The sequence below is a fragment of the Alteromonas sp. K632G genome (genome assembly GCF_017653625.1).
In the GTDB taxonomy this organism is placed as follows: Bacteria; Pseudomonadota; Gammaproteobacteria; order Enterobacterales; family Alteromonadaceae; genus Alteromonas; species Alteromonas naphthalenivorans.
This window is the reverse complement of sequence record NZ_JAGGDM010000001.1, coordinates 369202-425274: the sequence shown is the minus strand read 5'-3', so window position 1 is coordinate 425274 and position 56073 is coordinate 369202. Positions and strand designations below refer to the sequence as shown.

The window sequence follows — 56073 nt, the reverse complement described above, 5'->3', positions numbered from 1 at the left end:
CGCCCAGTACCTTCTCCAGCTGATAGCCGTAGGTAAGAAAACCACCATTAAAATATCCTCTCTGAGCATTCGCTATCATCGAGCGTGTGGTGTCTTGTGATACCTGGCGGGAATAATACTCGTCGAATAGCTCTAGCATACCCTCGTAAATAAAGCCTGAATCGCCTGTGTCGATGTTTTGCGATACGTAACCCACCTTGGTATTACTTGTTGCTAAACGGCGCTTGTTTAACTTTGCTTCGAGCGCATTTCGGGCAAAACGGGAAGTACTCCAGCAAATAAAGTAGTCAACGTCGAAATTTTCGCAGTACGAAATAGCCTGTTGGAACGCGGGGCGATTATCAGAGGCGCCAGAAATACCTTCGTCGGTAAATATTTTTTTTACCTCAGCACCTAAGCTTTCAGCGTGAATTCTGCATTTCTCTATTTGGCTTTGTACGGGCAGTTCTTTTTCCGCCTGTTTCGCTGTTGAAACACGCGCATAAATTACACAAGTGGTCATTTTGTTAGTTCCTAAATCACTATCGCAGGGGAACGTCCCCTAGGTCGTACTTTTTCGCAATTCGTCTGATTGTATCAGTTGAGCGGGATATGCCGTGCTTTTCTAGTTCTTTGGATATGTCACAGCACGACATTTTTTGTTCTATGAAGCGTTTTATTATTTGTACGCACTGGTATTCCTGGTATTTCTTTATGGAAGGTACATATATTTTATCTTGCTTCCACTGGTTTTCTGGACTGCTGGCAACGTGCCAAATTTTCACGAACATTTCGGGACCCGCGATATTTGCAATTTCTCGCCAAAATTTAGGCAAATTTAGTTTGTCCAGTTCATCCATCTTTAACGCTTGGATTTCTGTTAAGTTTTCACTCATTGGTTTTTGCCCTATAACAGAATTTAAAAGTAGTGCAGATATGCTGGTACCCACCCTACCCGTATCAAAAAGGCCTTTATGCTTGCCGAGCCCCCACCCCCTCTAATAGTAATCAATTAAAGGGTTGTCTTGCAGATTATTCGTACAGTTAAAAGGTTTTAAACTGTATTTCTATTTTTTATTGCGCTTTTTGTTAAATGAGTATCGCTGCAGGTACTGGTTTATCGTGTCTGCCTATTTGTGTATTGCGTATTTTGTATATTAAGCGCAGTAACTATTTCCGTGAACCTAAATGCTATTGTCCGTTATTAGAGTGAGTTTCAAGGGTTGCTGCGCACACCCTCACACATTGCTTATCAGTTAATTGTAGGTTCCTATAATGTCTTTTCCACGCACCAATAACAAACCAAATGGACGTTTCTCTGGGTTGAACTTAAGTTGAATGCGGTCTGATATATAGGGAAAGACAGTCTCTGAAATGAGAGATGGTGTTACTGCTATGGGCAGAGCCCATAGCAGTAGGTTATTTGTTAAGGGCGTTGATAAGGGGGGTTACTGCAGTGGCTATTTTGCTGAGGGGGTTACCTTTGTCTACTTGCTTAGTCAGTTTGCGTAACGCTAACTGTGTGTATATCTCAGTGGTTTTAGGGTCGCTATGGCCTAGTAGCGTTTGCCTAGTAATGATATCTAAGTCTTCTTCCGCATACTCAGTGCCAGTTAGGTGGCGAAGCGCATGGGGATGGCTCTGATTTGCAGGAACGCCGGCTGATAAGCCCCTTTTCTTAATCATTTTCTGAATAGTACGCCTTGAAATGCGGCGATTCTCGCCATAATAATCCCAGGGCGGGCATAGACGATTCTGAGTGCTAACGAATAAAACCTGGTCACCATTGGGTAGCGTACGGTTGATATGGCGTAATTCTGGATGTCCGATATAAACGCGTAAGAATAATTGCGCCTCGAGCGGCAATGGCACCTGTCGTTCTTTACTACCCTTCTCTACTACTCTAACGGCTAAGCGCTCCGAATCATCATGCTCATAACTCACAATATGAGATAAGTTCATATTGACGACACCAGCCAACCTGAAGCCGCAGCCCCCCATTAATGCGATGATAGCCGCGTCTCGAACCCCAGTGAAAGTTTCAAGGTCGCAGCTTTGGAGCAGCTTTTCAAAATACTTCAAACCCATGGCGACGGGAATTTTCTGCGCCGTGGCCGGATACGATAACGTAAGAGTAGGGTCTGTAGCTATATGGCCATTGTCCGACAAATAAGCATAAAACCCTTTTAATGCGGCAACAGCAGTACGACGGCTTTGTGGCACCAGTTTCTTTTGATGTAAGTAAAGGCCAGTAAACTGCTCTAAATTACCTGGTTTAAGTTCAAATGGATTAACCAAATGCTCTTCACAGTAGCTGTGGTAAAGACCAAGGTAATAAGCGTACTTCTTTATTGTTTCAGGTGATCGCCCTTCGTTCAGCTGTTTAAACTGCAACCACTCTTTAACCAAACTTTTCATTTTAAAAGGTTCCCAGGGGCATATTCTTACGGACAACCGGACATTTCCCCCTTTTTATCGCTACAAGCCACGCAGAACAAGGGCAAAGCACTGTCCGAAACTGTCCGAAAAAACCGATCACCCCATTTTTTTTCGGACAGTTCCGACCAGTACCTTATTTGAAAACGGACATTTGGACTTTTCTCTATATCTATCTATCTAATTATTATTTAAAGAAAAAATAAAATAATAAGGTGAAGTTGAAACGCGGCAGAAATGTGAAAACTGACAGGAATGGAACGAAAACTGACAGTTTAAGCATAAAAACTGACAGCAATAAAAAGCGCAATAAAAAATTAGTTATATATATTATAAGCTTAGGGTGATTAAACGATGGTTTTAGTTAAAATGTCCAATGTCCAATGGTTGCGCCCCCCAGTAAAATGTGAAAAATACCCCCAAAATGCTCGAACGCCTCGCTTTAGGTGTTCGGACTTAGCTAAAACGTAGAGGTACTGATGAAACGCCTGCCACCATCTTTTGATGGTATGCAATTGCGAGTTCTACGCAGGGAGGCTGGATTAACACAACAACAAATAGCAGATGCGCTGGGAATAAGCAGGGAAACAGTGGTTGCTATAGAGAACAATAAGCCTTCGGCTATTGAGGGATTAAAGCTTAAAACTATTCAAATGTGGTGCGGGGTATGTAGGCAACACCACGTTAGATTTAATACGTTAGATAGATTTTCTAAGTACACACTGTCTTTAATTTTTTGCCAAAAAGAATAAAAATTGACTTGGTTATTACAAACCGATTAGTAATGTGGATTTGAATTAACAGATCGTACAACTACAGACTGATAGTATAAATACGCGCCATTGCAGTAAAAGGAATTAAACATGCAGCACGACACATTTATTCTATCAAGCCTACTCGCCTCTATTAAAACAATACTTATTAGTATGGAAGAAACCGGTACCGACCACACAGCTGCTTTGCACTGCCTGATTGAGCAGTGCGAACGTGTAATTAAACAGTAAATTTATCTAACCTTGGGAGAACGAATCTTTCAAAGTAGGCTCTGTAATTTAGTAGGTGGTTGCTAGAAAGGCGTCTCTCTATATATCCTTCACTTCCATATAATCGCAACGATACTGATTTTGCGGAAACTATTTTTTTAAGCACTTCTGGTCTTATTTGATAAAGAGCCTCTTCTCTAATACTTTTTGCACTTAATACTTTTCTCGAGTTTCTAGATCCACTAATTGTCATCAGTTCAACAGGCTGATTATCAACGAGCAAAATTAAGGACTTACCAGGAGAGATAAACTGCCACTGCTCACCTTCTAAAATAGCAGCAATCCAAAGCGTGTGTTTTTGGTCTATAACATCTGTAAACAGGTCAAGTGTTAGAAACTGCAGACTTAAAAACTGCTGCCCTTCTAGGTGGCCTGCATTTAAAGCGCTATATCGTTCGAAATTTTGGTATGGGTCTATTTTTACTTTGTAGCCTTGCTGTAGCTCTTGCTGAGTAGCGCCACAACCGAGAAGTGTTAGAGAAAGAAGTATTAAAACGAATAATTTCACTGTGAATTCCTTATCAATTAAAAAATTTACAGTAATGAGAACTAACAAAAAGCGCAATAAAAAAGCCCACATTAATTTGTGGGCTTTCGTTTTATCGCTCTGCTCTTACCAGTATTTCTATTTTCTCGGTGGCTGGTTTAAGCAGCTGCACCATCTGAAACGCTTGTAGGTGTTCTACTGGCCCATCGTCCATATTTTCGAATAAGCTTTGTAGCCCTTTCAGATATTCACTTATCTCGTAGGCGGTTTGATATCGGCTTTGACTTCTCATGCTACACCCCTAATTCTAGCTGCTGGCCTAGTAGCTCGGTGTTTGGCATGGGTTCGCCTAGCTGATTGCAGATGTTGCGCAACGTAGTGATATACGCACTTTTGGCAAATTGGTCGCGGCAACTCACTAATTCCTGAATGAGTTTGATTTTTTGATTGCGCAGCGCGATAAGTTCTTTGGCAGGCAATGTACCGAAATACCCCTGTTTTTTAATAGCAGGTAATACATCTTCACATACCCATTGGGTAAATTTAACCGCTTCTGATTTACTTGATCTAAATGCAAGCATAAACAGAGCCGGCTCACTTATAAAAATTGTCTCATGAGTACCGGAAGGTGTTGCAGAAAGTGCAATAGCTCGCCATGTTTGGGGTATATTTTTAAGAGATAAGTTACCTCTCCATGTCATTTCAAGCGCCAAAACCACGTCTTTAGCACCAAAAAACACATGACCGTTTTCATCAATGGCTGTTCGAATTTCGCTGTTAGAAAAGGAAAATGGGTTATGCGTAGCCTGTGAAGGCATAAGGATAGTATTAGTCATAATATGACACCTATTGATTTTAAGTTAGTAATGCCACCATGGGTGGCGGGTCTCAACTAGAGCATCAATAGAAGCTCCGGGCCTATTTCCCCTAAGGGTGTTTTATTACGCCTCTCAACCCGCCATAGGAATTATGGCGTGCAACTGCTTTACAGGCACAAAAAAACCGCAAAGGCTAACGGGTGCGGATTACCGCTATTGAATTTCTAGTGCCTGTAAAACTACACCTGAATTATTCGGGTGTCAAACTTTGGTTCTCCTTTCAATTTCAACAAGAATCATAGCGCCTATGAAGCAGTGAATGGATATAGCACCAAATTCTGTGGGTAAGCCATAGATGAGGTCGGCTAGCAATGTAAGCCAACCAGCTATTGTTAGTTGGATGCTAATTTTCACGACTCACCCCCTTTGCGTAGTTGTTCTGCATAAATATCCGCAAGCAAACTTGCTTGACCATCATTCATGCCCGATTCAATACAAGAGGCGTAATACCCAATTCGCTTCTTCTCTATGGCGAAATTTCCTGAAAACTCAGGTTCAAACATTACTGATTCATCAGCGGTACGAGAAAGCCTGGCAAGTACTCTGGCTAGTTCATCTGGCTTATGATTCGCTAATGACCTGTTTAATTCACGGTTTATAGCGTTTCTAAAATAAGAAACATCAAGCCCATAGCGGTTTTTACCGTTCTCTATCGGCAGTAGATTTTGCTCCAACTCTTTCACCCGCTCACGTAGTTGTTTTATTTCCGCGTAAGGGTCAGAGAATTTACCCTCGCTTAATTTCACAATCATATTCCATGCTGCGTCATAGCAAGGCCAATCGTGTTCAACAACTAGGCATTCTTTAACGTTACCATCAGGACAAAGCTCGCTTTCAACGCTATGCAACACCTTGCCTTGGGCGTGACTTAAGTTTTTTCGCTTAAAAACTACGTATCTGTTTTCTCGTTTGAACATACTCACGACTCACCCCCTTTGCGTAGTTGTTCAACGTAGATTTTATTCATGCGTAGCCAAATATCTTTGCACAAATCCCACGGAACTGTAGCCGTTAAATCAGATAGGCCGCTTTCATCGCTTTCACCATTGCACATGTGACAGCTATCATCTTTATCTTGCCAACATTCAGGGCAGACTCGACCATCCTCTATGACAAAGTTAAACTCGCCAATACAACCGGCTTTCGCATGTCGCGGTATTTGGGCATTCTCAAACGCCTCAACCTTCTGCTCTAGGGCGAATTTGTTTAGGGCTTTTTGTCTTGGGTGTTCTGCATTTTTTGACGCGGCTTGTTTTAGATACTCCGTTTCTGCCGCTTCTGACATAGCTAAAATATTATCGGGAGATATATCCGTTATACATCCAATATTCATATTTTCTTGGTATTCCTGGGCGCTTTTGAAACCCTCATACCAAACATCTCCATAGCGACCTAACAGAACGCATACTTCGCTTTCAAGCTTTTGTACATTCTGCTCCAATTCCTTCAGCCGCTCACGCAATTTCGCGTTCTCTGCACGCGCATCTATTAGTTTACTTCTGTCGCTTGGTTCGCAATTGAAAAACATTATTGCTCTCCCGCATTTTCTTTTAAGCCGGCTGCCTTAATGGCCGCATAAACTTGAATTTCAGGAATATCCAGAGCAGTTGCAATGTTTACCACTGGGCAATTTAGTGAGATAAGCGAATCTAACCGTTTCTGATTTTCTTTATTCAGTTTGGGCAAGTTAACTCTATCTAATAACTCACTGCTTTCTGGGTTTGTAGGATTCATCAACCGAATGAACTCAAGCTTAAGGGTATGCGCTTTTTTACGCGTTATACCCATTGCGTTAGCTATCTCCATGTTGCCCGAGTTGCGCGCTAGTAGCTTTTGAAGGTGTTGCTGCTTTTCATTAGATAATGTGATCATGCGCCCAACCTCCCATAAGAAACGATTAGCGCACTACCTATCAAAATAACCACAGTAGCGGTGAAAACATTGCCCATTGTTTGCATGACTTTTAGGAACCATTCAGGCTCTTTTTTACAGCTAAAGCCAAACAAGCGCGCAGATACCATCATTCCAACCAGCAGGCCGCCAGCACAAGCGCTGCTTAAAATGGCGCATACGGCCATTAGTAGATAAGCTTTCATAGCACTAGCTCCGTACGCGAAATGCCCAAGGCAAATATAAGGTGGAAGTCGTCAATTTTACGTCGATTATTGCACTGCAGCTGGCGCTTAGATTTGTTGCGCTTCGGCATGGGTATTTTAATACGTTTAGGCTTCAACTCTTCCAAGCCTGGTAATTGTTGTTGTTCCATTGTTAGTTCCTATTGGTTTGTTGCCCGTCTGGTCCACGGGGTTAGCTAGCTTTGCCTTTCCACGTAGTATCTAGAATGTTGTATTTACATTCGTCGATATCTTCTAGGTAAGTGACTTCGGCTTTAATGGTGTAAACACCTTCTTCTGGCTTAACATGCTTCGGTAAGCGGTCGTGCCAGTCGTCGGTGCCCCAGTTCTCAATGTCGCCGGTGATTGTGTCTGGCGCGTTTGCTGTGACGCCTAGAACGCACACGCCAATAAGGCCTGTGCATACAACGATTTCTGCAAGGTCGGTATCATTCTGCATCCGCGACTTTCCTTGATTTATCGAATATTTTTACTTGTAGTTTTGAGAGGTTGAGTAACGTCGGCTTTAGTTCATCCGGTTGTAAGCCGTACTTATTGCGGTTCAGCTGTAGCAATAACTTTCTATCAACAAGCGACAGGTTTTCCATATTGATATTTGTCTTGTCTCCATCGACAAATATAACCACCTTACCTTTGGGCACAGGGCCATTTTCTTTTTCCCAAATAACTATGTGCTTGAATCTGTAGCGGGTTGAGGCGCCAGTATGTGGGTTTTCCTCTGCTACTTTAATGAGTACATACCCATCCTTGTTACAGATTCGCTCATGGCCAATAGGTTTCAGATTAGAGGGCTTCTTGCCTTTTTTGAATTGAGTGGCTCTACTGTTTTCATGAACTTGTATGCCCTTTTTACCATTGTTCCAAGGCATATCACCTTTAACGAAATGCCCAGTTCTACCTGACTTAATCCCGTGATTTTTCAAACACGCTCGCAGTTGTGATTTCGTTTTATTAGTAGAAAACGCGTCGTTGAATAAAGTGGTGAGTTTATCTATGGAATATAAAGGGTACTCAGCCCTTAAAAATTTAAGCTGTTCCTCTGAATACTTGAATGTTGAACCCATTATTTTGATTCTCCAATCTGCAAAGGCGCCTTTATAAGTCCATACTCTAATTGCAGCTCCTTGGCTTTAAGCACCGTGCTAGCATTATTGACAATATCTTTAGCTATACTAGATACCGCTTTAGCTCTAGCCACTTCCTCCTCTAATTCCTTACCAGTTCTATCTTCCTCTGAAAGCCTTTCCAATTGTGCAAATAAATGGTCGTTCAAATCGCTTAGTTTATTTTTCATCATTAGTTCCTTACTTGGTTGAATAAGCCCGTCTGGTCCACGGGCGTGTTGTTATACGCTTTGCGCTTCTTTTCTGCCGAGCAGCTGCACATCGCCGCTCTGGTCTACAATAATTTCGCAAATGCTTTTGTCGTTGCCGTTGCTGTCCTGGTATGTGCGCGTTTTCTTTTTACCTTTAACATAAAGCTGATCACCCTTCGCTCTGAACTGATGAACAAGCTCTGCTCGCTTACCCCAAATGATTACCCGGTGCCATTCGGTGTCTTCCACTGGGTTTCCATTTCGGTCCTTATAAATTTCACTGGTTGCCAGATTAACCACGCACTTGGCTACGTTGTTAGGCGTATAAGCTAGCTCGGGTTCATTGCCCAAATTACCGATTATTTGAACGTTATTTAGTCCTTTGGTTGCCATTTAAACGCCTCCATAATTTACTGGTTGCCTCATGCCGAGAACGACGTTCAACAATAACCATGATGAAAATAATAAGAATTAAACACGCTTGTAGTGCGTCACTTTTAAAATAAACCGACGCCACTGTGATAAGGCCTAAAATGGCCAGTAGTGCATTAATTAAGTTCATTGTGCTGCCTTACTAAGTACCCGACGTTGGCGGTGTGGTAAACGGTGCTCACTATGTAGCTGTTCACCTGGTTGCATTTCCCGCCAGCCTTCAACGCCATCGGGACTGGTATCATCCCAATTAAAGTCTTTCGCGGGGCCTTCATAAAAACGCTCGTTATTTAAAATAACGCTCACGTTCTGGTTCTCGCTTACGGGCATGCTCCCGAAGTTTGGTAAAAAAGCCATCATGGTTGTTACCTCGTTATGTTGTTAGTTCACTTTTAAATGGGACACGCAGACACCCCCACGGCGGCCGGTCACTTTTACTAATGCATGGCGATTACTTGGGGTGCTCCATGCGGGAGAAGTGGTTCGTACAATCTCGAAATCGTAGTTACCTTTCACTGGGTAATATTTGAATTGGGTACCTTCGGGGTACGTTTTGTTGAAATAGGCTGCGTTCACAGAAGTTGCTCCTTTGGAGGTCTAAGATTTTCTGGTGCAGTTACGCTAATGCCGTACTGCTCCATTTTTTTCACATCTAACCGCTGCATGTGACCTAGCCGTGTGCCGTTTATACTGCGTACCACGCCATCGTTATTCATCACGCCTGCTTGCTCGATTTGATGTTTTAAAACACGGGCGGTTTTCACTGGCATGTTGTTGTACTTTTCACGCAGGGCCACGCTGGTAGATAAGTGCGACATCATGTGTTTTACCCGCACACATAGGTACCGAGGTTCGCTGGGCGCCATGGGTTCACATTCAAATACATAGGGGTACACGTATCGGCCAGCTGCAATTTCATCCATGATGATTTCAACAATCCAAATCCATGGTTCGCGATCGTTATTGGTGTCTGAAATATGGCTATTCATTTCAGCAATAAGGTCACGTTCGAAGGCATCAGTTTCTTCTTCTATGCCTGCAAATGAGCAGACTAAACGCCATGCGGTCATTAAGGCTGCGTAGTTATTCACCATACGCTCTGCGCCTCGGTCGTCTTCTCTGGCACGGTTGAAGTGCTGACATTTAGCTAGCGCTATCTTGTAGCTATCAAGAACGGGCTTTTTGCCAAGCTTCGCCAGCCATTCAATCCATTCATACATGGGAAATTTAGGTAGGCTCTCGTCTAGCATGGGGCCTTTACGGTTTGATAAATCGGTACGAACCGTTTTACCGGTTAAACTTTCTACCGGCACATCTTCCCCAGCCAGTAGCACCGGCGCTGAAATAAGGAATGGGGTTTGTGCACTGCCACGGCTGGTTTCAGTGTAGTTATAACTTTCTTGGAGTAACGACACGGCACGGGCGATAATTTCAGACTTACGAGCACTGAGTTCTTCCCAGCCAATAGGATGGCTAGTACCGGATACCGAGGTCATTAAGCGGTATTCGGTGCCCATGCTTTGGCCTGAAAACATTTTCATGCCGGTTGTGCGCTCAAGGCGTTTTATTAACGTTGATTTACCACTGGCCTTGCCTGCCTGCACGATTAAATGCGGCCAAAAGCCTAAGAATAATTTCAACTGAGCCCCTAATATCCACACTAATGCTCTGGCTGCAGCATTGTCTTTGAAGGTTTCTTGGTAGGCGGCAACCACTTGACTAGCATGACCACGCATACCGCGGGGAAATGCAAAATTATGGTAGGGACATTGCTGTGCCGGCTCAGTGAAAAAACAATCTTTTCCCTCGTTTACCCTGGGCTTACCACCTAAGTAGCAAAGACCTACAAAGTTCGCCGCTTCTACACTGCCAATGCCAATAGTGCGTTCAAATATGTTTAGCATTCTAGAAAATGCGCGAGGGTTATAAATTGGTCCGCTTTTGCGCCAGTGGTCGAGGTTATGCAGCTGCTCGTCGTCCATCACTCGGCGCTGCAATTTTTCGCCGTGCCTTGTGGTTTGGTATATGGCCACAAATTGAATTCGAGGGCTGTTATCTTCCTCCCCACTCATGGTGGCACTGGCGCTGGCAATTTCAACGCGGCTAAGGCCGGCTACCCGAAACCCTGCCACATCGATGTTTTCAATTTTTTCGTCACCTTCGTTGTCGGTGCTAATTTTAATTGAACTGGTGAAGTCGGCTTTTACCCGATACTTCCAGTACTGCTGGTAATCGTGATGGGGTAACCATACTCGTGGTTTCGCACTTATGCTGTCGTCGTTATCTTTTCCTGCTAACCCTGGTATCAGCCATGGCTCTAATTCACGAAACGGGCTCTTGCTCTTAATGTTTTTCCACACGTCGTTGGCATCTTGGCCATATTCCCATTTTGAACGGTCGACAAAAAAACAGGGAACGCCAGCGGCTAAACAACCTTCGTGAATTCGCCATTCCGCTTCAGCGGAATAGCAACGAAACGCCCCATTTGGATTACGTTTGTCTGGTTTGGGTTCGTCGTGGTCGTAACAACAAATAACAGTTTTACCAATAAACAGCTGCCAGTTAACTTGAACTTGGGTACCACGCAGCGCAATGGCGCATGTGGTTTTGTCATTCCAGAATGCCGCTTCAATACTGAGTGCATCTAGTGGCCCTTCGACTACATATACTGTTTTCGCCGTACGCAGTGCTCTTGGGTCTAGCATCCAAAACACGCCATTCTTTTGGCCTAGGGATTTGGTTTTCATCCCGCCGTTTAATTCTGGTACGTAATAACGATAATCAACTGCAGCGAGCATTTTTGTGTTCGGTTGATAGGTAAGGAAGCTCACCGCTTCACCGCCCCAATGTTGCTCGCCTTGTTTTAATTTGGGGCTGGTGTAATTAGTCCAACCCAGTGTTTTATTGGTGATACCTGCACTAATGACGTGATCGGGAATGCCCCGTTCATTTTTTAAGTAAACACGGCAGCCTTCTTGATTCTCTGAACTCTTACTTGCAATGTACGCTAGCTTTTGCAGGTCTTGCTGTTCTTCGTCTGCATCATCGATGGTAGGCAGGAAGTGCAGAAAATAGAGTTCATGCAGTTTTTTATTCGCGGCAGGGTAATCGATATCGAAATACCACATTGCCAAATCGATAATATTACCGCCACCTTGGTTATGCGCATTACGCCATACCTGGTGTTCAACATTGATAATGACCTCTGGCGCCTCACTTTGAGGTCTGCTCAAGGTTTGCAGCACCCCATTATCACTGCTCATTTTCATGCCCATACGCATGGCAGCGTCGGTTAATGGGATGCGTGCTCGTAACTGATCTAACGTCAGCATGTGTAAACCTCGTTATTAATCTATTGGGGCTGTAAACGGCGAAATATATTGACTATCGCTTTAATGACTACCAGCTCGGCTAGGCGCTCAATTAACAACGGGTTGTCTTGCATAAAGCTATTGATTTGCTCATCAAAAGGGGGCTGCACTTCGCTGCCCTTTGCTTTTTTTACAAGCCGAGCAATATCGTGCTCGAGCATGACCAATTCGCTTTCAAGCATCTGCAGGTTTTCGCGGGTAACTGGAGACGTTTCAGACATTGTGAATAGTTCCTTCTCGATGCTGCCCAAAACCAGATTCACGATCTTCTTTTTTACGGCGCGCAGCATCGGCCAATAAGCGCTCATGCTGGCGCTTTATTTCTTCACGCAATGGTTTAAAGGTTTGACGAATAGCACTCATAGCGCAGCCTCCTGCATTGTTTTTCGTAGGTCGTCGCGGCTAGGCTGTGTATAAACCTGAGTCGTAGTGATGTGTTCATGGCCTAAAACAGCTTGAACCTGCCTTAACCCTTCACCGGTTGTGGAATTTTGTAGTCTGCGTACTGCCCATGTGTGGCGTAACCAGTGAGGTGAGGCTTTTACAATGCCTGCAGTGTTGCACCAATGCGTCATTCTCTGCTGATACGCTCGAATACTCATGCGCTGCCTGCGGCGAGACAAAATTAACGCCTGCTCGTCATAACTACTCTCGGGGTTAGCTGCTATCATTTTGCGGCGTATTTTTAACAAGGCTTCCAAAGCTTTTCGCGCTGCATCAACTAAATAGATTTCCTGTTTTTTATCCAGTCCACGCACGCTATCTTTCTTGCCGCCCTTTTGTTTTTCCGAGGCCAGATGCAAGTAGCCTTTATCCAGCGCTTCTAATGCATCCGCTTCATCTAACAAGTGTACCGTTTGCACACGCCTTGCCGTATAGCGCATCAGCAGCATCCAGTTAAGGTCACGCTCGGCTTCTACATCTTTGAATTTACGTAAGGTGCTAAACAGTATTTTTTCTTCTTCACGGGTTAAACTTTTAACTTCAGCCATGCGCCTGCTCCTTACGGTTTTGCTTGGCCAGTAAGCGCTGCGCTAATTCCTCCCCAAAGAACAAACCAAGTGCACCATTTTTAAGTGCAATAGTTTGATGGCCAGCACGGTTTGTATTTACCTGGGTGATTCCTGCTTTTCGTAAAGCTGCAGGAACAGCCGTAGCGTTATTACTCATTTGGTAACTCCAAACCCACCATTTCTGCTTGTAGTTTGATTAAGTGCATGTAGGCGCTTTTTTGCTTGTCGTTGCAGTCTGTAGATTGCATGTGCAGCAATGCTTGAGACATTGACGTTAAAATTTTGTCGCGCACTTTTAACCGCTTAATAATCAGCTGTAACTGAAACTTGGACATATCAACCATTTCTGATTGCGATGCGTTCACGTTCGCTTCACTCTCGTTCACTTTAACCACCGTTAATTGTGTTTTAGGTTCTGCTGACATGGTTTCTCTCCGCTTCTTGCTGCAGGGCAACTTGCACACCAAACCACTGCGCCATTTTTTTATTGCCGGCACTGGTAATGGCGTTTAATTCTGTGGGGGTAATAATGTCGTCTTCGATGGCGTCGTAAATGCTTTGGCAGGTTCTGCCAACCGCGGCCTGCCATTGACAGAATTTGTCGAGCACTCGTTCGGTTGGTTTTTCACTTAAGTCGACCGGCACGGCCACAAACCCACACATTGCATTTATTTGAAAAAGCAGGCTGAAACATTCAGTACAGTTCATCATTTCAACCGCATCTATCAGCCCTAATTTATAATTAGGTAAATTGGGGTTTAGCTCGTTACGAACCGTATTGGGCGTTTTGCCTAGCGAGCAGGCAAACATCTCTGCAGCACTGGGGTGACTTTTCAGCAACAGATGCGCAGCATGTAAAACTGCGTTATAGTTACGTTGACTCTGCATTAGTTCATCCTCGAATATTTGCATTGTTAGTTCCTGCCACGGGCTCCTGGTCCGAGCCTGTGGCAATCACTTCTTTCTTGTTGTATCCCAGCACATTCAAATCATCTTTTATGTCACAGTTAAACGTGAGAATAATGGCGTGTGCGTCGTTTTCTGTAATCGTGATGTAGGATTTAGAAAAATCTTGTCGGCAGAAAAAAAGCATAAAGACAATCTCGCCTAAAACTTCTTTAACTTCGATTTCGATTTTATTGCTATCTAACGCCAGCCATCCATGTCGATGAAAATAAGTGAGAGTAAAATAACCATACATATACTGAAAGACGGCACCTACCTCCAGCATTAGAGTGGAAGGCTCTCCCTCGCAGTACAGATGTGAAAACGTTCCGTTTTCTCTTGCAGCTGAACTGTAATCTATATGTTTTACTGGTTGAGTCGCTTCAGGCATACGTTACTCCTGACGCGCAATAGCTGTGGTGGGGGAGTTTTCGAATCTTCGAATACCCGACTCAACACACAAGGCGATGATTTGAGATTTTGACCGCTGCTCTCGAAGCGCCGCTTCGTTGATGCGCTGCTCGAGTTCAGGTGTGGGCCGAAAGCACATAGGTTTGATTTTTACGTTAGACACTGCGTAATCCTCTATTTTGAGTTAGAATGTATACAAACGAATACAATGTTTATTATAGATTCAATATTTGGGATTTAAATTCATTTTTTGGGTTTTTTAATACCGATTTAGAATAAGTTTATGAATAATCCGCACGAAAAAGAATTTACGCAGCGTTTGGAATGGCTGCTAGCAGATAGGAAATTGACGCCCTGGGCCAAGAAACTTGGACTTTCTTCGGGTACTGCCGCCCGTTTATTGAAGAACGTTGTGCCCGGTTCTGACATTCTCACTGCGATAATGCGCACTGAACATGTAAACCTGAATTGGTTGCTGGAAGGTCGCGGCCTACCTTTTATGTTAGATAGCTATACAGAAACGGAAGCGTTCGAGAATATGCTGAGTGTTCATGCTCAAGATGCTGAATATGATGCATATTTGTGTTTTAACGACGAGTTAAAATCTGCTGCTGTCGTACTGACACAACCTGCTGCCTATACATTTAAAGACAAAAGTATTGCGTACCATCAAATCGAAACATTGTGCGGCCCCTATAAATCACCGTTCTCTATAGAGCGCGCCCTTACTGGTTGTAATATCAATTATTTCGACCTACCAGAGTTTCAATTCCCCGCATTTACTCGAGGCCAGTACGGGACTTACAAACTATTAGGCGATGATAGAGTGCCAGGTATGGTTAAAAACACGCAGGGCGGTACCCAGTTCGCAATGTACAAAAGGCAAGAAGCACAGCACTACGACCACATAAAGCCAATTAGCCACTATAAGTTTTCAATGGATGAGAAATTAGCGTTGCTAGACTTAATTATTTTAACTGCAGAAGAGCATAAGCTCACCGAAAAATTAGACAGAAAAGTAAAGCTAGATGCGCTTGAAACATTAGAAGAAATGAACAAGCGCGCTGATAGCTTGACGCCAAAAGAAGTTGAATTTGCGTTAAGAGCGAGTGTTCACTAGTTTTTCTTTTGAGGTCGTTGTCCGAACCACCAAAAAAATATGGTTGTGGCTATATATGCCACCATACGCCAGATTTCTTGTGCTGCAGATAGTCGAAGTTCAACATCTAGCCCATCAACCTTTGAAATTAACGCGTTCGCTTCTACCAGTATAATTGTTATCGCTACCGCTACGTATAGCGTTAGCGCGGGCCTTACAATACCCCGTATTACATCGACAATACCTAACGCCCCAATTACCCATGTAGGTGCACCCGTATCAGGCATGTATTGCCGCTTGTCGTGATCGTAGCTGGCCGTTTGCATAACAAAAGCATTATTGTCAGCTTGTGCGGCTGCTTCTTGGCTTGCAATGCTAAGGTTCGCCTCGCTTTCCAATTTCACCATATTTGCATCGTGATCGAGTCGGTACTTTTCCTGCTGTATTTCTAACCCTTTTGTTTTGTACTGAAACAAACTTTGGACTGCAGAGCCTAGAATGCCGGTAGCGCCACCGCCTACTACGGCCATCAGTGCATCACTTAACCATTCAAACATTTTCTTGCTCCCATGCGTTGCGTATTGATATGCGGGCTGGCTGGCCAGCTAATATATTGTGAAAATCGCCAATGGCGCGTCGAGTATCAAAAATAGCCCGTTGGTTTTGGTGTACTCCAGTGCGGTAACCAATCAGAACACACCCTAGCACGCTGGTTTTCAGCCCTTTTTCTTTATTGCCTGCCCATGTACCAGCATGAGCTAAAATGCTGCTCCGCTGGGGTACATCCTCTATGAGGTATAAATGAGAACGACCACCAATAGGTTTGCGTGTTTTAACCAGTCGCATGGAATAGTCGCCTGCAGGAATGCAGCTCAGATTAGGTAAGTTATCGCGCCATGGTAGCTCTAAGGTGTGCGCAAACCATGGCCCAATAAACATATTGCCAGGTGTGCCTTGCTCGTCAGTGGTATGTCGTAGCAGCTCAATAGTCAAAACCGCAACTCTACTTTTACGAGTCTGTCGTCTAGTTCACGACTTTCTGACTGCTGTTCACGAAGTTGCGTCTTTACCTCTTCCAGCTGCTGTTGCCATCGCCCTTGGTCTCGCAATGCATCATCAGAGGTATAGCGCTTTTGATTAGCCAAGTTAAACGTTGTGATCATCGGTAAAACGCTCGCTTTCAACTCAGCCATAGCGATGTTCAGCTTTTTAACTTCTTCTTGCAGTTGCGAGTCTTTGTTTTGAATATCTTCGAATACGAAATTACTCAAAAATATCAACAACGAAAGCAGCAATGTACCCGAGTTGAGATATAGCCAATTTTGTGGCCCTGGGTTTTTGTCAGGTTCAGCCATCGAAATAACACCATATAATTGCGAAATTAGATGGTGTTATTGTCGCGGCGGAAACCGCGCAGCACTAGGGCAAAACCTCCGCTTAGCTGATGTTGCCTATGGTCGCGGCTTCTTTTCCGCGCCCCCAGCGAACCTGTCGTATACCAGATTTTTTAGCCCAAATCTTTATTATTTTCTTATACTTTGGACTAAGATTACCGTGACCTAAGTACACGGTAATATTATCTTCACCTTCCGATTGAGCGAAGAATTTAAAAATGCCGTCTTCCGACTTTATTCTTACAATTCTTGCAGTTACGTACTCTTCAACAACAATACCGTTAATAACTTGCTCGTTATAACTCATGTTTTCGCGTCCTGTACGTTAATTACCGTCTGAAATACGATGCGCTTTGATAAGGCACCATTTCACTGGCTGTCATGACCAGCCCGTCGCTATCACCGGTGACATACAACACAAACGTGAGTTCAAGATTGTTAGGGTCTTCACCCTTTAAATCACCTGTTCGCGCAGCTATCACTACTTCACGAATCATATCTGGGTCATCAGTGGATGAAACACTTGAAGACGTCGACGATAAAACTTCAACGGAATCGATACCGGGCTGATCGAATCTAAAGAAACCATCAGCATCATTTAACACACCATCATCTGGTATTAACTTAAAACGAAAAGCTTCACGGTTTGCCCTGCCCTCAAAAGCCTGCACGGTTCCGTCGTGATGCAGTTCCCAGCGTCGAGTATCCAGCAGCTTAAGCAGCGCACTTGTTTCGAACGCCGCCACATCGATGTGAACAGCAGCTGCAGCGCTTCGGTTACCGTCGGTATCAATAGCAATCACATCAAACGACACACGTTGTGCTGTTGTGGTAACTGGGGATTCAAACGTAGGCGTTGCGGTAGTTTCATCTTCAAGCGCTACAGTATCGCCAGCAGTTTGCGTCCACTCATACGACGCAATGGGGTTCGTGCCAGGTGTTGAACTAGATGCGTCTAGCTGAACAGTTACACCCGCCGCCACTGACTGGTCGGTGCCAGCGTTGGCGGTTGGCGGGGTGTTCTCTGCAGGTAAGGCCGCAACGAGTACTGTAAACTCACTGAAGGCGGTTTCTCCGTCAACGCTCGTCGCGGTAACCCGAAAGGTATGCTCTCCCGCTTCATTAACGGTAATGTCCGGTAGCAATTCTGTCGCAGTATCAAATGTCGGTGATTGACCGCTCGTACAAGTCCAAGCTATCGAGGTGTATTTGTCTCCCTCAACGGTTGGTGTGAACGTACCCCCATCCGTTAACGTACCGCTAAAGCTGGCTGCGATAGTAGGGACAATTGGCACATAGGCCAAGATAGAATGGGTGATATATACGGGTTCGGAACTGTCCCCAGCGTCATCCTTTACGATCAATTTAAAAACAAGGTCTTGCGCGTAGTCTTCTTTTGGGGCGGTATATTCTCGGGTGTCACCCGTACCCGAAAGAACAACCGCATCCCCATCCGTTTGCGTTATCGTATAGGTTTCTATTGTTCCGTCAGAGTCATACGACCCTGAGAAATCTAAAGTAACCTGAGAATCCGCTACAATCTCTGAAACGTCAGACCCAAGCACAGCAACCGGTTTTTCGTTAGGGGGAACAGTTGAGTTAAAACCCCCTTCAGTGTTAAACATTACTCAGTTACTCCATAGAAACCGGTACCAGTGATAGGTGGGTTATCGCCTTCATAAATACCCGAGACTACCGTTCCGACCGGTAACGGTAACTCCAAGGACGCCGCCCCATCTACGAAACTAAGTAAGCCACTAAAAACATCGAGGTTTCCACCGAATCCGTGAAGCTTGATATGGTGATCACCATCGGCTATGCCTGTGATATTAATATTCAGTGTTGAGAATGAATCCACGGTCACGGTGTACAAATCTTTAAACCAGTCTGCAAATTGCTGCCGCATGACTTCCCCGCCATATTCGCCAGGGTGAACCGCATCTACTAAGAAATCGTTGTTTTCCGCAAAGGCCGCTTTTGTGAACCCATAAAAATCATATTTAGGCACTTCATTTACGCTGTCCCAGCTAGAATCCCCAACAACCTCGGATAAGAATGGGTGTACGATGTTCGTGTTATATGGTTCGGAACCGCCTGAGTCAGGTGGTACTGAACCGTAGTTTCTCCATGAAATAGGCAACCAAATTACATTGAGTCCAGCATCCGTGAACAAAGAATAAAGTTCTTCAAAACGAGGGCGCATTTGCAATATGTACTGATTGGTGTCTTTGTTTGCCGCGTAGGTAGTAGAGCCTGAAACATCGTTACCCCCCATGTGAATTAAAATCGTGATATTTTCAAGGGTGTAACCAAAGTTGAGAAGGTTTGTAATGTACGCAGGAAAGTCTAGAATCGCTTCTTCGGTATCTTCTCCACCATGGCCATACTGAAACACTTCAACTTCTACGCCATGCTGTAGAAACTTCCACTCTAAGTCCCTCACTCGGTTATTCTGCAACGCAGCTTTTAGAATTGATGCTGAAAATGAGGCAAACACTTTAGCTTTGGACTTATCATACCTGCTGGTATCTTTAATAAACCCCGCTTCAGGGTGACGCCAGCCGTTGTTGACAGGGGTGTAATCTAAAGTACGGGTTTCACTTCTAGGCGCAGAGTAAGTCCCATGCTTTGAACTTATAGAGTCAATACAAGTCATACAGTCGTGGGTTTCATTTAGTTTGTATAACCGGTTATTTGTAGACTCGGCGTCGTCTAAATCTTCAAATAATATGTCCCAACTAATGCCCGTTGATTCTAGTGTGTTCGCTCGTTGACCAAGGTATCGAAACTCTACCGTTCCGGTTGTTACACCTGTTTCTTGGTGAATTATGTTTTCACGGGACTCTCCATCGTAGATGGTTAAAACATTACCCACCCTTTCTATCCACACTCTATTAGCATAACTGAGGCCGTCACGCTCCCCAGAGGGAGAGTTGTGCGTGGTAAGGTTGTAAGTGCTATTTGCTAGTTTTATCGTACCTAAGCCACGAGTTATGTAGTCTCGAAAGTCATGCGTACCTATTGTAATGCCTGAACTATCGCGCCTATAGCTAACTCGAAAATCCCCCGTAAAAATTACCGAAGGTATCGTGACGACAAAGTTCTCATTATTCTCTGTTAACCGCATTGTTATTCTCTCTTTATATTGTAATTGAAATTAAATTAGACCAATCGCCAATGAGCGCCCCATTTAGGCAGCGGCATCTGATTTGATAGTTACCGCTTGCAAGGTTTAACGTCCGTTTAAAGCATCCAACTACGCCAGGTAAACCAACATCAGGCACGGCTAGACTTTGCCAATTCGCGCCGCCATCAGAAGAGTATTCAAACTGCATATCTGTCATAGCTACGCGGCAATAATCGTTAATAGTCGGGTAACTTTTTAGTGTGAAAACTGAATCTCTGAACGAGCCCACTACGCCAGCTGTTGAGTAGTGAAATCCTTCACCGTTAACTTGTGATTTCATCTGATCGTTAGTAACGCAGCGCTCACCGTCTACGCTTGCATTCCACAACTCGATAATTGAACGGGCATGAGTTGGCGCAAAAGCTTCTTTTGTGCCGTATGTTCGTATTACTGAGGAATTGCAAATTAGAGATCCACCAAAATTGTGAACCCGATAAGGACGGTACCCACCTACTGAACTGCAGTGGTTAAAATCCATGTGCTTTTTAATGTCGGCTATACCATCAGAAGCGTTGCTACCATCAAGACCAAGAACATATGCACGCGCTTCGATCACTTCTTCACTAGATAAACCATTGGAAAGCAATATATCGCTATTGTTTGTAGGGCCGTTGTAATTGCCCTGGTTGGAGTTTAAACCTAAATCAGCGGTAAGGTAGCAAACTTGCATTAAAGCCATGTAGGGGCCGTTGTTCTGATCTGCGGTAATAGCTGTTTGCCATGTTGAACTGCTGCCAGTGTAGCCACCTGTTACTTTCATGCGCCATACTTCTAGAGAGTCTCCACCTCGAATATTAACGGCTGATTTCTTGCCGTTTGAATAAGTGTTTTCAAATAAGAAGTGACCACTGTTATCGCCATTAAAGTAGCCGTCACGCGTGCCATTCAATTCACCAGTAATATAAACTTGGTTTTCTGTATCTCTAATTCTTGCTTGCGGCACTATGAACCATTCAAGGTTTACATCACTACCGATCACCGTGGCTTCAAGCTCTGGCACTGCTGGCGTTTCTGTTCTTATTAGCTTGCGAACGTAGCAATTAAGTACATCACCTGTGAAGCTTTGGCCGGCGATGCTTACTGATGTGGCGTTAGATGGCGCTCTAATCAGCCAAACTTCGGTGCCTTCAACATAATGGCTATACTGGCCTTGTGCGCTCCCTATGCTTGGCACGACACCACCAGAGGTTCTACCCTCTATTTTGAGCGATATTTGATATATTTCACCGGCCTCGAAAGAATAGCTAGCAGACAGTGCAGAACTAGAATTATTTGCCGTATATCGTTCACCGTTTTTACTCCAACCGCTACCGCTTAAAGCATCTGGGCTAATTAGCTTCGCTGAAACTTCGGGCGAGGGGTGAATAATAAATCTGTGTACAAATATTTGATCCTCTGTTGAGAACCGAACGAAATCTTCAACCGGCGTTTCAATACCTAAATAGGCATCACCTGGTATATAGCGCATCGAGCCCAATGAGGTCGGCGCTATACTGGCTCCGCTTGGTAATCGAAGAATTTTTTCAAACGGGCGATCACTTCCTTGCACTGAAATAGCGTTAACTAAATTAGGTATCTGCATAAAAGGCAGGTAAAGCGTTTGGTTTGCGTAAACGGGTAAAGCTTCGGTAGTTTCCTGCGCCTTGGTTCCTAACCAACTTTCGCCGCGTCTGAAATCTAGCGTAGTGTTATAAAGCACGCCGTTGATAGTTACATTGTTCAATATTGCAGTAGCGTCACCAAGCGCGGTAAGAAACGGCATAGGAATGTTTAACCGGTACTTACCGCCGTTAATAGTTGCCGTTGCACCTTCAGCTAAAACTATGGCGGCTAACCCGCCCGTTTCATCAAGCAAGCATCCGCAATTGTTTAACTCTAAATCACCGTTAGCATAATAAGCGTAGCTATCGCCTTCTATCTGACGTAGCCAGCTAACCATGCAATCTCGCGCTTTCCCACCTTTGCCAAAATAAACACCGGCACCGCTGTAATAACTCGTCAAGCCTTCAGTATTTACGGGGCAGTGAAACTCATGTGATGGCCCACTAAACCCGCGAATACGCATATCGATAACCACGGCCTCGTTAGCGCTTTCGCCAATGTAAAGACCAGTTAATGTCTCATTACTATCTTTAAAGTCGTGGTTATCATTTTTAATCTCACCCGCCGCAATAATTACTTTGCTGTGGCCTTCCTCCACAACCAAGCCAATGTCACCCTCACCTTCACAATGAAACCCCTGCAGAGACACGTCATTGGAATTTTGAGGGACAACCAAAAATTTAGAGTCGGCATTGATGCGCGTAATTTTTGAAAGCTTGGCACCATTTAAAGAGTGTCCGTTCGTATCTATCAGTTGGGTTTTATTCGTTACTGCTGAATCAATAGTGAGGCCGTAGCTTTCACTTTGCAGCTGTATCGCCCTGTCGTAGCCGCGAACCCTTAAACCATAGTAGCGATGATAATCAGCATCTAATTGATAAAGCGTGCCACCGTCACCGACCATGTAAGGAGCATCGGCGTTAACTTTAAAATTAATTTCTGAATCGCCAACCTGAATGCCATAGTAAAATGATATTTCACCACTAGCCACGCCATCTACATCAAATGTAAAAGGCGTAGTTTCTGGCCACCAATCTCGAATATTAGTTTCGCTACAAGCGATATAAAAGTTATCACCGGTTTCAAGTCGATAAAGGTTCTCGCCATCATCGTTATCGTATTTTCTTGAGTAGATATTTCCTAACTCTTGCGCTGGGTTGCAATAATCCCAGCTATCTCCCTCAGTCCACCCAGGGGCAGTGTTCAGATTTATATCAAAGCATCTATTCATACTGCGGCAACCTTAATCTAATACTTTCAATTGTTATCGTGCCGGTGATAGGTGCGCCGCTATTTTGGCGTTTTATATAAATCCGCTCGTTAGTGATAAAACGATGAGCGCGAGAGTAATAAATAATATTCGGATCGGTGTTTGTAATTGTAACTGCTGCCTTTCGATTTAAGTTTGATGTCATAATTATCTCTAACTCAAAGTCATCATAGCTATCAGAGAAAAAGCGAAGCGCATCATTACTGTCGGACGCATTATCAACAGAGTAAGTCCTACCGTTTTGCATCCAACTACTACCCATTGAATTAGGTGTTTCAGGCGTTATGTCCTCGCTGTACCAATAACCATCGTCACGAAGAAAGAAGGTATCAAACGGGCTTCTTAACGTTCCAAAGGCAACATCAAAGTAACCGTTTAATGATCGGTAGTAAGATTTATCAGTATGAAGCGTTTCCCATCCGTTACCGATTTGCACAAAATCAATAATTCCCTCGAAATACTCGCTGTCAAATTCACCAATTTTATAAAGGTCGGTAACTGTGGTTTCTATAGTTTGCCACTCAAAATCAGTGATAAATGGTGGATTGTTAGGTAATCCATTTCCCCCATTACCCATGGGGAAAACCTTCATTTTAATGCTACCGGTAAAGGCGCTATTCAGTCGGATAAAAAGCCCTCGATAAAAAACAGCAAACTTACGGCTTTCAATTGTTGTAGGCATTTTTTTAAATCTATCTTCAAAGCTGAAGTAAATTTCTTGACGTACAGAATCGAAGTGTATCTCTCTGCGGTTGTTAGGTGAGTCCGTTGGTGCTTCATCAACAGGCAGCATGCGCGGGTAATCCCGTAGCCGGTGTGCAAGGGATATTTCTGGTTCAACTGGCGGCGCTATTGATTCCGTGCGCTTATCGTCTGTGACTGATTGCGGTAATTGCTCTCTAGCTACGGTGCCCGTAACATTTTCAAAGGCTGGCCAGCCTTGAGCATAATCTGGCTTTTCGGTTATCTCGCTGTATTTCCCCCAGCGCTTCACGAATTCAGGCAGAGTGGCCGCTACGATATCGCTCCACTCTACCTCTGTTAACGGTTCTTCCTGCCCTTCTATGGTTGCTACAAATGCTTCATAGGCTGCACGGTTGTTCTCTAGGGCCTGTAATAACCAATCGCCTAAGCCGATGGGAATAAGTGCCGCTGGCACATTGATTTGGTCTGCGTGTGGCCATGGCGTTGCTAGCGTTAGCGTGCGGTTTATTGTGTCACCTGCAGTCACGGTCACTGGCAAAAATCCATTTAGAAAAAGTCGACTACCTGGTGCTATCGCAAAATTTGAATCATTACTATTTATCTGCAGTGTGTCACTGCCGGCTGTGATTGTTACGTCACTGAAGTCTCGCGCATAATTACTCATGGGATATGCTCATTTTCACCGGAACCACCACCTATAACGACCGAGCCGCTACCCCCGCTACCAACACTATCGCTAGGGGGCGTTGAGCCGTGATAGAGCGCCGTTACGTCTGAGATAGTTTCGCCAGCTTTCGCTACATCGATAACGATGGCTGATTGCTGCACTAAAATGTTGTCATTGGTGCTGGTTTCTAGCGTTGCTCTAAAGTGGGTATCAGTAGAACCCTGTGGAATTACCGCCCCTAATGAGACAGTTACAGAACCTTCTTCTTCTACATTTCGTGAATTGAAGCGTTGAACTTCGGTGCCATCTATATAAAGAACAACGTCGAAATTTGAGGTTGAACCACCGCCCCCTTGGTGGTCGAAGGCTAAGCCTGAAATCGTTAGAATTCTGTTGGAGGCAGGACCTATAAACCCTGGCACAATCGTACCCTGCACAATTGTGTAGTTTGAATTTGCACCTACCGTGTATTCCCCTTGCACTACCACGACATAGCGGTCCAATACATCACCGACGATCTTATTCGCGTATACTGTGCCCAGCACCGTGCTATCTTCATCAACGGTTACATTTTTAAGTGAAGCGTTTTTAAGGGAAATATCGCCAGCCTTACTGCGCCATTCAAGGGCATTAGATTTATTTAAAGCTGGTAAGTCCGGCTCTCCGTCGGCATTGAGCATTTTAGGTCCAAACCAGTACCATAAATTTTCTGTTCCAAAACCATTAGCCAGTTCAATTTTCATGAAATTCTCACCGACCATCTGAAATTCAGGGGATTTTAATTTACCGGCAAACTCTGTATCAGCGCCTATTTCCAACTTGCCCGTTATCGTATTGAGCGAGAAGAAAACCACGCCGGCTTTGCTGGCGAACTTCAAGCGGTCCATGTAAAGGTGTATGTCGCTGTTGCCATTGCCGCCGGCTATCTCTAGCCCTGTAAATTGCTCGTTCTCGTCGATGATTCCAAGGTAATAAGCGGCCTCTAATTGTCCGAGGGAATTTTCAAGCGCTTGCATAAAACTAATCACGTTGACTTCTTCGCCTTCGCCATTAGTGACCTTCACTTCTTGGAATGCTCGAGCTAAAGGTGCGCCGACTATCCAGTTTCCGTCTTCGTCTTCATAGCCAATTTGCACGACGTTATTTTGTGATATTTGGGTCTGTACTGTTTCGGTACCAACTTTCTGCTTCAAGCCGATGATATTGGTTTGGTTAATCTGGTTGGCCTGTTCGACTGAAGTTACTTGGTAAACTAATCGCTGGTAGTCGTCGCCGTTCTCGCTTGTTGCTGTGCTCCATAGGCTCACATCATTGGTGATGTTATCGATGTGCTCACCGAGTGCAACGGGCAAGCCTGGCCATTGAATTAACGCAAAGGTTTCAGGTACAAATTCCTGTGCGTCTACGCCCAGCAAGTTCGGAATTGTGACAGATAGCCAGTTAGGGTCGGCGGCGTTGCTATTTACAAGCCGATACCACACAACCACCGTTCCACCGTGGGGGGTGTTGGTAATGGTAATAGTTAAGTTTTTGCCTGCAGCCAGCGCGCTGCTGAAATCTTCTTCTGTATCGCCATCAAAAGAATATCGCCATTCATATGTTGCGCCGGCATTGGGTGGGGTAGGGCCAGTGACAATAACGCGACCTGGCAAGATGTTTACACCAATATCGCCAGTCGGTGTGCTAGTTGCTCCCACGTTAAATAAAATGGTAGTGCCAACACTGGTCTTTTCGAAGCGATTTTCAGCCGCTATCGCCACCCGATAATCACCCAACGTTAAATTATTAATATCTTGTGCTGGGCTAGTTGGGTAGTACACCTGTTGCCAACCATCATCTGGATAGCGGGTAATTAACACTACATAGCGGCGAATGCTCGTAGGGGTGTCGTGTGACCAGGTTAAAACGCCCTGCCGCCAAGCGTCATTGGGGGTAGGTGTGTAACTTACGTTCTTAGGCTCTTTAACGTAGGTGTTATCTATTGATGTACCAGGCGTTAAATCTTGCTCGGCTGGTATTACTGAGTCGTCGTATATCGCCGCTGCAGTTTCTTGCAATACAAGCGACCATATGAAATTTTCAGCATCGAATTCATATCCCACCACTTCAAATTCTTTATTGGTGATCCCTGCCTCTTTAAAATTGGCGGAAATCACAGCGCCAGGGGGGCATTTTATTCCTTTCCAACCCACCTGTATGCTCAACGTATCACCGGCCGCCATGCGCTCCATATACAATCGATTTAAGCGCTGGCACATGGTATCCGAGTTTGTGTAGCCCAACTCACGTTTATGTTGCAAATAACGCTTGTCACGTACAGTGCGGTAATAATCACTGTATATTTCAGTACTATTCGTCTCTTGATAATACGCAGATGGGTCGATAAACACCGCAACCACTGCATTACATCTGTCTTCTAGTGCTGTAAATGGCTGTCTATCAATCTCACCTTGCAAATCGTCATCAGTTAAACTGACCGTAGCGGGTCCACGGTACGCAGCTGTGAGCAACCAATATTTACCCCCTGCTTCTGTCCATCTCCCCCCACAGGATTTTAATAGCTCGTCTTCAACAATCCTCTGTCCCTGGCTTAAATCAATAATGCCATTGCATGTCCAACGCTTTTCGGTGTGAGTGTTACCGTCTTTATCAGTAAAAGTAACTTCTTCATCACATAAATTCGCTTCGAATGCGATATTGGCAATGTCGAACATTTCAATTGGCAGCACAATATCACCACCGAAGCGCTTCCAATAAAAATTAATTAGTGCAGCGTTATCAGTCCATTCCCATGTTGTTTCGTCATCCGCAAGGTGCGAACCATCACCACCAACCGTCGAATCTTTTCTTGGGTCGTAACACAGAATTCCTTTAACTTTAAACTTAACGTCTTGCACGCCGTTTGGGAAAATGTCAGGGTTAACCTCATACTTGTTATAAGCATAAGCCACCCCGTAACCAACGCATGTGCTATCTATATTTTCCATTTCATTACGTGCATTGGTATTAACTGTAGTCTGGTCACCTAACGCGACTTCAATACGGTACCCTTCACCACTCAACTGGTTATTTTCAACTCCATCGAGTTGATAAAGCGTAATGCTTTCACAAAGATGAGCGGCAAGCGGTACAAAGAATAAGTGATATTCTTTATCTCCAATTGTCCGTTTCTCATATTTAGTAATTGGTCCGCTGGTAATGGTTTCACCGACTACCATTGTGCGTGTCGGGTTACTTTCTACACTCAATTCTTGGCTGCTAGTACTTATGCCACCCATGTCTGGAACCATTGAGTCCATTAACGCGTCGAACCCAATTGCCCCAGCGACTCCTATACCAATAGCCCAGCCCACACCAACAACTGAAGCCGCGCCCAACCCAATTGCTGCACCAACTACCACGGCAGGCACTAAGCTACCCTCCAAACTTTTTTAATATTTAGAGGTGAGACAGTGGCGAGCTGATCAACACCAGGAACAAGAACCTGCCCGTACATAACGCCTGCAACTTCTTGCCCTTCATAATCGACCAATACAACATCGCCGCGGCGAACAGAAAGCCTCGACACTGGCGCGCCTAAAATACCTGTTAGCGCTTCTTCTATATTTGAGTACCCCTTTTTCTTTAAGGCTCGCTTTGCCCCTATAGCTGAGTTGTATGTACCTCTGAAATCGGCAGCTTTGTCTTCGCCAGTCATTGCTAGCACCGCGTCTGCAGGGAATAAGCAACAGTCGTTCTTACCCCAAACAAAAGGAGTATTTCTTCGGCTTTGAATAAAATTGGTCAATAAGTCAGTCCAGTTATGTGATCGAATCATCGTTGCCTCGTCGAATTTTTATTGCTTCCGCTTGCTCTGCCGCTTACTGCATTGCTGCCGCTGTAACTGTTTAGAGGGCCTTTCGCTATCGCTTCAACATCGTCAAAAAAACTATCGTTGGGATAGATAGCGCGCTGGCTGCCTGAACTGTAGGTTGTATAACGTTTAGGTAAACTCCATCGGTGTGAATAACTCACTGCTTCAACAGTGATGACAGGGGGAGCTGAGTAGCGAACGGGGGATTTATTAACAATGCCAAGAAAAACAAGTTGTGTGGCAACAAGCTGCTGATGTTCATTAAAAACGCCCAAATACAAGCGCACTTCACCGCCTGCGGCATCATCTGTGATGGCCTCTGCTACAAGGCCAGCATCTGAGCTTTGTAAACTCAAATTCACGGTAGGCGAGCTACCCTCTTTTACAATATCAACGAAGCCGTTTCCCCCAACGCCGTACCAGTTTTCGCCTTCCCACGGAATAGTCCCTACTCCGTTATGAAAGCGAACCATTCCTACAGGCCATACGATTGAACCCATAATGCAGGCACTTTTGTTGTTTGCGCTGAGCAGTGCTTCTATTTGAGGGTCTAAATGTCTCATGCGCGAATACTCGTGAAGCCAGCAATACTGAAATTTTTCAGTACCATTTTTCTAGACGCAAAATTCAACCCTTGATGGTTATCGGGTAACATCATCTTGCACATAGGATCCGCAGTAAGAAGTTCCGTGCCGTCTGTAGGTATACTCAGAAGTTGAGGCCGAAAACGTAAGGTGCATTCTCCATTTGCATCGGCCACAGCATCTTCGGTGAGCTTGTATAAAAAATTGTCTAACTGAAACCTATCACCTGCAGGGGCAATTAAAGTATTCGCAATTGCACCTCGGATAAGTAATGCAGTTCCGGTTTGCTCCCCCCCATCAACAACTACAGTGCCATTCCAGTCGCCCAGCTGCGTATGCGTGCTATCCCACATCATAAATTCGCCAGCACTACCATCTAAGGCATCAATAAACACATCTAACTCCCGTCCAGCGGCATAACGAATACCCGACCATGTGCCAGTGAATGTCCAATAAGAGCCTGGGCGGGTCCAGACTTCAGATACACGGCTTGGCCCTGTGTTTACCACGCTGTTTGGCACAATTTTGAATTGCAAAGAACTTGGTAATATATGTCGAGGGAAAATAGGTAAGCTCATCGCGCAGCCCTCCATCCTTCGTAGACGGGGCCTCTACCACGTTTCAATTGGGTACCAGCCTGTGCAAGAGTGTCCTCCTGATGCTTTTTAAGAAGCGGAGTTAATTTCGCAATAACCTCTTCAGTGTCGCCACCCGACACATTCCATGTGCTGTTATCTTGTATAATGACGGTTCCTGCACCGCTATCATTAGCAGCTGTTCTATTCATTAAGTTTGCTGTGTCTGCACGGCTCGTAACATACGCAGGGCCTTTTACAATTTCGGGGCCATATTCACCTGCGATACCAAACTGACCAGATGGGATTCGGCCGCCTTTATCAAAGAATCCAGCAAACATCGCTCCGATAGCAGCACCCACTGCGGCTATCGTGGCGAGTGAGCCAATACCGTTAACGCCGCCCGTTGCCAATGTAGTAGCAGCTGCTGCAGGCGCCATTGCTGTAGTAATAGCGGCTGCAGTTCCAGTTGTGGCTGTGGTAGCTACTGCCGCTTCGGTAGTTGTAGCGGTAGCATTAATACCCGCCAGAAGTAGTCGCTTCACGCCAATTTCAACTAGGGTCGCTACAACCTGTTTCCCCATACTCAAAAACACATTTCTTAACCCTTCGCCTAAGTTTTCACTTTCGAATAACGCATCTGCCGTGGCATCACCGACACCGGCTGCAAAACGGTCAAACGTGTCTGACCACATCGCATCGAACTCTGATTTAGTGCTGCTTTGAATAGCCAATATGGCGTCAGAATGCCGGCGCTGCTCGGCTTCAATAAGCTGGTTTACTTCTTGGCGTTTGGTTAAATCCTGTTCGGGCAAGCTGTCGCGGTAGGTTGTTAATGTGGTCAAGTTATCTTTATGAGTGGCGTTCTCGCGTTGCTCTGGCGTCATGGTACCAACAGCAATACCTTCTACTTTACTTTGCAATAATTTTGCTTGGGCAAGGTTATCTAGCTCTTTTGCCTGCAGAATTAGTTTTTGTTTTAATTCATCGTTGATGTTTTTGAGCGCGCCATATTCAATGTCGTAGCGTACTTGCGCTTCACGGCTAGAATCACTAAACAAACTAATTTCTTCATTCTGCTTAGCAATCAGCTTACTGACTTCATCATTTAAATTTTTAACCGCATTCTTCTGCTCGGTTCTCGCGTCGACGTCTTGCTTATGAGCATCAAGCTTTTTAGCTGATTGCAGTAACGCTGCTTTTTCCGCTTCGCTGAGATTTTTTAACGAGCCATGCGTAGTTTCATAAGCAATCCTGGCAGCTTCTCCTACTTCGCCGTATAACGATCGTTGTTGTTCAAGCTTGTCCAGTAAACCTTGTACCTCTGCGCTAATAGTTGGCTCTAACGTCGGCATTTGCCATCCGTCTGTAGGCAAACCAGCCTCAAAAAGTGCAGAGTGCTTTTGACTTAAGCTGTTCAGCAGCTCTTCAACTTGCTCTATCTCTTCACGAAGCTCACCAACTAACGGGTTAGCTCTCTTCCTTCTTAGCTTGGCTGTTTTTTCTTCTTCATCTCTTAACTGCTGAGTAAGTGAAACTAATTGCGCCCTTGCGCGATATTCTTTTTGAGTAAGATCATCCAAGCGCAACGCTTTGCCAGCTTCGTTAAGGCTTTTATACTCTGCAACCAACTTATTTATTTCTGTCGCGAGCTCGAAACTGACTCCCTTCAATTCTTTGTTTTTTTCAGTTGCATCCTCTGCGTTTGTTGCCCATTCGTATATGGCATATGCACCAAGCAGAATAACACCAGGTATGCCACCTATAGCAGCCCATAGTCCACGAACCACAGTTGTCGCCGCTCTGCCCACTATCGCATATTGCGCTGTGGCAAGATTTAGGGCTTTTTGACTGGCAATAACAGACTGGTTAGCAACAGCAAGTCGAGTTAAAGCTCCGGCACGCAATGTATCGTTACTCGCAACCTCTAGCGACCGCTTAGCGGCCAATTGAAGTGAAAGGTTATGTTCATGCTGTTTTTTCGCCGCTGCGAGTGTTGCTGCGGTTGCAGTTTGCTGTGCAACCGTTTTTCGACCAAGCTCAACGCCGTAATTACTCACAGCAGCTGCACCACGAACCAGTGCAACTGCCGTTAGTGTTTCAACAGCAGTAGTTAATGTTTCGGCATTGTCACGCACGAAAGTTAGTGCTTCGCCGGTTGTTTCTAGCAATGCGCCATAGGTGTTGGAAATAGGATCTTCAAAGGCGGCCACCGTTTGAATTCGCAAGTTCTCGAGGGCATTTTCCTGTGCAGTAATATTATCGATGTTCGCTTTTGCTGCTCCATCGTATTCGTCTAACGCTTTAATTAAATCGTTGCGGAACATTTCACTGGTAACGCTACCTTCCAGCACCAAGTCACGATAAGTTTGCCCTTGTAGGCCAGCAGCACGGGTTATGGCTTGCATTAACCCTGGAATAGGTTCCATTACCTGGTTGAATTCTTGTGCCTGCACTTTAGGCTGAGAGAGCGCCTGCCCTAAGCCGTACATTAAGTTACCAAGCTGGTCAGTGCTAACACCTAGCGCGCTTTGGGCGTTACTTAACCCCTCCATAAGCGCACGCTGTTGCTGCTGGTTAATTATGTCGCCTTTACGCAATGCAGCTAACGAGGCGTAACTTTCCCCCATCACCAGCACAGACTTCCCATGATCATCAGCTAACGTCGTTAAATAACGCATTGAATTACTGTAGTCAGCGGTATCTTCACTTAAATAACGAAGGCGTGTGCTGAACTGCTGATAATCGGCAAGGGTATCTTTAATATCTACCGCAGCATTTTGCGCAGCCAATAAACCAAAAGACGCAGCAATGTAGCCTGCCAATGGGCGCATAGCAGTACCAAAGCTTCGAGTTTGCGTTTCTAGTTGTTTGATATTTCGAGTAGCGGATGCGGCACTCGTATTTGTTGTGCGCATGCTTCGGTTTAATTCACCTTGGCTAGAAATGACTTGTTTAATCTCGCTCTGCAAATCTTCCAGTATATTTTCGTACTGGTTCATACCCGTTTTTGCAGCGTTTGTTTGCTGCTTAGATAAACTCACTTCCTTATTTAATGCGGCTTGCTGGGTAACCAGCTGTTTAAGGTGGGTGTCTAACTTCGCAACCGCATTTTCTAAAACAGTAAAGCTACCAGCTTGATTGGTAGCCTCTGATTTACCGCGGTTTAATTCTTTATTTAGTGCCACCTGTTGCGCTATGGCCTGTTGATACTCCTGGCGCATACCTTTGGTATTCGCCAGTAAGTTAATCATTATATCTAGGTCACTGTTGCTCACGGGTTCGCTCACATAACGTTGCGACTACGTTGCGGCTGATAATGCGCAGTTTTTGGTAGTCTTGGTGGCTGTATGTCCTGTCACACGCTTGTGCATCTGCCAGAACTGCGGGTAAATCCAGCGCAACCCGAATACCTTCGGAATAACTCCACAAGTCGTCTACATCTAAAAACCAATAAAATGCTTTTTGGTTTTCGGGTAATAATTCCAGAACACGATCTTTAAAGTCTTCATCGGCTTGTAGTTGCGCTTTAATTTGCGCCTCTGTCATGCCGTAGCCATCTCGAAGTTGCGCTACCCACTCTTCTTTGTCGCTATTGCTAACACTAGGGCCAACCCAAGCTTGGGCGGCCTCTAGGAGTTTTTTTCCGCCACCCCTGCATCCATTTTCAAGTACGCGTTGTATAGACCAACACGATAGTTGGTATCTGATAACAGCGCTTTCTTGTCAGCTGTGGTTACCTCTTCAATGTCACCTTCTGTTTCACCCGCGCCTAAAATGGCAGCGTCTAGCAACGAGGTTTGACCTTCCTTGGCCAATTTGTCGAACTCTGTTTCGCTGAGGCGTTTGAAACGCACAAAGAAGCTGGCTTCTTCAACTTTACCGCCATCAACAGGTATGTTTACCGTGACTGGCCACGCAACCGATTCTTTTTTAACAATGCGTAATTTCATTAACTCACCGCCAACACATTTTTGTTAATAGCGCCATAAGGCATCACGAAAGTGCGTTTACCTTCAAATTCGCCATACCCCACCCCAAGAATTTGCAACTGGGTATTGGAGAACGACACAATATTGCCTGCACTGGTACCATGTTGCAGCGTGAAAGGTAAAAACACTTCAGCTTCACTATTTACAATGGCGTATGGGTCAAAGTCGCCGTGATCAGGTACTAGAATTTCAATCTCGCCTTCCGGTGCAATGTCATCGATGCTAACGCCTTCATACCCGGGTAAATCGGTGTAATTAACTTCGTTATTCTGGTCAGAACTAAAATTAACCAAGGCGTATTCAGTGCCATCTAACGAAAAAGTGGTGTATTGATTGCCCACTTTCACTGGTTTAGTTTGTGAGAATGCAGGGGCAGGCATCGCCGCGGAAAGTACACCGCCATAAGTACCCGTAATCGAAAGGGTAAAGGTGGGTACGCCGCCGTTTGAAATTGTCCAGCTCACATTCGCTTGCGCCGATAACACTTTGTGGTTTCTGCCCGAAGCATAAAAATAGAACGTCGCGTCTGGCCAGCTGTCATCGTCTAATTGCGTGTAAGTTACATCCGTTCCCGCGTTAACGGTTTCCGAGAACGCACCAATTTTAAGTAAGTCACCGTAAGCAGGAACGTTGCCTGCAGTACCCGCGCCTGCAATTTCAATCTCTGTCGACAACGTAAAATGCTGACCAACTAATAATTGTGGTTTGTAACCCAGCGTTGCGTCATCAAGCTCTCGGTCAATCGTTTCCACTTCAAAGGTAATTTCAGCGTTCTTCGTTTGAATGTGTTTAGCGACTTCACCGGCTGCAATGTAATCCTCTCCAACGGTTAACGCAGGGGCAGCTGTCGCATTGAAAACCGCCATGGTGAGTAGAAGACGTTTAACTTTGTATTTTTTGAAGGTCGCACTCATTACTTAGACTCCTTTGCAGGCACAGCTTCAACCTGCTTTACAGATAAAGTAGGGGCGGCATTAATTTGCGCTAACTGCGACTGGGTAAGTTGATTTTCAGGAAAGTCAGTTTTACCTGGCTTAAAGTCGATACCAGCACTACGTACTGATTTGGCATGTGAATTTGTTACTGTAATAGGCATGTGCGCCCCCTTTTTGCTGATGTACTCAGTGTGGCAGGGGGGAAAACGCAGCGTTAGGGCAAAAATTAAAGGTCGTTAAAGCGCAATTCACAGAGCACCCAAGCGTAGAGAGGATCCATTTGGCGAGATTGCCGAGCACTAATAATCTCAATGTTTAGCGGGGCGTTTTGTTGTCCGTCATTAGCCACCAAGGAGCGAATGTTTTCTATCATGGCAAATTCGATAGCTTCTTTTTCGCTGCCAGCAGTAGCTTCGGTTACCTGCTCTTGTGCCACTATCATGAAGTTATGAATTTCGTCTTCAGTATCGAAAAGCTTACCGAACTGAGGAAACCCCGAAGATACAATGGCGTACATACGCGGGTAAGTATCCATTTTTGTATCTAAATCACTGTACGAACGGGTGACATAGATATCTGAGCCTAATAACGCCTTTAAATTATTTTCAACTGCGGTTAAACGCGCTTCTGGAGTCATTTAAGTTCACCTTTGACCGCTAATTCAGCGGTGAGTATGCGTAGAGAAAGGGCTGGCAATGTTTTTTTTATATGTTGTGCAGCAGGGCTTAAAAAGGGCTGGGCGGGTGTGCCGTTATAAAAAATCTTAGTTTGAATAAGGTAAGCAAGCTGCTCCATGCTCATGTTTTCATCATCGGGGCGAATGCCTTTAACTGTTAACCAGTCCATGATTGTTTGCTCTGGTACCCACCCCCCTCTACCGGTTCCTTCTTCAATATATTTAGCATAGTGAACAGGCGCTAAGATTTGTTGATGAGTAAGTGCTTTTTGCTTTGCATTAATGGCATTAGTTAAGGTTGAATCTGCTTTAGGGGCATGCCGCTTCGCTTCCCGAGCCCCTTCATTTGCGCCACGGCGTATAATTTTAGCCGCGGCACTATCAACTTTCCCTACGCTTTGCTGTAGGTAGTTCAGTAAAGCGCGAGTATTTAACTCTATGGCCAACTGATTCATAACGACTTAGCAATGGTTCGCGCTTCAATTTCTAGGGCTTTAAGCGCTATCGCAGGACTACCGTATTGCAATTTGGCACCGCCTTTCACGGTAACTTGTGTGCCAGGCTCACGTAGCACCAGTAGCTTCATTACTTCCATTTGACACAACAGCAATAACAACGCTTGCTTGCGAGGCTCTATGTCAATTGCGTTATTTATCACTTGGTAGCGGGCATAATAAAAGTAGGTAAAGCGGCTTCCTAAATTGGCAATCATGGCGCTAGTTGGCGCAAAGCTGAAATATATTGAACCTTCGTTATAGCTGACTTCAGGCAGACGTGAAATATAACCGGCTTCCCACGGCGCGGCTGCTTGTTCAAATCCCCACGCGGTCTCTTTGTATGCCCAAAGATTAGTGGGCGCGCTGTAAACCTGCACCCCAGACTGTAAAGTGATGGTATCAATGCCTGTAGCCGGCGCTAGTCGACTGAGTGCATCTAAGGCATTATCCACGATTGTGCTAGTCAAAGTGGTGTCGGTGGTATCAAGTAGCTTTTTGCTACTTGATACTGACACTAAAAGACTGCCGACAAGGTCAGTTTTACTTATTGTCATTCTTTAGTTGCTCTGCCCGTTTTGCCATTTCATCCTGAACCATGGCGGTTTTGGTTTCATCATCCGCCACTTCAAGTAATAGAGGGTCTAACTCTTCTACACTCGAGAGGGCTAATGCAAATTCACTAAGCTCACTATCGTATTCACGCTCTTTAATGGCGCTCTCAATTTTAGAAATAGCCGTTTTACGGTTTTGCCCTGCAGCTTCAGCGGCAATCAACTGCTGCAAAGCATCTTGTTTAAGCGGGGCTAACACTTCATCTAACTTGGCGACCGGCGAACTCAAAATACTTTCAATATTAATAGTGCCAGTAAATGAAGAAGGTGTGGGTGTCTCTTTTACTTCTACCGTACGAGTTTCACCTGGATTAATCATTTTGCCAGCAACAAACATAATCGCCGCAGTCGTATTGGTAATTGCTTTTTTCATTTTCACGTACCTTATACAAAAAAGGGCAGGCAAATCGGCCTGCCCTTTTTATGGGTTACATTAATGGCGTTTAACGGCCTGTGGCTGAATACACAACAACAGAGGTGTAACGGTCGGCCAAAGGCTTAGGCGTGTGAATAGCATTGTATTCTTCGCCATACGCTTCTTTAGTACCGTTAAGTTCACCGGTTGCAGGGTCGCGGCCCTCTTGCATTTCACCAATGGCAAACGCTTTTGCCACCGTATAACTTGTGGTGCCTGTTTGGCCCATCAAAATACGTTCATCACCAAGGTCAATGCCTGGTGCGTTGGTAGAAAATGCAGGTAAGCCTTTTACTCTTTCAAGATCCCCCATGCTTCCCGTATCACTTCCATCACGTTTCAAGCTCACCACGAACTGGTCAGCATTGGTGCACATGTCGTTAAGTGTGTTGCTCATTAACAAGAAGTTTGGAGATTCGTAGCGGTCGTCTTTCATTAGCGCTTTACGGCTACCTAGCTTGCGTAACAAACCGTTTAGGTGCGCTTCTAGCTTGGTATCAGCCGGCAAATCAATATCAAACATCGCAACGTTTGTTGATTGGCTGTAACTAATGGTCGCTGTTGACTCATTAGGCGCTACTACTTCACCGGTTTGGTCAACAAATTGAATATAGCCAAGGTTAGGGTTAGTTAGCACATAATAAGTGCCAGCTTCTTGTGTACCCGAACCATCGAAGGCGGCAATTTCAGTACCACCAAAGCTAATAACAATGGGGTTATTCGTTGAGCCCACAGGGTTACCTTGTAGGTCATACACTTGATGTGGGCGAACCACTGGGAATGCAGCCGTTTTTAGCACTGTATTAGCACCATCTAGCTGTGATGCAATATTTTCAGACGTAACCGGTACTGCACCGAAGCTATCGGAAATACGTAGCATTTCATTCGCCAGTCTACGCACAACAATTTCACGAAGAATACGTGAGCACGTTGCTACATGACGGCCCCATGCATCCCAATTAACACCGCTTACACGGGTAAAGTGCATCATTTCGTTAGACACATTAAACGCAATTTTCATCGCATTGATATATGCCATATCCATTTTTTGTGTAACACCTGCCTTTGGAATACCGCCACGTTCAAATACTAAGCCGTCGTTGCGACCTGAAAACGCTTTTCGTTCTTCATAAGGCACTTGTGTAACAGCTTGAGCGGAAGGGTCTGTATTGGTAGCAACTAGCTGTAGTACAGACATATCGTGCAGGGCTTCACGAATCACTTCACGGCGAAACGCATAAGGTAACGACGTATCTGACATACTGCCTTCTTCACCATTAAGTACTTTATACTCACGGTTTAGTTGCTGATTATACTGACCATCAAACAACGTTAGCACTTTATCGACGAACGGATCGACAGACTCAGAAAGGCGAATTGATTTGTTAGAAAACGATGAGGTTAACTTAAGTTGCTTACGCACATCTTCGGCAAGCTTCATTGCATTTACGTTGTGGCCAGATGCTAAAACTACTGAACCCATCGCGCCTTGATGACCAGAGAAACCCATACCAGCGAGTTTAGTTTGCGACTCTAACTCTTCACCCAACGTAATTTGCTGCGTTGCTAACGCATTAACTTGGGCTTCGCTCATATCTGCAGTAATTAAGTCTGCAGACGCAAGTAACTTTGTTTTTACGCCATCTGACAAACCATCAACACCATTTACCTTTTCGGTAAACAGTTTTACGTTAGCGGCTTTTTTAGATTCAGTATCGGAAAGTTTTTTCGCTTTGTCGGCTTCTAGTTTCTCAAAAAGAGCCTTAACACCGTCTTCCGTTAGGCCAGTTGAAGTATTAACGGTAACGTTAGGAACTGAATCTGGCGCAGACTCAGCAAGCGCCAATGCGGTTTCTTGCAAGTTCGCCATAAGGGTCTTTTGTTGTGATTCATCAGAAGTGCCTTCTAGCACTTTCTTAGCCGTTTCTACCCATTTGCTAATGGCCTGCTCACTAAGCTTTTTATTAGCAAGCGCAGCTCTAAATAACTCGAGTAACTTTTCCACGTTTATTTCCTCAGATAGTTTAACCGCCAGCTGCTGTGAAATTAGCTGTATGCCATCAAAGTCTTCACTTTCTGATAGCTCTACACGGTCTAGATTTTTGATACAGGGGCGAACCACTAAACCTGCCGCTAATAAGGTAGGGCCATGTTCAGTATGGGGTTCTTCGTTGCTGACGAAATTTTCAATAAATTCCGCTGATAAATAGCGATAACCTTTGTCCTTGATTAACTCTTGGCCAAAGTTCGTCCACGCTACTTCACCACGCAGTTTGTTCCCATCCAGGAATAAGCGTGTAATTGTGCCGGCTGCACCATCACTGGGGGTATGAGCACGGTCTATGAAAATATCTTGCCCGAAAACGCCAGCATTGAAATTCTCAACCATGCTTTGAAGCATTGTGGTGTTAATTTCAAAATTGCCGTAACGAGGGTCATAGAAACGGCCCGTACGAGTAATGGTAACCACACTGGTTTGTTGGTCGGCATCCACCGACACTGCAGCGGCTAGAAAGCGCACCGTTCGCGTAGCTGCAGGTGCGTCCAATTGGATTTTTCGGTTGTGTCGGCTCATGTCCACACTTAACTATATTTAACCTAGATTCAGTGTGGCAGGGGGGGAAACGCAGCGTTAGGGCAAAAAAGAAAGTGCTAGCCCAAAGCTGCTCGTACTAAACAATCTTTGGCCTCTAATAACTTTCGAAGGCCTGCGCTCTTCTCAGCTCCGTCTGGTAAGCTTTCATTCATTTGACGTGCTAAATCACCAACAGGCTTGCTTACCGCCTGTAATTTGGAGGGAAGATGCTCATAGTCAAAAAATTTCATGTTCATAATTTAATTTTCCATTTTTAATGATTTGCTGCTGACAATAGAAAGTTTAGAGCGGCTATTAGTGCAAGGTTAGGGCAAACTTTTATGCAAAGCGTTTTTTAAGGGTTTTGACTTTCGACTTGATCATGGTTTCTTTTAACTGGTCGTTTTGAAGTAAGTTGTTCTTGTATACGCCCAGTACGCCCACTCGAATATTACCAGGCTGATTACTTAACCATTGAATTCGGTCTTCTTTACCAGCTTGGTCTTCAGCTGATACTTCATCATCAAATACCGCTTCTACATAACTTAAAGTATTAGGGTGCGCAGGCCACGGGTTCTTACCTTTTGGGTAAACGCCTCTGCCTAAGCCATAACGGTTAACACTTGCATGCATATCGCAAATATCCACCCTAGGATGGTTAGGGCTCAATACAAATCGGGTACCGATAACATCATCATCGTCTTGCAAACTATTTTGGTACGACATTCCATAAGCTCTGTTTATTTCAGTTCTAAATAAGCGTCTGGCTTGCCAATAAGCGGCATCTTCGTCGGTACCTTGTGCTTTTAATACTTTGCCTATTTTATCGCTACTTGCGTTTTTTTCTTTTGCTTGTAAAGAACTAGGCGGTATTTCACCGTTAGCAATTAAAGCAGCTGCGGCTTCACTGGCAGAACTGCCCTGAATAACTGCACTGTTAATAGCACGGATAACCTTATTTTTATGGTTATCGTTAATAATCCAAATGCGATCAGATAATTGAAGCCCATCTTCACCAGTGAACTGTTTAACAAAACGGGTTGTGCGCTGACTGATATCAAGAGCAGCTTCGGTGCCAGAGTACGATAAGAAAGGCTTTGTACCAATGGTGGCTGACTCCCGTAAACTAGCATTTAATAATTCTGTTTGCAGGCGAGATAAATTCAACAGCACACTTTCAATATCACGGCGTAATGCGCTTAGTTGTTGAAGTCGAATAATGCCGATTGAGTCAGCATAAAAAACTAATAAAGCCACCGTTTCTTCTAAGCTTGCTTCGTAATATTCTTTCAACGTGGCAAGGGTGGCCAAATCTAACGTTAAATACTCTTTTAAAGCGAGAGCTTGGGCGCGTTTTATAATCGCTTTCTTAGCTGATAACTCGCTCATGATCATTCACTCACAATATAGCTTGTACATCGTTAATAGAAAGTATGCGTACTGTTTTATCATCAAGCTCATAACGATAACCAGCATACCTACCCAATAACACCCTATCACCTGGCTTCACGAACATAGGGGCTCGTCTACCGTTGCCCAACACTCTCCCCTTACCTACCGCTAAAACTGTGGCTTGATTCGAAGGCCGACTGTCTATGACAGCAATGGTATTCGACGTTTTAGCTGGGCGTTCATCAGTGACCACCACGTTATCAGCAATGGGTTTAAGCATTTTGCACATAAGTGGCTGACTCGCCTTTAGGTTGATTGTTAGGCGTTACCGTAACACGTGGCTTGGGATTGTCATTAGTGGATGTTCCATCCTCATCGTCTTCTTCGCCAGGATAAGGATCACCACTACGCTTTTGGTCTTTAATTTTATCCATAACATACGCAGGTTCAAACCCTGCCGTTTCCCATACCAATGAATCTGGCACACCTAGCGCCTGATATTTCAGTGCAAGGTCGGCTTTCTGGTTTCGTGTTTCTGTTTTGCGCTCGGTAAATTGAACATTAAAATTGTAGGAATCGGGGTTAATACCCGCAAGCAGCAGCTGCAGACGGAAACCTTCAAAGTACACTTGGGAAATAGTGTCTTGCAGACCTTCAATTTCTTCAAAATAGTCTTTTTTCAAGTCTTCTAAAATGTCTCGACTCAGGCCTTCAGAATAGCCAAATAAACCTTTGGGGGCGGGCGCACCGCTAAAAAATGTATCGAGCAAATGCACCACATCGTTGATTTGGTCTAAATTTGCGTCACCATTCACACCAGTTACACCACCTTTGTGGTTGGCATAAAAATCGGTGGTCATTAACCCTTTATTGCTCTCTATTGTAGATTTGTATTTGGCGAGTTCTTCGGCAGTAGCACCATCTAAAACATGACTGAAACGCTGCGGTGCTCGTGTTCTACGACGAATAACCAAATCATCTTCTGTCATTTGCAGTTGCTTCCACGTTTTTCGTGTTGCATCTAAATACGGTCGACCAGGACAACCGAAATCGTCGTAGTTATCTGGGTCTATGCGCACCATTGATAGCTGCCAAAACGCAAAATTTGCAATTATTTGGTACCCCCCAACTGGGTCTAATTGCTTATATGCAGAAGCTATGCTCTTCAATTGTCCTGTGGGTAGTGTGTCCGGTAAAATTGTTTCTGCTGGCATTCGCAGGCCCGAGACTACATTACGTTTATCATTGACCACCCACTGCATAGCTAATGAGCCTTCCATAGCAGCACCACGGGCATCTGAATGCAGCTTTTGTGGATTATTCAAACCAAGACGAAGTTTAAATTCGTTAAACAAACGGGTTACACGTTCACTTTCTTTACCTTCCCACTGCAGACGTATGCCGTTTTTTGTAGCATCTCTAGCCATCTTTCGGTGTATGCGTTTCACGCGAGGGTCTACGCGGTCCATTTCACGGATGTTATAAACCGACAATTTATAATCTGGGGATATATACAGTTCATTGTAAATTCGCTCCGCGATATTTTCAGAATTTACCGTTGTTCCACTGCGAGTATTATTTTTGTGCTGGGGCTCTTCGCTTTTGCTTACCGTGTCGGCCGAATTAGAGTGACGGCCTAGCGCACTATTTATTTTTGAAAGAATTCCCATGCTTGCTATACCCCTGGTAATAAAATGGTGGCGCCCAACAGTTCGTCGCGGCTTTTTGAAGATGTAAGTACTGATGCTGCAGGTTTGGGTTGGCCACGCGTAGCAAGTGCCCATACAGCAGCCATTGCAGCGTCAAATAAATCATCGCCAAGTTTCTTCAGCACCATAACGTAGCTTGAGTAACTTTTACTGGTTTCTTCTGGCTTAATATTCGATAGCTGCGTAATAAATGTTTTCATATCTTTAACGGCAAGGCTGTCTATATCAAAACCGACTGGTTCAAGGTGGTCAACGTAAGGAATAACCGCATGTTGGTGGTGAAAAATACCCCTTAGCGCTTGTGCCATACTGTGTTTGATAGAGCCCTCAAAGCGTAGAGGGGCGAAAGCCCATTCATTCCAAGAGGTTGCGTTAGACTCGCCGTTATTTACTGCCCTAATATCAACTTGTGTAAGGCCTTCTGAAAATAAATCGTGATTAAGCTGCGTTAGCATCCCCAAGCCGTAGGCATCACCAATTGCATAATCGGGTCGAAAGTATCGCCAAAACGCAAGCAAGTCATTTTTCACTATTGAATCATCTGTGCCGGCTGCCCATGTTTTTGCAAATAAAACTACGACATAGTTTCCCACTTGCTCTGTAACGATGAATGCATGTTTCGACGCAGTGGCACTTTCACCATGCCCTGCAGCATCGTAGCCAAAGCTGAGTAGTCCACGTTTGCGGTAACGTGTACCAGGTTCGGGGATCACCATTTCAATATTTGTTTTAGCACCCATTTGTATGGCAGCTCGAATGTACTTTTCCCATATAAGGTTAGTTGAGCTGGTATTAATGCACAGCAGCTGGCGAATGTACTCTTCTGGTGATAGCTGCACTTTCATATCGTCAATAAATTTGCCATTCAATATGCCAAGCTCTACGCCTAGGTGGCAATCGACAGTAGGTAACATGTGGTATTTGTTAGTTTCTAACAGATTCGATAATACAGACGCACCTTTAAATACCCCTGTAATTCTTATAATTGGTTCATTTTTGGCATTTTCATCCGCACCCAAACGGCGTGTAGAGCCCATGGTTAGTAGAAAACGAGAATTAAGGCGCTCTTGATCTAAATCATCCACTTCTTCAATAGAGGCTAACGTTAAATCTCCCCCATCAATTTGTGAAAATATACCGTACCCACGTGCAATACTGCGATTACAAAAGCGAAAGTAGGTGTCGCTCATCTGCTTACGGCCGTTACGGTAATCTATAAAGTTACCCAGTATTTCCGAACGGCGTATAGCGTCCAAATGGTAATTTAAATTAACGATACTTTGGGCTTCTTTGGGCGCAACGATTCCCAGTTCCTGGTCAGCGTTGGTTGCCAAGTATTTTAAGTTCCACATTTCTTTTACTGCGGTTTTACCCGTTCGACGACAACTGTTATCGATAGTATTGGGGTGCTTATCCATTTCGTAACACTTAAGCACTTGCATAGGGTCAAGCGTTATATCATGCACATGCTTATGCCATAGAGCATGATCACCATTAAAACGGAGTATTTCCGTTTCTGCTAAATGCTGTAGTTTTCGCCTCTCTTTGGCCGTGGTACGTTCAGCCATCGCCGTTTGCTTTTTTATGTTCTATGAGAATTTCATCGTTCTTTAAAGAATTTTGTGAATTCACTATTTTCTCACGAAGGCCAGCGAGTAATTCGTTCTGCTTATTTTGGAAGTCAGATAAGCTCTGTTTATCTTTACCCTCTTGCTGTAACCGCCCCATCTGCACTTCATTCTCATCTTGGACTTTTTGCGTCATACCCAGGTCGGCCAACGACATATTGTTTTTGCTCATAAGGTCAAATATGGGTTTTAAGAGGGGGTTTGCCTTTGCATCCATTATCTGAGTTGATTGGCCGGTTGCTTCATCTTTGTATTTAGCCAAATGAAAGCCGCCATCTTTATCAAACGCATAGGCTGGGGTTTCTAGCATTACCCCTTTATTGATAACGCTGATAAGCATGTCATCCATCAGCGAGGCAAAGTTAGCTTGAACCATAGCTTGGTGTTCGCGCAGCATTTTGGGGTCGTGTGACTCAATGGCAATTAAATGCCGCATGAACAACTCTGTTTTTCTGGTGCAGGCAGCTTGGGACGAACAATAGTCAAAATCTATATCGCAAGTTCCACATGCATCATATTTACCTGGCCTCGCAGGGAAATATAACGCTTGCTTAGCTGCAGCGCCGTGTTTCAACGCATTAAATCTAGTTCTCAACGCTTCTTCTGGCGTGGGATGGCCCTCTAAATTAGCAGAGGAAGCCGCTTTACCTTCTAACGTTCTTGGCCCCGTAGACTTCACATAACTACTAAAAAGACCTCGCTGCCATGGGATTTGCTGCGATCGGGAATGGCAAGTAGGGCAAATAGCGAAATATCGGTAAGGATGAGACAAATCTGCATCATCAATTACTTCTTCTGGTTCGCTGTCCCACACATGACGACACGCATCACATCGAAACGTAATGTCCTTCCGAGGCTCTAAGAACTTGCTTTTATCCTTCTTCATGGCTTCATTTTGGTGCACTGCGGGGCGCAGCACTAGGGCAAGTTTTATCTAGGGGGGAACTATTCAAAATTTGCACGATTATGCTGCAATTCTTAAGCGTGGCGGTAACTTACGCTTAAAAACGACCATTGGCACTCTAATAGTTCCCAGTAAGGAGGGTTCGGGGAGCCACTTGGTTGGCTCATTACCGCTTTATACTTCTTCTATTATCTCATACGTTTTTTTCTTCCTGAAATAGCTTATATATTCATTAAATAACCCTAATTCAATCAAGTTGTTAATCTGCGCCTAAAAAGCGATAATAGACAAATTATTCCTGTTTCAATTTCGAGTACGGCCATTATGCCGAGACTCAACTAATTCCTCGTAGGAATTGCGATTTTCATGACTGAATTTTTATTACTATTAATTGGTACCGTATTAGTTAATAACTTCGTGCTGGTGAAGTTTCTTGGCTTATGCCCTTTTATGGGTGTGTCGAGCAAACTCGAAACTGCCATGGGCATGTCTATGGCCACCACGTTTGTATTAACGCTAGCCTCGGCCACAAGCTACTTAGTAGAGACTTATCTACTTGCGCCTTTAGGTATTGGCTACTTACGAACATTAGCGTTTATTTTAGTGATTGCTGTCGTGGTTCAGTTCACCGAGATGGTGGTGCATAAAACCAGCCCTACCCTTTACCGCTTATTAGGTATTTTCCTACCTCTTATTACCACCAATTGCGCTGTGCTTGGTGTTGCTTTGCTGAATCTTACCGAGCAGCATAACTTCATGGAAAGCCTTATTTATGGCTTTGGTGCGGCTGTTGGCTTTTCATTAGTGCTAGTTCTATTTGCGGCCATGCGAGAACGTTTAGCTGCTGCCGATGTGCCTGTTTCATTTAAAGGGGCATCGATTGCAATGATAACGGCGGGCCTTATGTCTTTGGCATTTATGGGCTTTAGCGGTTTGGTGAAAGTATAATGACCATGACATACGCCATCATCGCATTAGGCGCGCTTGCGCTTCTCTTCGGTTTAATTTTAGGTTATGCCAGTATTCGATTTAAGGTGGAAGGCGACCCATTGGTTGATCAAATCGATGAAATATTGCCCCAAACTCAATGTGGACAATGTGGCTACCCTGGTTGCAAACCCTATGCAGAAGCCATTGCTAATGGTGATGAAATTAATAAATGCCCCCCAGGTGGTGAGTCGACCATAAAAAAACTTGCCGATTTGATGGGGGTAGAACCAAAACCTCTCGATGCGGCTCACGGCGAAGAAGATACGAAAAAAGTCGCCTTCATTCGAGAAGACGAATGTATTGGTTGTACCAAGTGTATTCAAGCATGCCCCGTTGACGCCATATTAGGTGCAGCAAAGCATATGCATACAGTGATTGTTGAAGAGTGTACGGGCTGCGATTTATGTGTAGATCCCTGCCCAGTAGACTGTATCGATATGGTGCCTGTTACACCAACCACAGCAACATGGAAGTGGGATTTTTCCTCATCACCTAAAGGTGACATTCCAATTAAAATGGTGTCGTAAGCGTTGAACTACCCAGATTTTGATAACATTATTGAACGCCTAAATTCAGGGAAACTCTTTTCGTTCCCAGGCGGCGTGCACCCTGATGATAAAAAGAGACTGTCGAACAAGGCCGCTATTGTGCAGCCAACAATGCCAGATCTGCTCACATTGCCTATACGTCAACATGTGGGTTCAGAAGGTATATGCTGCGTAAACGTAGGTGACTATGTTTACAAAGGCCAAGCGCTATCTAATGCTACAACACCTTACGCTGTGCCAGTGCATGCGCCCACCTCGGGGCATATCGTTGCTATAGCACCTCACGTGGTTGCTCATCCTAGTGGTCTTACGGAAATGTGCGTTAGCATTAAGCCCGATGATAAAGATACGTGGGGCGAGCTATCACCTTTAGCTGATTATACTGGGGTAGATAAAAATACGATTGTAGATGCCATCTGCCAAGCCGGCATTTCTGGCATGGGAGGCGCAGGCTTTCCTACCCATATTAAAACCGCCACCAGTAAGCCCGTTGAGTTTTTAGTGCTAAACGGCGTTGAGTGCGAACCTTACATTACTGCAGATGATCGCCTTATGCGCGAACACGCGTGGCAGATTCGCCAAGGCTTAGACATTTTAGCGCATATTATTGAGCCTAAAGCGATTGTTATTGCCATTGAAGATAACAAGCCTGAAGCCATTCAAGCACTTAATATAGCCTGCCAAGACAAGGATGCGTATCGGGTAGTACCTATTGAAACGAAATACCCTGCAGGTGGTGAGAAACAATTAATTCAAGTTATCACGGGCCGCGAAGTGCCCCGTAACGGTCTTCCGGCAGACATTGGCGTCATGATGTTTAACGTGGGGACCTGTTTTGCCATTGCCGATGCTATTTTACACGGTAAGCCACTTATTGAACGTATTGTCACGGTAACCGGTGATGCCGTAGCTAAGCCTGCTAATTTTCGAGCTTTACTTGGTACACCAGTAAAGCACTTGCTAGAAGAAGCCAGCTACCAAGCTAAAAAGCAAACGTCGCCTAAAGTGATTATGGGCGGCCCTATGATGGGCTTTGCCTTGGCGGATGCCACCATACCTGTGGTGAAAACCACTAACTGTTTATTAGTACCCAGCAAAAAAGAACTGGTAGACGATAACGCCGAACGCCCGTGTATTCGTTGTAGTGCGTGTGCTGACGCATGCCCTGTTTCTTTACTACCACAACAAATGTTTTGGCACGCCAAAGCAAAAGAATACGACAAAGCTGAAGACTACGATCTTTTCGACTGTATCGAATGTGGTGCTTGTGCGTATGTATGCCCCAGTGAAATACCTTTGGTTCATTATTACCGCCAAGCTAAATCTGAAATACGATTGCAACGAGACGAAAAGAACAAAGCAGAAAAAGCGAAACAACGTTTTGAAGCGCGAAACGAGCGCCTAGAACGGGAAAAAGAAGAGCGTGAAGCCAAACACCGCCGCGCTAAAGAAGCACGACTTGCTGCAAAGAATAATTCCGATAGCCAATCTGCATCACCAGCCCCTTCTACAGAGCAAAATAGCTCTAAAGATAAAGTCGCGGCTGCATTAGCCAGAGCCAAAGCGAAAAAAGCAGCCCTTCAGAGCGCTAATTCTGACGAAACAAGCGTAGCTGACGCAAAACCTGCAGCCGCAAATAGCACAAGCACTACCGCAAGCTCACCTGCTGATGATAAAAAAGCGCAAGTTGCCGCCGCCATAGCACGCGCTAAAGCTAAAAAAGCCCAGAAGCTTAAAGAATCGGCGTCTGAAGCACCTAAATCTGATGAAGTTTTTTCAGAATCTCAATCGACAGCACAGACAGATCAACAAGCGACTGAAACCCAAGTTGAAAACCAAGCTGAAAATGTAAGCACGGCTGCCGACGATAAGAAAGCGCAAGTTGCCGCCGCCATCGCGCGAGCAAAAGCCAAAAAAGCAGCACGCCAACAACTAGACGAAAGCAGCGCTGAAGTAATTGGAAGCGATTTACCACAAAGTCAGGCAAAGGAAGAGGCTTCTACCTCAGCTTCATCAACGCAACTGCAAGATGAGAAAAAAGCCCGGGTTGCCGCCGCAATTGCTAAAGCAAAAGCTAAGAAAGCAGAATTACAAAAACAGCAGAGCCGTGGCGATTTAAAAGCGCCTAAAACAGCGTCAGATGATGCTGAAGGTACTGTTGAAGCTAAAGCTAGCCATATTGATACAGAACACGAAAAGCCTCTTGAAAGGCCAAACAGTAGTGTTGACAATGTCGAAAAAGCGTCAAACAACGAAACCACGAACACCGCGGATGACAAGAAAGCCAGAATAGCTGCGGCGGTAGCAAAAGCTAAAGCGAAAAAACGTTTAGCGGAAATTCAGAAAACGCAAACTGATGATTCAGGCACTGCTAGTCAAGATGTTGAGCCTGAGCAGGTAAAGGTATCAGAGAAAGCCGAGTTACCTACCCCTACAAGCGAAGCCGAGCAAACCGCTCCACAATCAGTACTATCTGAAGAAGCAAACGATCCTGCTCTTGAGAAAAAAAGCCGTATTGCAGCGGCCGTCGCTAAGGCTAAAGCAAAAAAAGCAGCGGCAGAAAGTGAGAACAATCAATCATGAAATTAATCTTATCGAGTTCTCCCTATCAAAGAGTGAAGCGCGATACTGGCCAGGTCATGCGCTTGGTCATTTATGCCATGGTGCCTGGTATTATTGCTCAAACCGTATTTTTTGGATGGGGTACACTCATTCAAGCCTTTTTAGCGGTCGCCAGTGCCCTCGTTTTTGAAGGGGTTATCCTCTGGTTACGTAAACGCCCTATCGAGCGTACGTTAACCGACTACTCCGCCATACTAACCGGCCTGCTAATTGCTATTAGCATTCCGCCTACACTGCCATGGTGGATGACGATTACAGGCGTATTTTTCGCCATTGCCGTCGCCAAACAAGTATACGGTGGCTTAGGGTTTAACATTTTCAATCCAGCGATGATTGGCTATGTAGTACTGTTAATTTCATTCCCGGCCGCCATGAGTTTATGGTTACCCCCGCAGCACCTAGCTAGCTTAACACCTAGCTTCTTAGACTCTGCGGCACTTATTTTTACCGACTTTTCGACCACAGGTTACGATGTTACCCAGTTACGGACTGTGGCAGACGGTGTAACAATGGCCACACCGCTCGACACCCTAAAAACTGACTTAACCTTGGGTATTACGTACTCAGAATCATTGCTCAGACCTATTTTTTCCACGGGGCTATTTCAATCTGCTGGTGCAGGTTGGGGATGGGTAAGTTTAAGTTATTTACTCGGCGGCCTGTGGCTTGTGAAGTTAAGAGTGATTAGCTGGCATATTCCAGGCAGCATGTTGGCGTCAGTGGCGGTTTTTGCATTATTGCTTTATATGATTGATGCCGATCATTATGCATCGCCGCTTTTTCATCTCATTAACGGTGCAGTGATGGTAGGCGCATTCTTTATTGCCACCGACCCGGTATCTGCGTCAACCACACCAAAAGGGCGCATAATTTATGGCGCAGCCATTGGCTTTTGGGTGGTTATTATTCGAGTTTTTGGCGGTTACCCAGACGCGATTGCTTTTGCAGTCATTATTATGAATATGGTCGTGCCGCTGATTGATTACTATACCCGCCCCCGTACATACGGGCATCAGGTTACTAAGAAAGCAAGGCGAGTAGAGTAAATGGTAAAAGAGACGCTAGTAAAAAATGGTTTGATGCTAAGTGCGTTTGCGATAATTGGTACTGCGCTCATCGCCCTCACCTATAACGGTACAGCCGAACGTATTGCACAGCAACAAAAGCAAAAATTGCTTAGTATATTAAATGAAGTGGTGCCGCATGAGTTACATGACAATGAGCTTTATGCTGATTGCACGGCGGTGGTAAGCTCCAATTTAGGCACCCAAGAACCTCATACGGTTTATCGAGCACGGATAAACGGCGAACCTACAGCTCTAGCCATTGAAGCTACCGCACCAGATGGTTATAGCGGTGATATTGCGCTGGTCATTGGGGTAGATACGCAAATGAATGTGCTTGGTGTTCGCGTGTTAGAGCATAAAGAAACCCCAGGACTGGGTGATAAAATAGAATTGTCGATCAGCGATTGGATAACGTCATTCACCGGAAAACACTTTTCAGTAAGTGCCTTGCCTGTATGGCAAGTGAAAAAAGACGGCGGTGAGTTCGATCAATTCACTGGTGCCACAATAACGCCGCGAGCGGTGGTTAGCGCGGTTAAAAATGCACTGCTTTACGTGCAAGATAACCAACAAACTTTATTTTCCGCTCCTAATATGTGCGGTATTGAAAATGACGTATTACCAACCAATGAGGTGTTAAGCGAATGACAGATTATCGCGACCTTACCCTCCAAGGTATTTGGAAGAACAACCCTGCCCTAGTGCAACTTCTAGGCTTATGCCCTTTGCTGGCGGTAACCGCCACCTTTATAAATGGACTAGGGTTAGGCTTAGCTACCACGCTAGTATTGATTGGCAGTAACGTTACCGTTTCATTGGTACGGAATATTGTTCGAAACGAAATACGCATTCCTGTATTTGTTATGATTATTGCCGCCTTTGTTACCATAGTGCAGCTTTTAATGAACGCCTTTACCTACGAGTTATACCTTGCGCTGGGCATATTCATTCCGTTGATTGTTACTAACTGCGCAATCATCGGTAGAGCGGAAGCTTTTGCCTCTAAAAACAGTGCGGGCGCATCAGCATATGATGGCCTAGTGATGGGATTAGGGTTCACCTTCGTACTTGTTGTGCTTGGCGGTATGCGAGAAATTTTAGGTGCTGGAACCTTGTTCGCAGGTGCCGACAGGCTATTCGGCAGCATTGCCAGTAACTGGACACTCACCTTATTTGAAACCGATTCTCCTTTCTTGCTAGCAATATTGCCTCCCGGTGCGTTCTTGGGCATGGGGCTTTTAATTGCTTTTAAGAATATGATTGATGCTCGAATAGCAGCCCGCGAGACTACGGTAAAAGAAAAAGCCACTCGCGCACGTGTTACCGCCGACGCATAATAAATGCTAAGCGGCTAGTGGCAGAGAATATGGTTACGCCTGAATGGCTAAGCCTGAATGGAAAAGCCCGAGTGGAAAAAGAACGAGCTAAATAAAAATGAATAACACAAAAAGACGTGAAATCTTAACCCGACTTCGGGACGATAACCCCCACCCTACCACTGAGCTTAATTTCTCCACGCCCTTTGAGCTGTTGGTCGCGGTCACTTTATCGGCGCAATCTACCGATGTTGGCATAAACAAAGCCACGGACAAACTTTTTCCCGTTGCCAATACAGCCCATGCGATTGCTGCTCTTGGTGAAGACGGGTTAAAAGAATATATAAAAACCATCGGCTTGTTTAACTCAAAAGCCAAAAATGTACATCGCCTTAGTGAAATTTTGGTTGAAAAGTACGATGGTGAAGTACCCGAAAGCCGAGAAGCCTTAGAAGCTCTGCCTGGCGTTGGCCGTAAAACGGCTAACGTAGTACTGAATACCGCGTTTGGCTGGCCTACCATCGCTGTAGACACCCACATTTATCGCGTAAGTAACCGCACTAAACTTGCTATGGGTAAAACCGTTGAGAAAGTGGAAGAGAAGCTACTAAAAGTAGTGCCAGCAGAATTTAAGGTAGACGTTCACCACTGGTTAATTCTTCACGGCCGCTATACCTGCATTGCCCGCAAACCTCGTTGTGGAAGCTGCATTATTGAAGACTTGTGTGAATTTAAAGATAAAACTGAATATGCTGAGTAACTTAAACAAGGGGCTTAACCTGCTAGCGGCAGCTAACTAAGAGCTAGCTGCCGCCCTGCGAAGAGTTACTTGCCAAAAGCGTCTATCGCAATACTAACCGCCTGTTAGAAAATTCTCCGTCCGAATAGTGTTACTAGTCAACGCATTAGATTCCAATTAAACTCCTATCTAAAAGCAAAAGTCTGCACATCGTTGTAAGCCAATATAGAAATCATTAGGAATTATTTATCATCGTTTTATTGATTACTGCTGTTATTGTAGGATTGATGATTATTTTATCGACTAAGCTGCGTCGTATGCTATTGAGTCGATTAATCTTTGATTTTGTTAATCGTACAGAAGCTAAGTTAGCAAGATTGTATTGTGACAGCCGCTCAATTGATGGGCTTGAAGTGTTTTACCATAGCAATACAAAACACTTTTCTAGCGACAAGCCTGTGCTGGTACTTATACACGGTTTCAGTGCTGATAAGTATGTGTGGAATCGTTTTGCCAAAAGATTCTCTTCTCAATATCACCTAGTTATTCCTGACCTTAAAGGCCATGGCCAAACTGCTTACCACCCCGATGATGATTATTCTGTTCCCAGCCAATGCCAGATGTTATTGGCACTATTAGATCAATTAAACATTAAGCACTTCAGCATAGTGGGTAATTCTATGGGCGGAATGATGGCGGCTAAACTATTTGATGAAATGCCTAAGCGAATTGAAAAAGCAGTATTGATCGACCCAGCAGGCGCTAAGTCACCATTTGCTCAGAATATGATAGACAATAAATTAAATCCTTTTGAACATGAAGTTGAACAGGGTTTTTTTAAATTCTATGATTTAATCATGGCTAAACCACCATTTATCCCAAAGTTTATTTTGCGCGCACTCGCATGGGAATATATTAATAAGCGAGCGCAATATACCCACATGTTCCATCAATTTTTCAACTTGCGGGATTTTTACTCTCGTGATTACCGTTTCGATTATCCTGAGTCGATGCTGATATGGGGGCTTAACGATAAGCTGTTACCGGTAGACGATTTTACCCACTGGAAATTGATGCTCAATTCAAACACACTTATTTATGAAGATCTTGGCCATATGCCTATGGTGGAAGATGTGAAACGTGTATCTAAAGATATTTTAAGCTTTTTAAATAAACATTAAATAAGCAATAAAACGGTTAGTAAAAGATAGCTTATTTGCAACAAATGCTTAGCCAAATTAACGGCATTTAAAAAGTAAAAAGCCCTAATACTAAAACAGTATGTAGGGCTTTTATTTTTAAGCTTTACTTCTAAAGAAAACTAATCTCTAGTCTTCTTTCTTTTCACTGTTCGTGTCGTCTTTGTACTTGTCAAACCACGCTAAAATATATCCAACTTTACGTGCTAAGTTAGAAGGTTTAGCTGCAATACCATGATAAGCCCCTTGAATACGCACCAGTGCGCTATCTACACTTTGTAAGCGTAATGCACCATAATATTGTTCGCTTTCAGACATAGGAGTACGTACATCTAATTCACCGGTGAGCACCATGGTAGGCGTTGTTACATTGCCCACTAATGATAACGGCGAACGGTTCCAATATTGCTCGTAATCGTTCCAAGGTAAGTCTGTAAACCAATACTTGCTCATATACGCATAGATATCAGATGTACCAATCATACTTGTCCAGTTTATAACGGGTTTCGCCACTACAGAGGCTTTGAAACGGTCGGTCTTTCCGATGATCCAAGAGGTCAGTGTCCCCCCGCCAGAACCGCCAGTAACAAATAAGTTAGACTCATCCACATAACCTTTGGCAATAGCGGCATCCACCATATCCATAAGGTCGTCATAATCTTGTGATGGATAATTTTTATCAATTAAACTAGCGAACTCTTCACCTTGAGAAGTAGACCCACGAGGGTTGCCATATAAAACAACATAACCAGCAGCAGCCATTAATTGTATTTCTGTTGAGTAACTGGGGCCATACGCAGTGTGAGGCCCGCCATGTATTTCTAAAATTAGCGGGTATTTTTTCTTAGGGTCAAAGTTAGGAGGGGTAACCAACCAAGCTTGTAAGTCTCTATTATCTACACTGCTTTTTAGTTCCACCAACTCTGGTTTATTCACTGTTTTGTGATCAAACACATCACCATTTAAGTCAGTCAGTTGTTTAACCTTCCCTTTACTGGTCGCTATTGCAAGATCAGCAGGGCGATCGCCCATTGAAGCGGTATAAACAACGCTACCTTTAGGGGTTACATCGTAATCGCCCGATGTGTACGGCCTACCTAAACTAGTGCCACCTAAATCACTTGTTTTCGTTGAAATTTTACCTGACAAACTAACATAGGCGACACTTTTCTTCCCCATATCATCATAACTAAAATATACCCCTTTACCGTTGTCAGCCCACTTAATTGCACCGACAGAGCGGTCTAGCTCACTAGTCAGGTTTTCGATGCCCGTGCCGTCTGAATTCATTACATATAAATGGCTTAGCTGATTTGATTTTCCATTATCTTCATTACCAACAAAGGCAATTTTATTACCGTTAGGGCTTAAATGAGGGCTTCGTTCAGGGCCACTCATATCAGTTAATCTAGTCACCTTTGACGTTTTTACATCAATGCTAAACAGATCGCTATTAAGCATATCGAAATCAGCTTCGTCGCTGGTGTTAGCAGAGATAATGATCTGTTGACCATTGTCAGACCATGCTATGGTACCGGCGTGGTCATGTTCCCCAGAAGTAATTTGTCTTGGCGTTCCGCCAATGGTTGGCACAACATATATTTGCATGTTGCCGGGGCGTTTCATTCCCATGCCGTCTCGTTGGAAATTGGTTTGGTCGATATACTGTGGGGTTTCTGCCCACTTAGCGCCTTTAGGCTTAAAATCTAAATTAAATAACGGTTTGGCTTTAGTGGGTGTAAACATAGCAAAAGCTAAATATTTACCGTCTGGTGAAAAACTCATACCGCTCGGGCGCATTGCGACATCAGTTACGCGAGTTGTGCTATTTGATGCTAAATCTTTTAGATAAACTTGAACCTTACCTTCTTTACTTGAAAGGTAAGCCATTTTAGCGCCATCAGGTGAAAACACAGGATTAAAGTGGTTTTTACTGTCAGAGAGAATAGGCAGATGAGCACTTCCATCTAAGGCTATTGTCCACAGATTCCGTCGCATTGAATCAGTCATAATATCCATGCTACGACGCTCGTACACAACATGTTTGCCATCAGGTGTTACCACTGGGTTTGTAGCATACTCAAGATTAAATACGTCTTTTAAAGACAAAGTATTACTTGCAGATTCGTCTGCCAAAACCGAATGGGCAGTTAATAATGTGCTTATGACTAGTGTTAACGCCGACTTGCTTAAACATCTCTTATTCATGGCTCGTTTGCTCTAATTGTTTTAATTCGATAAATAGAATGACTATTGAAGGTCTAACATAGCTTATATAACAGTAGAAATACCTTACCTTTGATGTAAAAAGTAGTATTTATAGGTTGAATTTCATATTCTGGTCGCGCTCAGGGTTTTCTTCTTTTAGCTAAGAGACTGTAGCTGTAAACGGCAACATCTTCTACGCGAGCAAATTCGCATTACTTTACGGCCTAAACCGTTAAAACTAGAAAAGAGCGCTTAAATAATAAAAAACAATTTTGGGGTACGTTGCAGTTACTATAAGAATTCGGCCCAAATAACAGTATTAATGGAGAACACATGCATCAACTTAGACGCCTCACTTTTACCGCTATTGTAGCTTTTTTTAGTTTTCCGCTACTGGCAGCTTCTAATGTGATAACAAACGAACAAAAACAAACTGCGAACGACCTTATAGAAACTGCGCTGAAAAGTGACTTAGGTATGGACATCGTGACATCGCTGACAACAGAAATAGGCCCTCGATTGGGAGGCTCTGAAGCTGAGAAACGCGCGAGAGACTGGGGGGTAAAGTTAGGCGAACGTTTGGGATTCGACAACGTCAGTATCGAACCATTTACGATGCCTTTTTGGGATAGAGGGCATCTACACATATCGCTAACCTCGCCCTACCAG

The 56073-nt window shown here is 44.5% G+C and carries 67 protein-coding genes (1 of these 67 only partly in view); 12 read left to right on the top strand and 55 right to left on the bottom strand.

What is annotated here, in order from left to right; genetic code table 11:
- Positions 1 to 521: 521 nt before the first annotated feature.
- Entirely contained in the window at positions 522 to 875 is a 354-nt protein-coding gene (locus J5X92_RS01925) for a hypothetical protein (RefSeq protein ID WP_208804443.1), read from the bottom strand.
- Positions 876 to 1398: 523 nt separating this feature from the next.
- Complete coding sequence (locus tag J5X92_RS01920) at positions 1399 to 2397, bottom strand: tyrosine-type recombinase/integrase (protein ID WP_208804441.1); 999 nt, start codon at positions 2395 to 2397, stop codon at positions 1399 to 1401.
- A gap of 497 nt (positions 2398 to 2894) precedes the next feature.
- Between J5X92_RS01920 and J5X92_RS01915 the strand changes: the two genes are divergently transcribed.
- Together J5X92_RS01915 and J5X92_RS01910 are read left to right on the top strand one after the other, a co-directional pair.
- Positions 2895 to 3167, top strand: coding sequence for a helix-turn-helix domain-containing protein (locus J5X92_RS01915; RefSeq protein ID WP_244360036.1), 273 nt, complete (start codon positions 2895 to 2897; stop codon positions 3165 to 3167).
- A gap of 111 nt (positions 3168 to 3278) precedes the next feature.
- Positions 3279 to 3419 (top strand): hypothetical protein, encoded by a 141-nt coding sequence (locus J5X92_RS01910; RefSeq protein WP_208804439.1) that lies wholly within the window; start codon positions 3279 to 3281, stop codon positions 3417 to 3419.
- Here the strand turns inward: J5X92_RS01910 and J5X92_RS01905 are convergent.
- The 24 genes from J5X92_RS01905 to J5X92_RS01790 all read right to left on the bottom strand — a co-directional run bounded on the left by J5X92_RS01905 (position 3409) and on the right by J5X92_RS01790 (position 14608).
- Positions 3409 to 3966 carry a hypothetical protein gene (locus tag J5X92_RS01905; RefSeq protein ID WP_208804437.1) on the bottom strand — a complete coding sequence of 186 codons (558 nt, stop codon included), beginning with the start codon at positions 3964 to 3966 and terminating at the stop codon, positions 3409 to 3411. The two genes, J5X92_RS01910 and J5X92_RS01905, sit on opposite strands and share 11 nt — an antisense overlap.
- Positions 3967 to 4057: 91 nt before the next feature.
- Positions 4058 to 4237, bottom strand: coding sequence for a hypothetical protein (locus tag J5X92_RS01900; RefSeq protein ID WP_208804435.1), 180 nt, complete (start codon positions 4235 to 4237; stop codon positions 4058 to 4060).
- Position 4238: 1 nt separating this feature from the next.
- Positions 4239 to 4781, bottom strand: a complete 543-nt coding sequence (locus tag J5X92_RS01895; RefSeq protein ID WP_208804432.1) for a Bro-N domain-containing protein — start codon at positions 4779 to 4781, stop codon at positions 4239 to 4241.
- Between the two features lie 392 nt (positions 4782 to 5173).
- Positions 5174 to 5746: a hypothetical protein gene (locus J5X92_RS01890; RefSeq protein WP_208804430.1), complete on the bottom strand. Its 573-nt coding sequence runs from the start codon at positions 5744 to 5746 to the stop codon at positions 5174 to 5176.
- Positions 5743 to 6351: a hypothetical protein gene (locus J5X92_RS01885; protein ID WP_208804428.1), complete on the bottom strand. Its 609-nt coding sequence runs from the start codon at positions 6349 to 6351 to the stop codon at positions 5743 to 5745. Before J5X92_RS01885 ends, J5X92_RS01890 begins: the two co-directional genes overlap by 4 nt.
- Positions 6351 to 6695, bottom strand: a complete 345-nt coding sequence (locus J5X92_RS01880; RefSeq protein ID WP_208804426.1) for a hypothetical protein — start codon at positions 6693 to 6695, stop codon at positions 6351 to 6353. Before J5X92_RS01880 ends, J5X92_RS01885 begins: the two co-directional genes overlap by 1 nt.
- Positions 6692 to 6919: a hypothetical protein gene (locus J5X92_RS01875; RefSeq protein ID WP_208804425.1), complete on the bottom strand. Its 228-nt coding sequence runs from the start codon at positions 6917 to 6919 to the stop codon at positions 6692 to 6694. The genes J5X92_RS01880 and J5X92_RS01875 overlap by 4 nt, the downstream gene beginning before the upstream one ends.
- Entirely contained in the window at positions 6916 to 7089 is a 174-nt protein-coding gene (locus J5X92_RS01870) for a hypothetical protein (RefSeq protein ID WP_208804423.1), read from the bottom strand. Before J5X92_RS01870 ends, J5X92_RS01875 begins: the two co-directional genes overlap by 4 nt.
- A gap of 41 nt (positions 7090 to 7130) precedes the next feature.
- A complete protein-coding gene (locus J5X92_RS01865) occupies positions 7131 to 7397 on the bottom strand; it encodes a hypothetical protein (protein ID WP_208804421.1) in 267 nt (88 codons plus the stop codon).
- The gene (locus J5X92_RS01860; protein ID WP_208804419.1) at positions 7387 to 8022 is read right to left on the bottom strand and encodes an HNH endonuclease signature motif containing protein; all 636 of its coding nucleotides are present in this window, start codon (positions 8020 to 8022) and stop codon (positions 7387 to 7389) included. The genes J5X92_RS01865 and J5X92_RS01860 overlap by 11 nt, the downstream gene beginning before the upstream one ends.
- Positions 8022 to 8255 (bottom strand): hypothetical protein, encoded by a 234-nt coding sequence (locus tag J5X92_RS01855; RefSeq protein ID WP_244360033.1) that lies wholly within the window; start codon positions 8253 to 8255, stop codon positions 8022 to 8024. The genes J5X92_RS01860 and J5X92_RS01855 overlap by 1 nt, the downstream gene beginning before the upstream one ends.
- 48 nt (positions 8256 to 8303) lie before the next feature.
- Positions 8304 to 8666, bottom strand: coding sequence for a single-stranded DNA-binding protein (gene ssb / locus J5X92_RS01850; protein WP_208804417.1), 363 nt, complete (start codon positions 8664 to 8666; stop codon positions 8304 to 8306).
- Positions 8644 to 8835, bottom strand: a complete 192-nt coding sequence (locus tag J5X92_RS01845) for a hypothetical protein (protein WP_208804415.1) — start codon at positions 8833 to 8835, stop codon at positions 8644 to 8646. The genes ssb and J5X92_RS01845 overlap by 23 nt, the downstream gene beginning before the upstream one ends.
- Positions 8832 to 9065: a hypothetical protein gene (locus J5X92_RS01840; RefSeq protein WP_208804413.1), complete on the bottom strand. Its 234-nt coding sequence runs from the start codon at positions 9063 to 9065 to the stop codon at positions 8832 to 8834. Before J5X92_RS01840 ends, J5X92_RS01845 begins: the two co-directional genes overlap by 4 nt.
- Before the next feature lie 21 nt (positions 9066 to 9086).
- Positions 9087 to 9281 (bottom strand): hypothetical protein, encoded by a 195-nt coding sequence (locus J5X92_RS01835; RefSeq protein ID WP_208804411.1) that lies wholly within the window; start codon positions 9279 to 9281, stop codon positions 9087 to 9089.
- Positions 9278 to 12037 carry a toprim domain-containing protein gene (locus J5X92_RS01830; RefSeq protein WP_208804409.1) on the bottom strand — a complete coding sequence of 920 codons (2760 nt, stop codon included), beginning with the start codon at positions 12035 to 12037 and terminating at the stop codon, positions 9278 to 9280. Before J5X92_RS01830 ends, J5X92_RS01835 begins: the two co-directional genes overlap by 4 nt.
- A gap of 20 nt (positions 12038 to 12057) precedes the next feature.
- Positions 12058 to 12297 carry a hypothetical protein gene (locus J5X92_RS01825; protein WP_208804407.1) on the bottom strand — a complete coding sequence of 80 codons (240 nt, stop codon included), beginning with the start codon at positions 12295 to 12297 and terminating at the stop codon, positions 12058 to 12060.
- Positions 12290 to 12439 carry a hypothetical protein gene (locus J5X92_RS01820; RefSeq protein WP_208804405.1) on the bottom strand — a complete coding sequence of 50 codons (150 nt, stop codon included), beginning with the start codon at positions 12437 to 12439 and terminating at the stop codon, positions 12290 to 12292. Before J5X92_RS01820 ends, J5X92_RS01825 begins: the two co-directional genes overlap by 8 nt.
- Positions 12436 to 13068 (bottom strand): tyrosine-type recombinase/integrase, encoded by a 633-nt coding sequence (locus tag J5X92_RS01815; RefSeq protein WP_208804403.1) that lies wholly within the window; start codon positions 13066 to 13068, stop codon positions 12436 to 12438. Before J5X92_RS01815 ends, J5X92_RS01820 begins: the two co-directional genes overlap by 4 nt.
- Positions 13061 to 13246: a hypothetical protein gene (locus tag J5X92_RS01810; protein ID WP_208804401.1), complete on the bottom strand. Its 186-nt coding sequence runs from the start codon at positions 13244 to 13246 to the stop codon at positions 13061 to 13063. Before J5X92_RS01810 ends, J5X92_RS01815 begins: the two co-directional genes overlap by 8 nt.
- Positions 13239 to 13514: a hypothetical protein gene (locus J5X92_RS01805; RefSeq protein ID WP_208804399.1), complete on the bottom strand. Its 276-nt coding sequence runs from the start codon at positions 13512 to 13514 to the stop codon at positions 13239 to 13241. Before J5X92_RS01805 ends, J5X92_RS01810 begins: the two co-directional genes overlap by 8 nt.
- Positions 13498 to 14001, bottom strand: a complete 504-nt coding sequence (locus J5X92_RS01800; protein ID WP_208804398.1) for a phage regulatory CII family protein — start codon at positions 13999 to 14001, stop codon at positions 13498 to 13500. Before J5X92_RS01800 ends, J5X92_RS01805 begins: the two co-directional genes overlap by 17 nt.
- Complete coding sequence (locus tag J5X92_RS01795) at positions 13982 to 14425, bottom strand: hypothetical protein (protein WP_208804396.1); 444 nt, start codon at positions 14423 to 14425, stop codon at positions 13982 to 13984. The genes J5X92_RS01800 and J5X92_RS01795 overlap by 20 nt, the downstream gene beginning before the upstream one ends.
- A gap of 3 nt (positions 14426 to 14428) precedes the next feature.
- The gene (locus J5X92_RS01790; protein WP_208804394.1) at positions 14429 to 14608 is read right to left on the bottom strand and encodes a hypothetical protein; all 180 of its coding nucleotides are present in this window, start codon (positions 14606 to 14608) and stop codon (positions 14429 to 14431) included.
- A gap of 120 nt (positions 14609 to 14728) precedes the next feature.
- Here J5X92_RS01790 and J5X92_RS01785 point away from each other — a divergent pair, with 120 nt between their 5' ends.
- On the top strand, positions 14729 to 15565 hold the full coding sequence (locus J5X92_RS01785; protein WP_208804393.1) for a hypothetical protein: 837 nt from the start codon (positions 14729 to 14731) through the stop codon (positions 15563 to 15565).
- Here the strand turns inward: J5X92_RS01785 and J5X92_RS01780 are convergent.
- From J5X92_RS01780 to J5X92_RS01645, 28 genes are all read right to left on the bottom strand, one after another.
- Positions 15562 to 16101 carry a hypothetical protein gene (locus J5X92_RS01780; RefSeq protein WP_208804392.1) on the bottom strand — a complete coding sequence of 180 codons (540 nt, stop codon included), beginning with the start codon at positions 16099 to 16101 and terminating at the stop codon, positions 15562 to 15564. The genes J5X92_RS01785 and J5X92_RS01780 overlap by 4 nt on opposite strands.
- Positions 16094 to 16537 (bottom strand): DUF5675 family protein, encoded by a 444-nt coding sequence (locus tag J5X92_RS01775; protein WP_208804391.1) that lies wholly within the window; start codon positions 16535 to 16537, stop codon positions 16094 to 16096. Before J5X92_RS01775 ends, J5X92_RS01780 begins: the two co-directional genes overlap by 8 nt.
- Positions 16534 to 16899, bottom strand: coding sequence for a hypothetical protein (locus tag J5X92_RS01770; RefSeq protein ID WP_208804390.1), 366 nt, complete (start codon positions 16897 to 16899; stop codon positions 16534 to 16536). Before J5X92_RS01770 ends, J5X92_RS01775 begins: the two co-directional genes overlap by 4 nt.
- An 82-nt stretch (positions 16900 to 16981) precedes the next feature.
- Positions 16982 to 17245 carry a hypothetical protein gene (locus J5X92_RS01765; RefSeq protein ID WP_208804389.1) on the bottom strand — a complete coding sequence of 88 codons (264 nt, stop codon included), beginning with the start codon at positions 17243 to 17245 and terminating at the stop codon, positions 16982 to 16984.
- Between the two features lie 22 nt (positions 17246 to 17267).
- Complete coding sequence (locus tag J5X92_RS01760; protein WP_208804388.1) at positions 17268 to 18563, bottom strand: PKD domain-containing protein; 1296 nt, start codon at positions 18561 to 18563, stop codon at positions 17268 to 17270.
- Positions 18563 to 20065: an SGNH/GDSL hydrolase family protein gene (locus J5X92_RS01755; RefSeq protein WP_208804387.1), complete on the bottom strand. Its 1503-nt coding sequence runs from the start codon at positions 20063 to 20065 to the stop codon at positions 18563 to 18565. The genes J5X92_RS01760 and J5X92_RS01755 overlap by 1 nt, the downstream gene beginning before the upstream one ends.
- 13 nt (positions 20066 to 20078) lie before the next feature.
- Positions 20079 to 22958, bottom strand: a complete 2880-nt coding sequence (locus tag J5X92_RS01750) for a hypothetical protein (RefSeq protein ID WP_208804386.1) — start codon at positions 22956 to 22958, stop codon at positions 20079 to 20081.
- Positions 22951 to 24366, bottom strand: a complete 1416-nt coding sequence (locus J5X92_RS01745) for a hypothetical protein (protein ID WP_208804384.1) — start codon at positions 24364 to 24366, stop codon at positions 22951 to 22953. Before J5X92_RS01745 ends, J5X92_RS01750 begins: the two co-directional genes overlap by 8 nt.
- Positions 24363 to 27779: a phage tail protein gene (locus J5X92_RS01740; protein ID WP_208804382.1), complete on the bottom strand. Its 3417-nt coding sequence runs from the start codon at positions 27777 to 27779 to the stop codon at positions 24363 to 24365. Before J5X92_RS01740 ends, J5X92_RS01745 begins: the two co-directional genes overlap by 4 nt.
- On the bottom strand, positions 27779 to 28186 hold the full coding sequence (locus J5X92_RS01735) for a hypothetical protein (RefSeq protein WP_208804380.1): 408 nt from the start codon (positions 28184 to 28186) through the stop codon (positions 27779 to 27781). The genes J5X92_RS01740 and J5X92_RS01735 overlap by 1 nt, the downstream gene beginning before the upstream one ends.
- Positions 28183 to 28785: a hypothetical protein gene (locus tag J5X92_RS01730; protein ID WP_208804378.1), complete on the bottom strand. Its 603-nt coding sequence runs from the start codon at positions 28783 to 28785 to the stop codon at positions 28183 to 28185. The genes J5X92_RS01735 and J5X92_RS01730 overlap by 4 nt, the downstream gene beginning before the upstream one ends.
- Positions 28782 to 29384, bottom strand: coding sequence for a hypothetical protein (locus J5X92_RS01725; RefSeq protein WP_208804376.1), 603 nt, complete (start codon positions 29382 to 29384; stop codon positions 28782 to 28784). The genes J5X92_RS01730 and J5X92_RS01725 overlap by 4 nt, the downstream gene beginning before the upstream one ends.
- The gene (locus tag J5X92_RS01720) at positions 29381 to 32659 is read right to left on the bottom strand and encodes a tape measure protein (protein ID WP_208804374.1); all 3279 of its coding nucleotides are present in this window, start codon (positions 32657 to 32659) and stop codon (positions 29381 to 29383) included. Before J5X92_RS01720 ends, J5X92_RS01725 begins: the two co-directional genes overlap by 4 nt.
- The gene (locus J5X92_RS01715; protein ID WP_208804372.1) at positions 32646 to 32930 is read right to left on the bottom strand and encodes a DUF1799 domain-containing protein; all 285 of its coding nucleotides are present in this window, start codon (positions 32928 to 32930) and stop codon (positions 32646 to 32648) included. The genes J5X92_RS01720 and J5X92_RS01715 overlap by 14 nt, the downstream gene beginning before the upstream one ends.
- An 83-nt stretch (positions 32931 to 33013) precedes the next feature.
- Positions 33014 to 33334 (bottom strand): hypothetical protein, encoded by a 321-nt coding sequence (locus J5X92_RS01710; protein WP_208804370.1) that lies wholly within the window; start codon positions 33332 to 33334, stop codon positions 33014 to 33016.
- On the bottom strand, positions 33334 to 34287 hold the full coding sequence (locus J5X92_RS01705; RefSeq protein ID WP_208804368.1) for a hypothetical protein: 954 nt from the start codon (positions 34285 to 34287) through the stop codon (positions 33334 to 33336). Before J5X92_RS01705 ends, J5X92_RS01710 begins: the two co-directional genes overlap by 1 nt.
- Positions 34287 to 34469 (bottom strand): HI1506-related protein, encoded by a 183-nt coding sequence (locus J5X92_RS01700; RefSeq protein WP_208804366.1) that lies wholly within the window; start codon positions 34467 to 34469, stop codon positions 34287 to 34289. The genes J5X92_RS01705 and J5X92_RS01700 overlap by 1 nt, the downstream gene beginning before the upstream one ends.
- Positions 34470 to 34534: 65 nt before the next feature.
- Complete coding sequence (locus J5X92_RS01695; protein ID WP_208804364.1) at positions 34535 to 34945, bottom strand: hypothetical protein; 411 nt, start codon at positions 34943 to 34945, stop codon at positions 34535 to 34537.
- Entirely contained in the window at positions 34942 to 35439 is a 498-nt protein-coding gene (locus J5X92_RS01690) for an HK97-gp10 family putative phage morphogenesis protein (RefSeq protein WP_208804362.1), read from the bottom strand. The genes J5X92_RS01695 and J5X92_RS01690 overlap by 4 nt, the downstream gene beginning before the upstream one ends.
- Entirely contained in the window at positions 35436 to 36035 is a 600-nt protein-coding gene (locus tag J5X92_RS01685; protein ID WP_208804360.1) for a hypothetical protein, read from the bottom strand. The genes J5X92_RS01690 and J5X92_RS01685 overlap by 4 nt, the downstream gene beginning before the upstream one ends.
- Positions 36022 to 36465, bottom strand: a complete 444-nt coding sequence (locus J5X92_RS01680; protein WP_208804358.1) for a hypothetical protein — start codon at positions 36463 to 36465, stop codon at positions 36022 to 36024. Before J5X92_RS01680 ends, J5X92_RS01685 begins: the two co-directional genes overlap by 14 nt.
- A gap of 70 nt (positions 36466 to 36535) precedes the next feature.
- Positions 36536 to 39082 (bottom strand): phage protease, encoded by a 2547-nt coding sequence (locus J5X92_RS01675; RefSeq protein ID WP_208804356.1) that lies wholly within the window; start codon positions 39080 to 39082, stop codon positions 36536 to 36538.
- A 77-nt stretch (positions 39083 to 39159) separates the two neighbouring features.
- Complete coding sequence (locus J5X92_RS01670) at positions 39160 to 39339, bottom strand: hypothetical protein (protein WP_208804354.1); 180 nt, start codon at positions 39337 to 39339, stop codon at positions 39160 to 39162.
- A gap of 82 nt (positions 39340 to 39421) precedes the next feature.
- The gene (locus J5X92_RS01665; RefSeq protein WP_208804352.1) at positions 39422 to 40471 is read right to left on the bottom strand and encodes a hypothetical protein; all 1050 of its coding nucleotides are present in this window, start codon (positions 40469 to 40471) and stop codon (positions 39422 to 39424) included.
- 10 nt (positions 40472 to 40481) lie between these two features.
- Positions 40482 to 40763: a co-chaperone GroES gene (locus tag J5X92_RS01660; RefSeq protein ID WP_208804350.1), complete on the bottom strand. Its 282-nt coding sequence runs from the start codon at positions 40761 to 40763 to the stop codon at positions 40482 to 40484.
- Positions 40747 to 42144 carry a hypothetical protein gene (locus tag J5X92_RS01655; protein WP_208804348.1) on the bottom strand — a complete coding sequence of 466 codons (1398 nt, stop codon included), beginning with the start codon at positions 42142 to 42144 and terminating at the stop codon, positions 40747 to 40749. The genes J5X92_RS01660 and J5X92_RS01655 overlap by 17 nt, the downstream gene beginning before the upstream one ends.
- Before the next feature lie 5 nt (positions 42145 to 42149).
- Positions 42150 to 43751 carry a hypothetical protein gene (locus J5X92_RS01650; RefSeq protein WP_208804346.1) on the bottom strand — a complete coding sequence of 534 codons (1602 nt, stop codon included), beginning with the start codon at positions 43749 to 43751 and terminating at the stop codon, positions 42150 to 42152.
- Positions 43744 to 44697 carry a hypothetical protein gene (locus tag J5X92_RS01645; protein WP_208804344.1) on the bottom strand — a complete coding sequence of 318 codons (954 nt, stop codon included), beginning with the start codon at positions 44695 to 44697 and terminating at the stop codon, positions 43744 to 43746. Before J5X92_RS01645 ends, J5X92_RS01650 begins: the two co-directional genes overlap by 8 nt.
- Positions 44698 to 45081: 384 nt before the next feature.
- On the opposite strand from J5X92_RS01645, the gene rsxA reads away from it, so the two are divergent.
- The 8 genes from rsxA to J5X92_RS01605 all read left to right on the top strand — a co-directional run bounded on the left by rsxA (position 45082) and on the right by J5X92_RS01605 (position 53178).
- Positions 45082 to 45663, top strand: a complete 582-nt coding sequence (rsxA, locus tag J5X92_RS01640) for an electron transport complex subunit RsxA (protein WP_013784953.1) — start codon at positions 45082 to 45084, stop codon at positions 45661 to 45663.
- A complete protein-coding gene (gene rsxB, locus J5X92_RS01635) occupies positions 45663 to 46232 on the top strand; it encodes an electron transport complex subunit RsxB (RefSeq protein ID WP_013784954.1) in 570 nt (189 codons plus the stop codon). Before rsxA ends, rsxB begins: the two co-directional genes overlap by 1 nt.
- Before the next feature lie 3 nt (positions 46233 to 46235).
- On the top strand, positions 46236 to 48836 hold the full coding sequence (rsxC, locus tag J5X92_RS01630; protein ID WP_208804342.1) for an electron transport complex subunit RsxC: 2601 nt from the start codon (positions 46236 to 46238) through the stop codon (positions 48834 to 48836).
- Complete coding sequence (gene rsxD / locus J5X92_RS01625) at positions 48833 to 49921, top strand: electron transport complex subunit RsxD (RefSeq protein WP_013784956.1); 1089 nt, start codon at positions 48833 to 48835, stop codon at positions 49919 to 49921. The genes rsxC and rsxD overlap by 4 nt, the downstream gene beginning before the upstream one ends.
- On the top strand, positions 49922 to 50590 hold the full coding sequence (gene rsxG / locus J5X92_RS01620) for an electron transport complex subunit RsxG (RefSeq protein ID WP_013784957.1): 669 nt from the start codon (positions 49922 to 49924) through the stop codon (positions 50588 to 50590).
- Positions 50587 to 51279: an electron transport complex subunit E gene (locus tag J5X92_RS01615; protein WP_159529623.1), complete on the top strand. Its 693-nt coding sequence runs from the start codon at positions 50587 to 50589 to the stop codon at positions 51277 to 51279. The genes rsxG and J5X92_RS01615 overlap by 4 nt, the downstream gene beginning before the upstream one ends.
- A 97-nt stretch (positions 51280 to 51376) precedes the next feature.
- The gene (gene nth / locus J5X92_RS01610) at positions 51377 to 52018 is read left to right on the top strand and encodes an endonuclease III (protein WP_126871908.1); all 642 of its coding nucleotides are present in this window, start codon (positions 51377 to 51379) and stop codon (positions 52016 to 52018) included.
- A 266-nt stretch (positions 52019 to 52284) separates the two neighbouring features.
- Positions 52285 to 53178, top strand: a complete 894-nt coding sequence (locus J5X92_RS01605) for an alpha/beta hydrolase (protein ID WP_126871909.1) — start codon at positions 52285 to 52287, stop codon at positions 53176 to 53178.
- Between the two features lie 147 nt (positions 53179 to 53325).
- Here the strand turns inward: J5X92_RS01605 and J5X92_RS01600 are convergent, their stop codons facing one another.
- Positions 53326 to 55404, bottom strand: coding sequence for a S9 family peptidase (locus J5X92_RS01600; RefSeq protein WP_208804339.1), 2079 nt, complete (start codon positions 55402 to 55404; stop codon positions 53326 to 53328).
- Positions 55405 to 55737: 333 nt separating this feature from the next.
- Between J5X92_RS01600 and J5X92_RS01595 the strand changes: the two genes are divergently transcribed.
- On the top strand, positions 55738 to 56073 hold the beginning of the coding sequence (locus J5X92_RS01595) for a M20/M25/M40 family metallo-hydrolase (RefSeq protein WP_063458284.1). Its footprint extends 1065 nt past the window's final position; the window shows 336 of its 1401 coding nt (coding positions 1-336); its start codon is at positions 55738 to 55740; its stop codon lies off the right edge, out of view.

Coding starts and splice junctions, on each gene's coding strand:
- J5X92_RS01925 (WP_208804443.1), bottom strand. CDS start 875: ATGAGTGAAAACTTAACAGAAATCCAAGCGTTAAAGATGGATGAACTG.
- J5X92_RS01920 (WP_208804441.1), bottom strand. CDS start 2,397: ATGAAAAGTTTGGTTAAAGAGTGGTTGCAGTTTAAACAGCTGAACGAA.
- J5X92_RS01915 (WP_244360036.1), top strand. CDS start 2,895: ATGAAACGCCTGCCACCATCTTTTGATGGTATGCAATTGCGAGTTCTA.
- J5X92_RS01910 (WP_208804439.1), top strand. CDS start 3,279: ATGCAGCACGACACATTTATTCTATCAAGCCTACTCGCCTCTATTAAA.
- J5X92_RS01900 (WP_208804435.1), bottom strand. CDS start 4,237: ATGAGAAGTCAAAGCCGATATCAAACCGCCTACGAGATAAGTGAATAT.
- J5X92_RS01895 (WP_208804432.1), bottom strand. CDS start 4,781: ATGACTAATACTATCCTTATGCCTTCACAGGCTACGCATAACCCATTT.
- J5X92_RS01885 (WP_208804428.1), bottom strand. CDS start 6,351: ATGTTTTTCAATTGCGAACCAAGCGACAGAAGTAAACTAATAGATGCG.
- J5X92_RS01880 (WP_208804426.1), bottom strand. CDS start 6,695: ATGATCACATTATCTAATGAAAAGCAGCAACACCTTCAAAAGCTACTA.
- J5X92_RS01875 (WP_208804425.1), bottom strand. CDS start 6,919: ATGAAAGCTTATCTACTAATGGCCGTATGCGCCATTTTAAGCAGCGCT.
- J5X92_RS01870 (WP_208804423.1), bottom strand. CDS start 7,089: ATGGAACAACAACAATTACCAGGCTTGGAAGAGTTGAAGCCTAAACGT.
- J5X92_RS01865 (WP_208804421.1), bottom strand. CDS start 7,397: ATGCAGAATGATACCGACCTTGCAGAAATCGTTGTATGCACAGGCCTT.
- J5X92_RS01860 (WP_208804419.1), bottom strand. CDS start 8,022: ATGGGTTCAACATTCAAGTATTCAGAGGAACAGCTTAAATTTTTAAGG.
- J5X92_RS01855 (WP_244360033.1), bottom strand. CDS start 8,255: ATGATGAAAAATAAACTAAGCGATTTGAACGACCATTTATTTGCACAA.
- ssb (WP_208804417.1), bottom strand. CDS start 8,666: ATGGCAACCAAAGGACTAAATAACGTTCAAATAATCGGTAATTTGGGC.
- J5X92_RS01845 (WP_208804415.1), bottom strand. CDS start 8,835: ATGAACTTAATTAATGCACTACTGGCCATTTTAGGCCTTATCACAGTG.
- J5X92_RS01840 (WP_208804413.1), bottom strand. CDS start 9,065: ATGATGGCTTTTTTACCAAACTTCGGGAGCATGCCCGTAAGCGAGAAC.
- J5X92_RS01830 (WP_208804409.1), bottom strand. CDS start 12,037: ATGCTGACGTTAGATCAGTTACGAGCACGCATCCCATTAACCGACGCT.
- J5X92_RS01825 (WP_208804407.1), bottom strand. CDS start 12,297: ATGTCTGAAACGTCTCCAGTTACCCGCGAAAACCTGCAGATGCTTGAA.
- J5X92_RS01820 (WP_208804405.1), bottom strand. CDS start 12,439: ATGAGTGCTATTCGTCAAACCTTTAAACCATTGCGTGAAGAAATAAAG.
- J5X92_RS01815 (WP_208804403.1), bottom strand. CDS start 13,068: ATGGCTGAAGTTAAAAGTTTAACCCGTGAAGAAGAAAAAATACTGTTT.
- J5X92_RS01810 (WP_208804401.1), bottom strand. CDS start 13,246: ATGAGTAATAACGCTACGGCTGTTCCTGCAGCTTTACGAAAAGCAGGA.
- J5X92_RS01805 (WP_208804399.1), bottom strand. CDS start 13,514: ATGTCAGCAGAACCTAAAACACAATTAACGGTGGTTAAAGTGAACGAG.
- J5X92_RS01800 (WP_208804398.1), bottom strand. CDS start 14,001: ATGCAAATATTCGAGGATGAACTAATGCAGAGTCAACGTAACTATAAC.
- J5X92_RS01795 (WP_208804396.1), bottom strand. CDS start 14,425: ATGCCTGAAGCGACTCAACCAGTAAAACATATAGATTACAGTTCAGCT.
- J5X92_RS01785 (WP_208804393.1), top strand. CDS start 14,729: ATGAATAATCCGCACGAAAAAGAATTTACGCAGCGTTTGGAATGGCTG.
- J5X92_RS01780 (WP_208804392.1), bottom strand. CDS start 16,101: ATGTTTGAATGGTTAAGTGATGCACTGATGGCCGTAGTAGGCGGTGGC.
- J5X92_RS01770 (WP_208804390.1), bottom strand. CDS start 16,899: ATGGCTGAACCTGACAAAAACCCAGGGCCACAAAATTGGCTATATCTC.
- J5X92_RS01765 (WP_208804389.1), bottom strand. CDS start 17,245: ATGAGTTATAACGAGCAAGTTATTAACGGTATTGTTGTTGAAGAGTAC.
- J5X92_RS01760 (WP_208804388.1), bottom strand. CDS start 18,563: ATGTTTAACACTGAAGGGGGTTTTAACTCAACTGTTCCCCCTAACGAA.
- J5X92_RS01755 (WP_208804387.1), bottom strand. CDS start 20,065: ATGCGGTTAACAGAGAATAATGAGAACTTTGTCGTCACGATACCTTCG.
- J5X92_RS01750 (WP_208804386.1), bottom strand. CDS start 22,958: ATGAATAGATGCTTTGATATAAATCTGAACACTGCCCCTGGGTGGACT.
- J5X92_RS01745 (WP_208804384.1), bottom strand. CDS start 24,366: ATGAGTAATTATGCGCGAGACTTCAGTGACGTAACAATCACAGCCGGC.
- J5X92_RS01735 (WP_208804380.1), bottom strand. CDS start 28,186: ATGATTCGATCACATAACTGGACTGACTTATTGACCAATTTTATTCAA.
- J5X92_RS01730 (WP_208804378.1), bottom strand. CDS start 28,785: ATGAGACATTTAGACCCTCAAATAGAAGCACTGCTCAGCGCAAACAAC.
- J5X92_RS01725 (WP_208804376.1), bottom strand. CDS start 29,384: ATGAGCTTACCTATTTTCCCTCGACATATATTACCAAGTTCTTTGCAA.
- J5X92_RS01715 (WP_208804372.1), bottom strand. CDS start 32,930: ATGACAGAGGCGCAAATTAAAGCGCAACTACAAGCCGATGAAGACTTT.
- J5X92_RS01710 (WP_208804370.1), bottom strand. CDS start 33,334: ATGAAATTACGCATTGTTAAAAAAGAATCGGTTGCGTGGCCAGTCACG.
- J5X92_RS01705 (WP_208804368.1), bottom strand. CDS start 34,287: ATGAGTGCGACCTTCAAAAAATACAAAGTTAAACGTCTTCTACTCACC.
- J5X92_RS01700 (WP_208804366.1), bottom strand. CDS start 34,469: ATGCCTATTACAGTAACAAATTCACATGCCAAATCAGTACGTAGTGCT.
- J5X92_RS01695 (WP_208804364.1), bottom strand. CDS start 34,945: ATGACTCCAGAAGCGCGTTTAACCGCAGTTGAAAATAATTTAAAGGCG.
- J5X92_RS01690 (WP_208804362.1), bottom strand. CDS start 35,439: ATGAATCAGTTGGCCATAGAGTTAAATACTCGCGCTTTACTGAACTAC.
- J5X92_RS01685 (WP_208804360.1), bottom strand. CDS start 36,035: ATGACAATAAGTAAAACTGACCTTGTCGGCAGTCTTTTAGTGTCAGTA.
- J5X92_RS01680 (WP_208804358.1), bottom strand. CDS start 36,465: ATGAAAAAAGCAATTACCAATACGACTGCGGCGATTATGTTTGTTGCT.
- J5X92_RS01675 (WP_208804356.1), bottom strand. CDS start 39,082: ATGAGCCGACACAACCGAAAAATCCAATTGGACGCACCTGCAGCTACG.
- J5X92_RS01670 (WP_208804354.1), bottom strand. CDS start 39,339: ATGAACATGAAATTTTTTGACTATGAGCATCTTCCCTCCAAATTACAG.
- J5X92_RS01665 (WP_208804352.1), bottom strand. CDS start 40,471: ATGAGCGAGTTATCAGCTAAGAAAGCGATTATAAAACGCGCCCAAGCT.
- J5X92_RS01660 (WP_208804350.1), bottom strand. CDS start 40,763: ATGTGCAAAATGCTTAAACCCATTGCTGATAACGTGGTGGTCACTGAT.
- J5X92_RS01655 (WP_208804348.1), bottom strand. CDS start 42,144: ATGGGAATTCTTTCAAAAATAAATAGTGCGCTAGGCCGTCACTCTAAT.
- J5X92_RS01650 (WP_208804346.1), bottom strand. CDS start 43,751: ATGGCTGAACGTACCACGGCCAAAGAGAGGCGAAAACTACAGCATTTA.
- J5X92_RS01645 (WP_208804344.1), bottom strand. CDS start 44,697: ATGAAGAAGGATAAAAGCAAGTTCTTAGAGCCTCGGAAGGACATTACG.
- rsxA (WP_013784953.1), top strand. CDS start 45,082: ATGACTGAATTTTTATTACTATTAATTGGTACCGTATTAGTTAATAAC.
- rsxB (WP_013784954.1), top strand. CDS start 45,663: ATGACCATGACATACGCCATCATCGCATTAGGCGCGCTTGCGCTTCTC.
- rsxD (WP_013784956.1), top strand. CDS start 48,833: ATGAAATTAATCTTATCGAGTTCTCCCTATCAAAGAGTGAAGCGCGAT.
- rsxG (WP_013784957.1), top strand. CDS start 49,922: ATGGTAAAAGAGACGCTAGTAAAAAATGGTTTGATGCTAAGTGCGTTT.
- J5X92_RS01615 (WP_159529623.1), top strand. CDS start 50,587: ATGACAGATTATCGCGACCTTACCCTCCAAGGTATTTGGAAGAACAAC.
- nth (WP_126871908.1), top strand. CDS start 51,377: ATGAATAACACAAAAAGACGTGAAATCTTAACCCGACTTCGGGACGAT.
- J5X92_RS01605 (WP_126871909.1), top strand. CDS start 52,285: ATGATTATTTTATCGACTAAGCTGCGTCGTATGCTATTGAGTCGATTA.
- J5X92_RS01600 (WP_208804339.1), bottom strand. CDS start 55,404: ATGAATAAGAGATGTTTAAGCAAGTCGGCGTTAACACTAGTCATAAGC.